General features: G+C 55.3%; 58 protein-coding genes and 4 tRNA genes (1 of these 62 running past the window's edge). 54 read left to right on the forward strand and 8 right to left on the reverse strand.

The window, feature by feature from the left end:
• Positions 1–419 precede the first annotated feature (419 nt).
• From birA to bfr, 49 genes are all read left to right on the forward strand, one after another.
• The gene (gene birA / locus RX972_RS09870) at positions 420–1,382 is read left to right on the forward strand and encodes a bifunctional biotin--[acetyl-CoA-carboxylase] ligase/biotin operon repressor BirA (protein ID WP_255880357.1); all 963 of its coding nucleotides are present in this window, start codon (positions 420–422) and stop codon (positions 1,380–1,382) included.
• Positions 1,372–2,121: a pantothenate kinase gene (locus tag RX972_RS09875; RefSeq protein ID WP_122706956.1), complete on the forward strand. Its 750-nt coding sequence runs from the start codon at positions 1,372–1,374 to the stop codon at positions 2,119–2,121. Before birA ends, RX972_RS09875 begins: the two co-directional genes overlap by 11 nt.
• A 7-nt stretch (positions 2,122–2,128) precedes the next feature.
• A complete protein-coding gene (locus tag RX972_RS09880; RefSeq protein WP_099268176.1) occupies positions 2,129–2,566 on the forward strand; it encodes a hypothetical protein in 438 nt (145 codons plus the stop codon).
• Positions 2,567–2,709: 143 nt separating this feature from the next.
• Positions 2,710–2,794: transfer RNA gene (locus RX972_RS09885), tRNA-Tyr, on the forward strand.
• 25 nt (positions 2,795–2,819) lie between these two features.
• Positions 2,820–2,893: transfer RNA gene (locus tag RX972_RS09890), tRNA-Gly, on the forward strand.
• Positions 2,894–2,918: 25 nt separating this feature from the next.
• Positions 2,919–2,994, forward strand: a tRNA-Thr gene (locus RX972_RS09895).
• 178 nt (positions 2,995–3,172) lie between these two features.
• Positions 3,173–3,248: transfer RNA gene (locus RX972_RS09900), tRNA-Trp, on the forward strand.
• A gap of 46 nt (positions 3,249–3,294) precedes the next feature.
• Positions 3,295–3,663, forward strand: coding sequence for a preprotein translocase subunit SecE (gene secE / locus RX972_RS09905; protein WP_027898161.1), 369 nt, complete (start codon positions 3,295–3,297; stop codon positions 3,661–3,663).
• A gap of 9 nt (positions 3,664–3,672) precedes the next feature.
• Positions 3,673–4,206 (forward strand): transcription termination/antitermination protein NusG, encoded by a 534-nt coding sequence (gene nusG, locus RX972_RS09910; protein ID WP_020290714.1) that lies wholly within the window; start codon positions 3,673–3,675, stop codon positions 4,204–4,206.
• Between the two features lie 118 nt (positions 4,207–4,324).
• Positions 4,325–4,756 (forward strand): 50S ribosomal protein L11, encoded by a 432-nt coding sequence (rplK, locus tag RX972_RS09915; protein ID WP_020290713.1) that lies wholly within the window; start codon positions 4,325–4,327, stop codon positions 4,754–4,756.
• Positions 4,756–5,451, forward strand: coding sequence for a 50S ribosomal protein L1 (gene rplA / locus RX972_RS09920; RefSeq protein ID WP_032626524.1), 696 nt, complete (start codon positions 4,756–4,758; stop codon positions 5,449–5,451). Before rplK ends, rplA begins: the two co-directional genes overlap by 1 nt.
• A gap of 195 nt (positions 5,452–5,646) precedes the next feature.
• A complete protein-coding gene (gene rplJ / locus RX972_RS09925; RefSeq protein ID WP_027898295.1) occupies positions 5,647–6,147 on the forward strand; it encodes a 50S ribosomal protein L10 in 501 nt (166 codons plus the stop codon).
• A gap of 78 nt (positions 6,148–6,225) precedes the next feature.
• The gene (gene rplL, locus RX972_RS09930; RefSeq protein WP_027898296.1) at positions 6,226–6,591 is read left to right on the forward strand and encodes a 50S ribosomal protein L7/L12; all 366 of its coding nucleotides are present in this window, start codon (positions 6,226–6,228) and stop codon (positions 6,589–6,591) included.
• A 219-nt stretch (positions 6,592–6,810) separates the two neighbouring features.
• Entirely contained in the window at positions 6,811–10,884 is a 4,074-nt protein-coding gene (rpoB, locus tag RX972_RS09935) for a DNA-directed RNA polymerase subunit beta (RefSeq protein ID WP_027898297.1), read from the forward strand.
• Between the two features lie 63 nt (positions 10,885–10,947).
• A complete protein-coding gene (rpoC, locus tag RX972_RS09940; RefSeq protein ID WP_027898298.1) occupies positions 10,948–15,147 on the forward strand; it encodes a DNA-directed RNA polymerase subunit beta' in 4,200 nt (1,399 codons plus the stop codon).
• A gap of 204 nt (positions 15,148–15,351) precedes the next feature.
• Complete coding sequence (rpsL, locus tag RX972_RS09945; protein ID WP_316874680.1) at positions 15,352–15,723, forward strand: 30S ribosomal protein S12; 372 nt, start codon at positions 15,352–15,354, stop codon at positions 15,721–15,723.
• Between the two features lie 122 nt (positions 15,724–15,845).
• Positions 15,846–16,316 carry a 30S ribosomal protein S7 gene (rpsG, locus tag RX972_RS09950; RefSeq protein WP_002555493.1) on the forward strand — a complete coding sequence of 157 codons (471 nt, stop codon included), beginning with the start codon at positions 15,846–15,848 and terminating at the stop codon, positions 16,314–16,316.
• 30 nt (positions 16,317–16,346) lie between these two features.
• Positions 16,347–18,449 (forward strand): elongation factor G, encoded by a 2,103-nt coding sequence (gene fusA, locus RX972_RS09955; protein ID WP_027898299.1) that lies wholly within the window; start codon positions 16,347–16,349, stop codon positions 18,447–18,449.
• 32 nt (positions 18,450–18,481) lie between these two features.
• The gene (tuf, locus tag RX972_RS09960) at positions 18,482–19,675 is read left to right on the forward strand and encodes an elongation factor Tu (protein WP_027898300.1); all 1,194 of its coding nucleotides are present in this window, start codon (positions 18,482–18,484) and stop codon (positions 19,673–19,675) included.
• A 140-nt stretch (positions 19,676–19,815) separates the two neighbouring features.
• On the forward strand, positions 19,816–20,127 hold the full coding sequence (gene rpsJ, locus RX972_RS09965) for a 30S ribosomal protein S10 (protein ID WP_003186070.1): 312 nt from the start codon (positions 19,816–19,818) through the stop codon (positions 20,125–20,127).
• A gap of 81 nt (positions 20,128–20,208) precedes the next feature.
• Positions 20,209–20,844 carry a 50S ribosomal protein L3 gene (rplC, locus tag RX972_RS09970; protein ID WP_027898301.1) on the forward strand — a complete coding sequence of 212 codons (636 nt, stop codon included), beginning with the start codon at positions 20,209–20,211 and terminating at the stop codon, positions 20,842–20,844.
• Positions 20,845–20,856: 12 nt separating this feature from the next.
• The gene (rplD, locus tag RX972_RS09975; protein ID WP_020290705.1) at positions 20,857–21,459 is read left to right on the forward strand and encodes a 50S ribosomal protein L4; all 603 of its coding nucleotides are present in this window, start codon (positions 20,857–20,859) and stop codon (positions 21,457–21,459) included.
• Positions 21,456–21,755: a 50S ribosomal protein L23 gene (rplW, locus tag RX972_RS09980; protein WP_002555488.1), complete on the forward strand. Its 300-nt coding sequence runs from the start codon at positions 21,456–21,458 to the stop codon at positions 21,753–21,755. Before rplD ends, rplW begins: the two co-directional genes overlap by 4 nt.
• A 14-nt stretch (positions 21,756–21,769) precedes the next feature.
• Entirely contained in the window at positions 21,770–22,594 is an 825-nt protein-coding gene (rplB, locus tag RX972_RS09985) for a 50S ribosomal protein L2 (protein ID WP_003317104.1), read from the forward strand.
• A 16-nt stretch (positions 22,595–22,610) separates the two neighbouring features.
• Positions 22,611–22,886, forward strand: coding sequence for a 30S ribosomal protein S19 (rpsS, locus tag RX972_RS09990; protein ID WP_002555486.1), 276 nt, complete (start codon positions 22,611–22,613; stop codon positions 22,884–22,886).
• Between the two features lie 13 nt (positions 22,887–22,899).
• Positions 22,900–23,232: a 50S ribosomal protein L22 gene (gene rplV, locus RX972_RS09995; RefSeq protein WP_027898302.1), complete on the forward strand. Its 333-nt coding sequence runs from the start codon at positions 22,900–22,902 to the stop codon at positions 23,230–23,232.
• A 13-nt stretch (positions 23,233–23,245) separates the two neighbouring features.
• Complete coding sequence (rpsC, locus tag RX972_RS10000; protein WP_003176422.1) at positions 23,246–23,932, forward strand: 30S ribosomal protein S3; 687 nt, start codon at positions 23,246–23,248, stop codon at positions 23,930–23,932.
• A 12-nt stretch (positions 23,933–23,944) separates the two neighbouring features.
• On the forward strand, positions 23,945–24,358 hold the full coding sequence (gene rplP / locus RX972_RS10005; RefSeq protein WP_027898303.1) for a 50S ribosomal protein L16: 414 nt from the start codon (positions 23,945–23,947) through the stop codon (positions 24,356–24,358).
• The gene (rpmC, locus tag RX972_RS10010) at positions 24,358–24,549 is read left to right on the forward strand and encodes a 50S ribosomal protein L29 (protein WP_002555481.1); all 192 of its coding nucleotides are present in this window, start codon (positions 24,358–24,360) and stop codon (positions 24,547–24,549) included. The genes rplP and rpmC overlap by 1 nt, the downstream gene beginning before the upstream one ends.
• Positions 24,550–24,551: 2 nt before the next feature.
• Positions 24,552–24,818 (forward strand): 30S ribosomal protein S17, encoded by a 267-nt coding sequence (rpsQ, locus tag RX972_RS10015; protein ID WP_002555480.1) that lies wholly within the window; start codon positions 24,552–24,554, stop codon positions 24,816–24,818.
• 23 nt (positions 24,819–24,841) lie between these two features.
• A complete protein-coding gene (gene rplN / locus RX972_RS10020) occupies positions 24,842–25,210 on the forward strand; it encodes a 50S ribosomal protein L14 (RefSeq protein ID WP_002555479.1) in 369 nt (122 codons plus the stop codon).
• Positions 25,211–25,221: 11 nt separating this feature from the next.
• Positions 25,222–25,536, forward strand: a complete 315-nt coding sequence (rplX, locus tag RX972_RS10025) for a 50S ribosomal protein L24 (protein ID WP_002555478.1) — start codon at positions 25,222–25,224, stop codon at positions 25,534–25,536.
• A gap of 20 nt (positions 25,537–25,556) precedes the next feature.
• Entirely contained in the window at positions 25,557–26,096 is a 540-nt protein-coding gene (rplE, locus tag RX972_RS10030) for a 50S ribosomal protein L5 (RefSeq protein WP_004883677.1), read from the forward strand.
• 13 nt (positions 26,097–26,109) lie between these two features.
• The gene (gene rpsN / locus RX972_RS10035; RefSeq protein WP_027898304.1) at positions 26,110–26,415 is read left to right on the forward strand and encodes a 30S ribosomal protein S14; all 306 of its coding nucleotides are present in this window, start codon (positions 26,110–26,112) and stop codon (positions 26,413–26,415) included.
• 213 nt (positions 26,416–26,628) lie between these two features.
• Entirely contained in the window at positions 26,629–27,021 is a 393-nt protein-coding gene (gene rpsH / locus RX972_RS10040) for a 30S ribosomal protein S8 (protein WP_027898305.1), read from the forward strand.
• Positions 27,022–27,033: 12 nt separating this feature from the next.
• Entirely contained in the window at positions 27,034–27,567 is a 534-nt protein-coding gene (rplF, locus tag RX972_RS10045; RefSeq protein WP_027898306.1) for a 50S ribosomal protein L6, read from the forward strand.
• Positions 27,568–27,577: 10 nt separating this feature from the next.
• Positions 27,578–27,928 carry a 50S ribosomal protein L18 gene (gene rplR, locus RX972_RS10050; protein ID WP_027898307.1) on the forward strand — a complete coding sequence of 117 codons (351 nt, stop codon included), beginning with the start codon at positions 27,578–27,580 and terminating at the stop codon, positions 27,926–27,928.
• Positions 27,929–27,931: 3 nt separating this feature from the next.
• Positions 27,932–28,432: a 30S ribosomal protein S5 gene (gene rpsE / locus RX972_RS10055; RefSeq protein ID WP_003186035.1), complete on the forward strand. Its 501-nt coding sequence runs from the start codon at positions 27,932–27,934 to the stop codon at positions 28,430–28,432.
• A gap of 2 nt (positions 28,433–28,434) precedes the next feature.
• Positions 28,435–28,611 (forward strand): 50S ribosomal protein L30, encoded by a 177-nt coding sequence (gene rpmD / locus RX972_RS10060; RefSeq protein ID WP_003186033.1) that lies wholly within the window; start codon positions 28,435–28,437, stop codon positions 28,609–28,611.
• Positions 28,612–28,614: 3 nt separating this feature from the next.
• Positions 28,615–29,049, forward strand: a complete 435-nt coding sequence (gene rplO / locus RX972_RS10065) for a 50S ribosomal protein L15 (protein WP_027898308.1) — start codon at positions 28,615–28,617, stop codon at positions 29,047–29,049.
• On the forward strand, positions 29,050–30,378 hold the full coding sequence (gene secY, locus RX972_RS10070) for a preprotein translocase subunit SecY (protein WP_027898309.1): 1,329 nt from the start codon (positions 29,050–29,052) through the stop codon (positions 30,376–30,378).
• A gap of 28 nt (positions 30,379–30,406) precedes the next feature.
• The gene (gene rpmJ, locus RX972_RS10075) at positions 30,407–30,523 is read left to right on the forward strand and encodes a 50S ribosomal protein L36 (RefSeq protein WP_002555468.1); all 117 of its coding nucleotides are present in this window, start codon (positions 30,407–30,409) and stop codon (positions 30,521–30,523) included.
• Between the two features lie 130 nt (positions 30,524–30,653).
• On the forward strand, positions 30,654–31,010 hold the full coding sequence (gene rpsM, locus RX972_RS10080) for a 30S ribosomal protein S13 (RefSeq protein ID WP_027898310.1): 357 nt from the start codon (positions 30,654–30,656) through the stop codon (positions 31,008–31,010).
• 30 nt (positions 31,011–31,040) lie between these two features.
• On the forward strand, positions 31,041–31,430 hold the full coding sequence (gene rpsK / locus RX972_RS10085) for a 30S ribosomal protein S11 (RefSeq protein WP_002555466.1): 390 nt from the start codon (positions 31,041–31,043) through the stop codon (positions 31,428–31,430).
• Between the two features lie 18 nt (positions 31,431–31,448).
• Positions 31,449–32,069 (forward strand): 30S ribosomal protein S4, encoded by a 621-nt coding sequence (gene rpsD, locus RX972_RS10090; protein ID WP_025262045.1) that lies wholly within the window; start codon positions 31,449–31,451, stop codon positions 32,067–32,069.
• Between the two features lie 22 nt (positions 32,070–32,091).
• A complete protein-coding gene (locus RX972_RS10095; RefSeq protein ID WP_003176403.1) occupies positions 32,092–33,093 on the forward strand; it encodes a DNA-directed RNA polymerase subunit alpha in 1,002 nt (333 codons plus the stop codon).
• A gap of 42 nt (positions 33,094–33,135) precedes the next feature.
• Positions 33,136–33,522 carry a 50S ribosomal protein L17 gene (rplQ, locus tag RX972_RS10100; protein ID WP_008145500.1) on the forward strand — a complete coding sequence of 129 codons (387 nt, stop codon included), beginning with the start codon at positions 33,136–33,138 and terminating at the stop codon, positions 33,520–33,522.
• 181 nt (positions 33,523–33,703) lie between these two features.
• The gene (locus tag RX972_RS10105; protein WP_316874726.1) at positions 33,704–35,152 is read left to right on the forward strand and encodes a catalase; all 1,449 of its coding nucleotides are present in this window, start codon (positions 33,704–33,706) and stop codon (positions 35,150–35,152) included.
• A gap of 154 nt (positions 35,153–35,306) precedes the next feature.
• A complete protein-coding gene (bfr, locus tag RX972_RS10110) occupies positions 35,307–35,771 on the forward strand; it encodes a bacterioferritin (RefSeq protein WP_027898312.1) in 465 nt (154 codons plus the stop codon).
• A gap of 82 nt (positions 35,772–35,853) precedes the next feature.
• Here bfr and uvrA read toward each other — a convergent pair whose 3' ends face one another.
• On the reverse strand, positions 35,854–38,688 hold the full coding sequence (gene uvrA / locus RX972_RS10115) for an excinuclease ABC subunit UvrA (RefSeq protein WP_099268178.1): 2,835 nt from the start codon (positions 38,686–38,688) through the stop codon (positions 35,854–35,856).
• Positions 38,689–38,879: 191 nt separating this feature from the next.
• Here uvrA and RX972_RS10120 point away from each other — a divergent pair, with 191 nt between their 5' ends.
• Together RX972_RS10120 and RX972_RS10125 are read left to right on the forward strand one after the other, a co-directional pair.
• The gene (locus tag RX972_RS10120) at positions 38,880–40,274 is read left to right on the forward strand and encodes an MFS transporter (protein WP_027898314.1); all 1,395 of its coding nucleotides are present in this window, start codon (positions 38,880–38,882) and stop codon (positions 40,272–40,274) included.
• Positions 40,275–40,283: 9 nt separating this feature from the next.
• Complete coding sequence (locus RX972_RS10125; RefSeq protein ID WP_027898315.1) at positions 40,284–40,820, forward strand: single-stranded DNA-binding protein; 537 nt, start codon at positions 40,284–40,286, stop codon at positions 40,818–40,820.
• 212 nt (positions 40,821–41,032) lie between these two features.
• On the opposite strand, the gene RX972_RS10130 is transcribed toward RX972_RS10125, so the two are convergent.
• The 3 genes from RX972_RS10130 to RX972_RS10140 are packed head-to-tail and all read right to left on the reverse strand — an operon-like array spanning position 41,033 to position 44,531.
• Positions 41,033–41,512 (reverse strand): nuclear transport factor 2 family protein, encoded by a 480-nt coding sequence (locus RX972_RS10130; protein WP_263269021.1) that lies wholly within the window; start codon positions 41,510–41,512, stop codon positions 41,033–41,035.
• Between the two features lie 29 nt (positions 41,513–41,541).
• Positions 41,542–42,135: a TetR/AcrR family transcriptional regulator gene (locus RX972_RS10135; RefSeq protein ID WP_099268180.1), complete on the reverse strand. Its 594-nt coding sequence runs from the start codon at positions 42,133–42,135 to the stop codon at positions 41,542–41,544.
• 44 nt (positions 42,136–42,179) lie between these two features.
• On the reverse strand, positions 42,180–44,531 hold the full coding sequence (locus RX972_RS10140; RefSeq protein WP_316874734.1) for an FdhF/YdeP family oxidoreductase: 2,352 nt from the start codon (positions 44,529–44,531) through the stop codon (positions 42,180–42,182).
• Between the two features lie 229 nt (positions 44,532–44,760).
• Between RX972_RS10140 and RX972_RS10145 the strand changes: the two genes are divergently transcribed.
• Positions 44,761–46,899, forward strand: coding sequence for a mechanosensitive ion channel family protein (locus tag RX972_RS10145; protein WP_316874849.1), 2,139 nt, complete (start codon positions 44,761–44,763; stop codon positions 46,897–46,899).
• Positions 46,900–47,225: 326 nt separating this feature from the next.
• On the opposite strand, the gene RX972_RS10150 is transcribed toward RX972_RS10145, so the two are convergent.
• Positions 47,226–51,548 (reverse strand): DNA glycosylase AlkZ-like family protein, encoded by a 4,323-nt coding sequence (locus RX972_RS10150; RefSeq protein WP_316874736.1) that lies wholly within the window; start codon positions 51,546–51,548, stop codon positions 47,226–47,228.
• 249 nt (positions 51,549–51,797) lie between these two features.
• Between RX972_RS10150 and RX972_RS10155 the strand changes: the two genes are divergently transcribed.
• A complete protein-coding gene (locus tag RX972_RS10155) occupies positions 51,798–52,682 on the forward strand; it encodes a sugar nucleotide-binding protein (protein WP_049827086.1) in 885 nt (294 codons plus the stop codon).
• A complete protein-coding gene (locus RX972_RS10160) occupies positions 52,675–53,604 on the forward strand; it encodes an NAD-dependent epimerase/dehydratase family protein (RefSeq protein ID WP_316874738.1) in 930 nt (309 codons plus the stop codon). The genes RX972_RS10155 and RX972_RS10160 overlap by 8 nt, the downstream gene beginning before the upstream one ends.
• A 159-nt stretch (positions 53,605–53,763) precedes the next feature.
• Here the strand turns inward: RX972_RS10160 and RX972_RS10165 are convergent, their stop codons facing one another.
• From RX972_RS10165 to RX972_RS10175, 3 genes are all read right to left on the reverse strand, one after another.
• Positions 53,764–54,450 (reverse strand): OmpW/AlkL family protein, encoded by a 687-nt coding sequence (locus RX972_RS10165; RefSeq protein ID WP_122396479.1) that lies wholly within the window; start codon positions 54,448–54,450, stop codon positions 53,764–53,766.
• A gap of 104 nt (positions 54,451–54,554) precedes the next feature.
• Complete coding sequence (locus RX972_RS10170; RefSeq protein WP_099268185.1) at positions 54,555–55,076, reverse strand: DUF3299 domain-containing protein; 522 nt, start codon at positions 55,074–55,076, stop codon at positions 54,555–54,557.
• 11 nt (positions 55,077–55,087) lie between these two features.
• Positions 55,088–55,757: the 3' portion of an ABC transporter permease gene (locus RX972_RS10175; RefSeq protein WP_316874745.1), read on the reverse strand. 596 nt of this gene lie beyond the right edge of the window; 670 of the gene's 1,266 nt are visible here — the last part of the coding sequence; its start codon lies off the right edge, out of view — the gene reads right to left on this strand; its stop codon occupies positions 55,088–55,090.

Consider the following 55,757-nt stretch of genomic DNA (forward strand, 5'->3'; position numbering starts at 1 on the left):
TCGCCGATGGTAGTGGGGGGTTTCCCCATGTGAGAGTAGGTCATCGTCAAGATTAAATTCCAGAACCCCTGATCGCTTACGCGTTCAGGGGTTTTGTTTGTGCGCGAAGAAAAAGGATTAGCTGTAGGAGCGCGCTTGCCCGCGACGGACGACCACGCGCTCTATCTGGCACACCGCCTCGCAGCCTTCGGCAGCGCCTACAGGTTCACCGCGATCGGTAGGACCGAATTCATTCGGGAAGACACATGCGCAGACGCTGCATATCCATCGGCTGATATGTTGTCCTTCCGGATAATCCGGTCTCCCGTTTCGCGCATTCTCCCGCAGCACGTTCAGATCCAAAATTAACCACAAGCAGTTTCTATGCATCTTCGGTTTGCGTGGCTATGATGCGAGCCTTATTGAATGGCGACCTTTAAATGCTGACGTTGTTAAAGCTCCTCAAGGATGGGAAATTTCATTCAGGGCAGGCTCTGGGTGAGGCTCTCGGAGTTAGTCGTACTTCTGTGTGGAAGCAACTCCAGCAGTTGGAGTCTGAGCTGGATATTGATGTTCACAAGGTTAAGGGGCGTGGCTACAGGCTCGAAAGCCCTATATCCCTTCTGGATGCTGGCGAAATATCTGCTGTCGCTGGCAGGGCGAGTGCATGGCCTGTTGTCGTCTACGACTCAATAGGCTCGACCAATGCGGCGGCCGTAAAGCTGATTGCCGAGAATTCCCCGCCGCCCTTTGTGGTTTTGGCAGAGCGCCAGACTGCTGGCCGAGGTCGTCGAGGGCGCAAGTGGGTCAGCCCCTTTGGTGAGAATATCTACTACAGCCTGGCGCTGCGCATTGATGGTGGAATGCGTCAGTTAGAAGGATTGAGCTTGTTGATTGGTCTCGCGGTTTTGAAAACGTTACGCGAGATGGGTGTCCAGGGCGCTGGTTTGAAATGGCCAAACGATGTCCTGGTAGGGCGTCGCAAGATTGCCGGAATACTGCTGGAGTTAGTGGGGGATCCTGCAGATGTCTGTCACGTGATTATTGGCATTGGCATTAACGTGAATATGCGTGTCACGGAAGAGGTTGATCAGTTGTGGACCTCTTTGAGGTTGGAGGTCGGGTCCATGGCGAACCGTAATGAGCTCGCGGGTAAATTAACCTGCAATATCGAAGAGTATCTGTCGGTGCATCAGGCCTCGGGCTTTGAGGTATTCAGGTCTGAGTGGGAGGCAAATCATCTATGGCAAGGCTGTGCTGTGAGTTTGCTTGCGGGTAGCCAGGCAGTCGACGGCGTCGTCCTCGGCATCGATTCGCAGGGTGCCTTGCGATTGAAGGTTGGGAGTGACGAGAAAGTGTTCAGTGGTGGAGAGCTCAGCTTGAGGTTGCGTGATGATACTTGAGCTGGATTGTGGGAATAGCTTCATAAAATGGCGTGTTATTCGCCAGGATCTACCCGTCGTGCTAGCTGGTGGTGTTGTGGACTCTGATGATGGGCTCGTTGAGGCTATCGCTTCTACCTCCGGGTTGAGTCTTCAGCATAGTCGTATGGTAAGTGTCCGTAGTGCGGAGGAGACGCAGAAGCTGACTCTCAGGATTGAGGAGTCATTTGGCCTTCAAACTCAGTGCGCGAGCTCGGCCAAGGTGCTAGCGGGTGTCAAGAATGGTTATGAGGCCTATGAGCGCCTGGGCCTTGATAGGTGGTTGGCGCTGGTTGGGGCTTATGCAACTGTAGGTACGTCCTGTCTTGTCATTGATCTAGGTACCGCGGTCACCTCGGATTTCGTTAATGCTCAGGGTGAGCACCTTGGGGGGTTTATCTGCCCAGGCATGCCGTTGATGCGCGGGCAGTTGCGAACTCATACTCGTCGTATTCGATATGACGATGCGGCGGCTGAAGAGGCGCACTCGAGCTTTGCTCCCGGGCGTTCGACTGCAGAGGCGGTAGAGCGAGGCTGCGCCCTTATGTTGAGAGGCTTTGCTGTGTCTCAACTGGAGCTTGCACATCAATACTGGGGGGATGACTTTGTTGTCTTTGTAACCGGGGGAGATGCAGAGTTGGTCACGGGGGTTACGCCCGGCGCGAGGCTTGTGCCTGACCTGGTGTTTGTCGGGCTTGCATTAGCCTGTCCTTTGCTCTGAGGTTTCTATGCGGTGGTTATTTCTTTTGCTGCTGATGTTGAATGGCTTTTACTACGTGTGGCATCAGCAGGAAGCTCCGTTAAGGGCCAAAGAGATTTTGCCGTTATCCCTGCATCGGGCTGAGCAGCAGAATATACATCTGCTAAGTGAGTCCGGAGTTGAGAGTGATCAAGTGTCAGATCGAGAGGCGCAAGACAAGTGCCTCTACCTTGGTGGCTTCTTGCGACAGGATGAGGCTCGTACGATTGAACAGAGGCTAATAAGCCTGGATGTTCAGACGCAATCTCACGTACAGCACCTTGGAGGTGTTAATACGTACTGGGTCAAAATAGATCCTGCCAGTCGCCGACTTGTGGGGGATAGTCTCCTGGAGGCGCTGTCAAAAGATTTCCCTGAGCTAAAAAGCAAAATTATGTTGTGCGAAGGCATTGCAACCGGAGAGTAGTTTGCATAGAATGGCGCCCGCTTCGCAGTGCTTGATAATTTGTCAGGGAGTGCAAAGGGTTAGTCAACGCATGTAACCTCAGGTTTTTACTGAGAAAAAGGTTGACAGAAGGGTGGCATGAGTTGAGAATGCTGCCTCGTTCAGGAGGGGTTCCCGAGCGGCCAAAGGGATTAGACTGTAAATCTGACGTCTACGACTTCGAAGGTTCGAATCCTTCTCCCTCCACCATATTTCAGGCTGTGCAGCAAGTTAGGCGGGTATAGTTTAGTGGTAGAACCTCAGCCTTCCAAGCTGATGATGCGGGTTCGATTCCCGCTACCCGCTCCAGATTTGTTGTATGTCCAAAGAGTTTGCTCTTGTAGCTCAGTTGGTAGAGCACACCCTTGGTAAGGGTGAGGTCAGCGGTTCAAATCCGCTCAAGAGCTCCATTATAAAGGCAGATATGCAAATATCTGCCTTTGTTTTACTGATCGGTTTGCTGTCATTTCAAGGCGATCAGTTGGTTTGGTGTTCACTGCTTATCCCTGTTGGGTGTGAAGGCAAAGCCAAAAGGCTGTTGAAAAATTCTTGTTGGGCTGGCATATTGGTCGGCCTGATTTTGCTTTTAGGTCAGTAGCTCAATTGGCAGAGCGACGGTCTCCAAAACCGTAGGTTGGGGGTTCGATTCCCTCCTGACCTGCCAGATTCACTAGATTGTATCTGGCTTTCTTTTCACAGGATTACCGTAGATGACTCTCAAGGCTGAAGCCCAAGAATCTCGCTTCGATCTGCTCAAGTGGCTGGTTGTGGTCGCTCTGATAGTGGTTGGAGTTGTCGGTAATCAATACTACTCAGCTCAACCTATTTTGTATCGCGTCCTGGTCCTGCTTGTGCTGGCTGGGGTTGCTGCATTTGTTGGTTTGCAGACTGCTAGAGGCAAGGCTTTCTTTGTTTTGGCAAAGGAGGCTCGTGCTGAAATTCGCAAAGTCGTTTGGCCGACTCGCCAAGAAACCACTCAGACCACGTTGATTGTTGTGGCTGTTGTTCTGGTTATGGCGTTGCTGTTGTGGGGGCTTGATTCCCTGCTCGGTTGGCTTGTTTCCTTGATTGTTGGCTAAGGGTGTCCCGTGGCTAAGCGTTGGTACGTAGTGCATGCTTATTCGGGTTACGAAAAGCATGTAATGCGCTCGTTGATCGAGCGTGTGAAGCTGGCTGGCATGGAAGATGGCTTCGGCGAAATTCTGGTTCCCACTGAAGAAGTGGTGGAGATGCGTAACGGCCAGAAGCGCAAAAGCGAGCGTAAATTCTTCCCAGGTTATGTGCTGGTCCAAATGGACATGAATGAAGGTACTTGGCACTTGGTCAAGGATACCCCTCGTGTCATGGGCTTCATTGGCGGTACGGCTGACAAGCCTGCTCCAATCACAGATAAAGAAGCTGACGCGATTCTTCGTCGCGTGGCTGATGGTAGTGACAAGCCTAAACCCAAGACTCTGTTTGAGCCGGGTGAAGTCGTTCGCGTCACAGACGGTCCGTTCGCAGATTTTAATGGCACTGTCGAAGAAGTTAATTACGAGAAGAGCCGCATTCAAGTTGCAGTGCTCATTTTCGGTCGCTCTACTCCGGTGGAGCTGGAGTTCAGTCAGGTCGAAAAGGTCTAGCTGAGCGAGAATCCCATACCCCGTAGCCGTAGGCTGTGGGGTTTTTTCGTCACTGGGATAAACGTGCAAGTAACCGGGGAGCCTTTATTGGCGTTTGAACCCGTAATTGGAGTGCCTCATGGCCAAGAAAATTACCGCTTACATCAAGCTGCAAGTGAAAGCTGCTCAAGCTAACCCAAGCCCGCCAGTTGGTCCGGCCCTGGGTCAGCACGGCGTGAACATCATGGAATTCTGCAAGGCCTTCAACGCCCGTACTCAGGGTCTTGAGCCAGGTCTGCCGACTCCAGTGATCATCACTGTCTATAGCGACCGTAGCTTCACTTTCGAAACAAAGAGCACCCCTGCTTCGGTTCTGCTGAAGAAAGCTGCTGGTCTGACTAGCGGTTCGGCACGTCCGAACACCGTTAAAGTTGGCACCGTGACTCGTGCACAGCTGGAAGATATCGCTAAAGCAAAAAATGCGGATCTGACTGCTGCTGACATGGAAGCGGCCGTGCGTACCATCGCCGGTTCCGCTCGTAGCATGGGCCTTAACGTGGAGGGTGTGTAATGGCTAAGCTGACTAAGCGCCAAAAAGCTATCGCGGCTAAAATCGAGCCGGGCAAATCTTACAGCTTCACCGACGCAGCTACCCTGCTGGCCGAGCTGTCGACCGTCAAGTTCAGCGAGTCCGTTGACGTTGCTGTAAACCTCGGCGTAGACCCGCGTAAATCTGACCAGGTTGTTCGTAGCGCTACTGTGCTGCCGCACGGCACTGGCAAGACTGTTCGCGTTGCTGTGTTCACCCAGGGTCCTGCTGCAGAAGCCGCTCTGGCTGCTGGCGCTGATCGCGTTGGTATGGACGATCTGGCTGCCGAAATGAAAGGCGGCGACCTGAACTATGACGTCGTTATCGCTTCCCCGGACGCGATGCGTGTTGTTGGTCAGTTGGGTCAGATCCTCGGTCCTCGCGGCCTGATGCCTAACCCTAAAGTCGGCACTGTTACTCCTGACGTTGCTAACGCCGTCAAGAATGCCAAGGCTGGTCAGGTTCGTTATCGCACCGACAAAAACGGCATCATCCACACTTCAGTTGGCAAGGTCGGTTTCGACGCAGTCAAACTGAAAGAAAACGTTGAAGCTCTGATCGCTGATCTTAAGCGTATCAAACCAGCTTCTTCGAAAGGCATCTACGTTAAGCGCGTAACCTTGAGCACCACTATGGGCCCAGGCCTGGTGATCGACCAGGGTTCCCTGGACGCGTAAGACAAATTGGTGCGCTCGCCGCACCAATGAAAAAATTGGGGTCCCTGCCTGGCGGGGGCTATCCAAGACCGTAGGCGGCGCAAGTCTTAAAATACAAGCCTACGCAGATGGTGCTCCCGGTTCCTTACCGAATCAGACACCAAAACGACATTTGGCTCAGGTCAGATGAAACGGTAACAAGCAGGAGTTAAACCCGTGGCAATTAAACTCGAAGACAAGAAGGCCATCGTCGCTGAAGTCAACGAGGCTGCCAAAGTCGCTCTGTCTGCTGTCGTGGCTGATGCCCGTGGCGTGACAGTAGGCGCAATGACCGGACTCCGTAAAGAGGCTCGTGAAGCTGGCGTTTACGTACGTGTTGTACGTAACACCCTGCTCAAGCGCGCTGTTGAAGGTACTGATTTCAGTGTCCTCAACGATGCGTTCACCGGCCCGACCCTGATTGCGTTCTCCAACGAACATCCTGGCGCTGCTGCCCGTTTGTTCAAAGAGTTCGCCAAGGGTCAGGATAAGTTCGAGATCAAGGCAGCTGCGTTCGAGGGCAAGTTCCTCGCAGCTAATCAGATCGACGTACTGGCAACCTTGCCGACCCGTGACGAAGCAATCTCCCAGCTGATGAGCGTGATTCAAGGCGCTACCAGCAAGTTGGCTCGTACTCTGGCGGCTATTCGCGACCAAAAAGAAGCTACCGCAGCCTAAGGCTCCGTACCTCCTTTCGCGTATTTTTGTTTATTTCGATGGTCGCGTAGGCCGTCCCCCAATTCAGGAATTAGATTCATGTCTATCTCTCAAGACGATATCCTCAACGCAGTTGGCGAAATGTCCGTTCTGCAGGTTGTTGAGCTGATCAAAGCATTCGAAGAAAAGTTCGGTGTTACTGCCGCTGCTGCTTCTGCTGGTCCAGCTGCTGCTGCCGCTGTTGTTGAAGAGCAAACTGAATTCAACGTCATGCTGCTGGAAGCTGGCGAGAAGAAAGTTAACGTCATCAAGGCTGTACGTGAGCTGACCGGTCTGGGCTTGAAAGAAGCCAAGGCTGTAGTTGACGGCGCACCAGCTCTGGTTCTGGAAGCAGTTGCGAAAGACGCTGCTGACAAAGCCAAAGCTACGCTGGAAGAAGCAGGCGCTAAAGTCGAGCTGAAGTAAGTATCGACTTTGAGTGTCCAGCCCAAGCGTTAAGCGAAAGGCTGATGGCTGGTGGCTCTTGCCACCGGCCTTTTTCCGTTATAGATGACTGGCTCGGCCGGCATTCATAGCGTGTAAAACCACCGGTAATGGTGGCGCAAACCAAGGGGTTTGCACGATTTTCTGGCTGCTCCCGTCGGGAGGAGCCAAACAAGCAGGTGACCAAGCTGGGGAACGCTGATGGCTTACTCATATACTGAGAAAAAACGTATCCGCAAGGACTTTAGCAAGTTGCCGGACGTAATGGATGTGCCGTATCTCCTGGCCATCCAGCTGGATTCGTATCGCGAATTCCTGCAAGCGGGAGCTACCAAAGATCAGTTCCGCGACGTCGGTCTGCATGCAGCCTTCAAATCCGTTTTCCCGATCATCAGCTACTCCGGCAATGCTGCGCTGGAGTATGTAGGTTATCGCTTGGGCGAACCGGCATTTGATGTCAAAGAGTGCGTGCTGCGCGGTGTGACTTACGCTGTACCTCTGCGAGTAAAAGTCCGTTTGATCATTTTCGACAAAGAATCGTCGAACAAAGCGATCAAGGACATCAAAGAGCAAGAAGTCTACATGGGTGAAATCCCCCTGATGACTGAGAACGGTACCTTTGTTATCAATGGTACCGAGCGCGTTATCGTTTCCCAGCTGCACCGTTCCCCGGGCGTGTTCTTCGACCACGACCGCGGCAAGACGCACAGCTCCGGCAAGCTGCTTTATTCCGCTCGCATCATTCCTTACCGCGGTTCGTGGCTGGACTTCGAGTTCGATCCAAAGGACTGTGTATTCGTCCGTATCGACCGTCGTCGCAAGCTGCCTGCGTCGGTATTGCTTCGCGCGCTTGGCTACACGACAGAACAGGTTCTTGACGCGTTCTACACCACCAACGTATTCCACGTTCATGGTGAGAACCTTAGTCTGGAACTGGTTCCTCAGCGCCTGCGCGGTGAAATTGCTGTCCTGGATATCCTGGATGACAAAGGCAAGGTTATTGTCGAGCAAGGTCGCCGTATCACGGCTCGTCATATCAACCAGCTGGAAAAAGCCGGTATCAAGCAACTGGAAGTGCCTCTGGACTACGTCCTGGGTCGCACCACTGCCAAAGTCATCGTGCATCCGGCTACTGGCGAAATCATTGCTGAGTGCAACACCGAGCTGAACACTGAGATCCTGGCAAAAATCGCCAAGGCTCAGGTTGTTCGCATCGAAACGTTGTACACCAACGATATCGACTGTGGTCCGTTTGTATCCGACACGCTGAAGATCGATTCCACCAGCAATCAACTCGAAGCGCTGGTTGAGATCTACCGCATGATGCGTCCAGGCGAGCCGCCTACCAAGGATGCAGCAGAGACTCTGTTCAACAACCTGTTCTTCAGTCCAGAGCGCTATGACCTCTCTGCTGTTGGCCGGATGAAGTTCAACCGTCGTATCGGTCGTACCGAGATCGAAGGTTCGGGTGTTCTGTGCAAAGAAGATATCGTCGCCGTTCTCAAGACGCTGGTTGATATCCGTAACGGCAAAGGCATCGTCGACGACATCGACCACTTGGGTAACCGTCGTGTTCGTTGTGTTGGCGAGATGGCTGAAAACCAGTTCCGCGTTGGCCTGGTGCGTGTTGAGCGTGCAGTCAAAGAGCGTCTGTCTATGGCAGAAAGCGAAGGCCTGATGCCTCAGGACCTGATCAACGCCAAGCCAGTTGCCGCTGCTGTTAAAGAGTTCTTCGGTTCCAGCCAGCTTTCGCAGTTCATGGACCAGAACAACCCGCTCTCCGAGATCACTCACAAGCGTCGTGTCTCTGCACTCGGCCCTGGTGGTTTGACTCGTGAGCGTGCTGGCTTTGAAGTTCGTGACGTACACCCGACTCACTACGGTCGTGTATGCCCGATTGAAACGCCGGAAGGTCCGAACATCGGTCTGATCAACTCCTTGGCTGCTTATGCGCGCACCAACCAGTACGGCTTCCTTGAAAGTCCGTACCGTGTTGTTAAAGACGCTCTGGTAACTGACGAAATCGTTTTCCTCTCAGCTATTGAAGAAGCCGATCACGTCATTGCTCAGGCTTCTGCGGCAATGAACGACAAGAAGGTCCTGATCGACGAGCTGGTTGCCGTACGTCACTTGAACGAGTTCACCGTCAAGGCTCCAGAAGACGTGACATTGATGGACGTATCGCCGAAGCAGGTAGTTTCGGTTGCGGCCTCGCTGATCCCGTTCCTCGAGCACGACGACGCCAACCGTGCGTTGATGGGTTCCAACATGCAGCGTCAGGCTGTTCCTACTCTGCGTGCTGACAAGCCGCTGGTAGGTACTGGCATGGAGCGCAACGTGGCTCGCGACTCCGGCGTTTGCGTCGTGGCTCGTCGTGGCGGCGTGATCGACTCTGTTGATGCAAGCCGTATCGTGGTTCGTGTTGCTGATGATGAAGTTGAAACCGGTGAAGCTGGTGTCGACATCTACAACCTGACCAAGTACACCCGCTCCAACCAGAACACCTGCATCAACCAGCGTCCGCTGGTGAGCAAGGGTGATCGTGTTGAGCGTAGCGACATCATGGCTGATGGTCCGTCCACCGATATGGGTGAGCTGGCTCTGGGTCAGAACATGCGCATCGCGTTCATGGCATGGAACGGCTTCAACTTCGAAGACTCCATCTGCCTGTCCGAGCGTGTTGTTCAGGAAGATCGTTTCACCACGATCCACATTCAGGAACTGACCTGTGTGGCGCGTGACACCAAGCTTGGCCCTGAAGAAATCACTGCAGACATCCCGAACGTGGGTGAAGCTGCACTGAACAAACTGGACGAAGCCGGTATCGTTTACGTAGGTGCTGAGGTTGGTGCTGGCGACATTCTGGTAGGTAAGGTCACGCCTAAAGGCGAGACCCAGCTCACTCCAGAAGAAAAACTGCTGCGCGCTATCTTCGGTGAGAAGGCAAGCGACGTTAAAGACACCTCTCTGCGTGTACCTACCGGTACCAAGGGTACTGTCATTGACGTTCAGGTCTTCACCCGTGATGGTGTTGAGCGTGACGCTCGCGCACTCTCTATCGAGAAAACTCAGCTGGACGAGATCCGCAAGGACTTGAACGAAGAGTTCCGTATCGTTGAAGGCGCTACTTTCGAACGTCTGCGTTCCGCTCTGGTTGGCCGTAAGGTCGAAGGCGGCGCTGGCTTGAAGAAAGGTCAGGACATCACCGACGAAGTTCTCGACGGTCTTGAGCACGGCCAGTGGTTCAAGCTGCGCATGGCTGAAGATGCTCTGAACGAGCAGCTCGAGAAGGCTCAGGCTTACATCGTTGATCGTCGCCGTCTTCTGGATGACAAGTTCGAAGACAAGAAACGCAAACTGCAGCAGGGCGATGACCTGGCTCCAGGCGTTCTGAAAATCGTCAAGGTTTACCTGGCAATCCGTCGTCGCATCCAGCCGGGCGACAAGATGGCCGGTCGTCACGGTAACAAAGGCGTGGTCTCTGTGATCATGCCGGTTGAAGACATGCCGCACGATGCCAACGGCACCCCGGTCGACATCGTTCTCAACCCGTTGGGCGTTCCTTCGCGTATGAACGTTGGTCAGATTCTCGAAACTCACCTGGGCTTGGCGGCCAAGGGCTTGGGCGAGAAGATCAACCGCATGCTCGAAGAGCAGCGTAAAGTTGCTGAGCTGCGTAAGTTCCTGACCGAGATCTACAACGAGATCGGTGGCCGTCAAGAGAAGCTGGAAGACTTTAGCGATAAAGAAATCCTGGATCTGGCGAAGAACCTGCGTAATGGTGTGCCAATGGCTACGCCTGTGTTCGACGGTGCCAAGGAAGTTGAAATCAAGGCAATGCTCAAACTGGCAGATATGCCAGAGAGCGGCCAGATGCAGCTGTTCGATGGTCGCACCGGCAACAAGTTCGAGCGTCCGGTTACCGTTGGCTACATGTACATGCTGAAGCTGAACCACTTGGTGGACGACAAGATGCATGCGCGTTCCACTGGTTCTTACAGCCTCGTTACCCAGCAGCCGCTGGGTGGTAAGGCTCAGTTCGGTGGTCAGCGTTTCGGGGAGATGGAGGTGTGGGCGCTGGAAGCATACGGCGCGGCCTACACTCTGCAGGAAATGCTCACAGTGAAGTCGGACGATGTGAACGGCCGTACCAAGATGTACAAAAACATCGTGGATGGCGATCACCGTATGGAGCCGGGCATGCCCGAGTCTTTCAACGTGTTGATCAAAGAAATCCGTTCGCTCGGCATCGATATCGATCTGGAAACCGAATAACACGTGACGCGAATCGAGGGTGGGTCGGTATGACTGCCCTCTGCTCCGCCAGGAGGAAAGGCCTTGAAAGACCTACTGAATTTGCTGAAAAACCAGGGTCAAGTCGAAGAGTTCGATGCAATCCGTATTGGATTGGCATCGCCTGAGATGATCCGTTCGTGGTCGTTCGGTGAAGTTAAAAAGCCGGAAACCATCAACTACCGTACGTTCAAACCTGAGCGCGACGGCTTGTTCTGCGCCAAGATCTTTGGTCCGGTCAAGGATTACGAGTGCCTGTGCGGTAAGTACAAGCGCCTGAAACACCGTGGTGTGATCTGCGAGAAGTGCGGCGTTGAAGTTGCACTGGCCAAAGTCCGTCGTGAGCGTATGGCTCACATCGAGCTGGCATCGCCTGTTGCCCACATCTGGTTCCTGAAGTCGCTGCCTTCCCGTATCGGCTTGCTGATGGACATGACCCTGCGTGATATCGAACGTGTTCTCTATTTCGAGAGTTATGTCGTAATCGATCCAGGCATGACCACCCTTGAAAAAGGTCAGCTGCTGAATGATGAGCAGTACTTCGAAGCTCTGGAAGAGTTCGGTGATGACTTCGACGCCCGCATGGGTGCTGAAGCTGTTCGCGAGCTCCTGCACGCTATCGATCTTGAACACGAGATTGGTCGTCTGCGCGAAGAAATTCCGCAAACCAACTCCGAAACCAAGATCAAGAAGCTGTCCAAGCGTTTGAAGCTGATGGAAGCCTTCCAGGGTTCGGGCAACCTGCCTGAGTGGATGGTTTTGACCGTTCTACCGGTTCTGCCGCCAGATCTGCGTCCATTGGTTCCGCTGGACGGCGGTCGCTTTGCGACTTCTGACCTCAACGATCTGTATCGTCGAGTGATCAACCGTAACAACCGTTTGAAGCGCCTGCTTGATCTGTCTGCTCCGGACATCATCGTGCGCAACGAAAAGCGTATGTTGCAGGAAGCTGTCGATGCTCTGCTCGACAACGGCCGTCGCGGTCGCGCCATTACTGGCTCGAACAAGCGTCCGCTGAAGTCCCTGGCTGACATGATCAAGGGTAAGCAGGGTCGTTTCCGTCAGAACTTGCTCGGTAAGCGTGTTGACTACTCGGGTCGTTCGGTAATTACCGTTGGTCCGACCCTGCGTCTGCACCAGTGCGGTCTGCCGAAGAAAATGGCTCTCGAGCTGTTCAAGCCTTTCATTTTCGGCAAGCTGGAAATGCGTGGCCTCGCCACGACTATCAAAGCTGCCAAGAAGATGGTTGAGCGCGAGCTGCCGGAAGTCTGGGACGTTCTCGCAGAAGTTATCCGCGAACACCCGGTGCTTCTGAACCGTGCGCCAACGCTTCACCGTCTGGGCATCCAGGCTTTTGAACCGGTACTGATCGAAGGTAAGGCTATTCAGCTGCACCCTCTGGTCTGTGCTGCGTACAACGCCGACTTCGACGGCGACCAGATGGCCGTACACGTACCGCTGACGCTGGAAGCCCAGCTTGAAGCGCGTGCGTTGATGATGTCGACCAACAACATTCTGTCGCCAGCTAACGGTGAGCCAATCATCGTTCCTTCGCAGGACGTTGTATTGGGTCTGTACTACATGACTCGTGAAGCGATCAACGCCAAAGGCGAAGGTCGTGTGTTCGCGGATCTGCAGGAAGTTGACCGCGTATTCCGTGCCGGCGAAGCCGCGCTGCATGCCAAGGTTAAAGTCCGGATCCACGAAACGATCAATGATCGTGATGGTGGCAGCGTCAAGAACACCCGTATTGTCGACACCACTGTCGGCCGTGCGCTGCTGTTCCAGGTGGTTCCGGCCGGCCTGTCGTATGACGTGGTCAACCAGCCAATGAAGAAAAAGGCGATCTCCAAGCTGATCAACCAGTGCTACCGCGTGGTTGGTCTGAAAGAGACCGTTATCTTCGCTGACCAGTTGATGTACACCGGTTTTGCCTACTCGACTATTTCGGGTGTTTCCATTGGTGTTAACGACTTCGTTATCCCTGATGAGAAAGCTCGCATCATCGACGCAGCTACCGAAGAAGTTAAAGAGATCGAAAGTCAGTACGCCTCGGGCCTGGTAACTCAGGGCGAGAAGTACAACAAGGTAATCGACCTTTGGTCCAAGGCGAACGACGAAGTCTCGAAAGCGATGATGTCGAACCTGTCCAAAGAGCGCGTTATTGACCGTCACGGCGTCGAAGTTGATCAGGAATCCTTCAACTCGATGTACATGATGGCTGACTCCGGTGCACGGGGTTCGGCTGCACAGATTCGTCAGTTGGCGGGTATGCGTGGTCTGATGGCCAAGCCGGACGGCTCGATCATCGAGACGCCGATCACCGCGAACTTCCGTGAAGGTTTGAGCGTACTTCAGTACTTCATCTCGACTCACGGTGCTCGTAAGGGTCTTGCGGATACCGCCTTGAAGACAGCTAACTCCGGTTACCTGACTCGTCGTCTGGTTGACGTTGCTCAGGATCTGGTTGTTACCGAAGTCGACTGCGGTACCGAACACGGTCTGCTGATGACTCCACACATTGAAGGCGGCGACGTTGTTGAGCCATTGGGTGAGCGCGTACTGGGTCGAGTAATCGCCCGTGACGTATTCAAGCCTGGCACCGACGAAGTCATCGTGCCTGCCGGTACGCTGGTAGACGAGAAGTGGGTTGAGTTCATCGAGCTGAACAGCATTGACGAAGTAATCGTTCGTTCGCCGATCAGCTGTGAAACCCGTTACGGCATCTGCGCCAAGTGCTACGGCCGTGATCTGGCTCGTGGTCACCAGGTAAACATCGGTGAAGCGGTCGGCGTTATTGCTGCCCAGTCCATCGGTGAGCCGGGTACCCAGCTGACCATGCGTACGTTCCACATCGGTGGTGCGGCAAGCCGGACTTCTGCTGCTGACAGCGTTCAGGTGAAAAATGGCGGTACTGTCCGTCTGCACAACCTGAAGCACGTTGAGCGAGTAGACGGCCACCTGGTAGCTGTGTCCCGTTCGGGCGAGCTGGCGATCGCTGATGACTACGGTCGTGAGCGTGAGCGTTACAAACTGCCTTACGGTGCAGTGATTTCTGTGAAGGAAGGCGATAAGGTCGACGCAGGTTCGATCGTGGCCAAGTGGGATCCGCACACTCACCCAATTGTCACCGAAATGAAAGGTACCGTGACCTACGTGGGCATGGAAGAGGGCATCACGATCAAGCGTCAGACAGACGAATTGACCGGTATGACCAACATTGAAGTTCTGGATGCCAAAGACCGTCCGGCAGCCGGCAAAGATATTCGCCCGGCTGTGAAAATGGTTGGTGTTGATGGCAAGGATCTGTTGCTGCCAGGTACTGACGTTCCTGCTCAGTACTTCCTGCCAGCTAACGCACTCGTTGGTGTGGCGGATGGTGTGCAGGTTGCGATCGGTGATGTTATCGCTCGTATCCCGCAGGAAACTTCGAAAACTCGAGACATCACCGGTGGTCTGCCGCGTGTTGCCGACTTGTTCGAAGCTCGTCGTCCGAAAGAGGCGTCGATCCTTGCAGAAGTCAGCGGTACCATTGCGTTCGGTAAGGAAACCAAAGGCAAGCGTCGTCTGGTTATTACCCCGAACGATGGTAGCGATCCGTACGAAGAGCTGATTCCGAAGTGGCGCCACCTGAACGTCTTCGAAGGCGAACAGGTTAACCGCGGCGAAGTTATCTCCGACGGTCCTAGCGATCCACACGACATCCTGCGTCTGCTGGGTGTGAGTGCGCTGGCCAAGTACATCGTTAACGAGATCCAGGACGTTTACCGTCTGCAGGGCGTGAAGATCAACGATAAGCACATCGAGACCATTCTGCGTCAGATGTTGCGTAAAGTTGAAATCTCCGAGTCTGGCGATTCCACCTTTATCAAAGGTGATCAGATGGAGCTGACTCACGTACTGGTCGAGAACGAACGTCTGAACGCGGAAGAGAAATTCGTTTCCAAGTTCACCCGTGTACTGCTTGGTATCACCAAGGCTTCGTTGTCCACTGAGTCGTTCATCTCCGCGGCGTCTTTCCAAGAGACAACACGTGTACTGACCGAAGCAGCAGTAACAGGCAAGCGCGATTATCTGCGCGGTCTGAAGGAAAACGTGGTTGTGGGTCGTTTGATCCCGGCTGGTACAGGTCTGGCTTATCACAGCGAGCGCAAGCGTCGCCGTGAAGTCGACAAACCGTTGCGTGTGAGCGCTAGCGAAGTCGAAGCAGCATTGACTGAAGCGTTGAACTCAAGCGGTAACTAAAAAAGAGTAAGGCCTCGGCCTCCAGTCTCATCAAGTGGCAGGTAAATTCTGTCGCTTGACGAGAAAGGACGTCGGGGCTTTGTCTTGACTGGGGACAGGATCCTCTTTAGACTCTTGTACCCCTAAATTTGGCGGGACTCGCGTCCTGCCATTTTGCTTTTCTTGCAAGACAATAGCGTCGCAAGACAACAGTGGAGCTAGTAGATGGCAACTATCAACCAGCTGGTACGTCAGCCGCGTAAGCGTATCGTCGAGAAATCCGACGTACCTGCGCTGCAGAACTGCCCGCAACGTCGTGGCGTATGCACTCGTGTGTATACCACCACGCCGAAAAAACCTAACTCGGCACTGCGTAAAGTATGCCGCGTGCCCCAGACCAACGGTTTCGAGGTTTCCTCGAACATCCCTCGTGAAGGTCACAACCTGCAAGAGCACAGCGTGGTACTGATTCGTGGCGGTCGTGTAAAAGACTTGCCAGGTGTTCGTTATCACACCGTTCGCGGTTCTTTGGATACTTCCGGCGTTAAAGGTCGTAACCAGGGTCGTTCGAAGTACGGTACCAAGAAGCCTAAGTAGTATTTGGCTTCCTGTGACAAATTGCAGATTTCTATTTTTCTGAGTCGATAAGAGTAAGGTCGGGCGCACTCCAGAGTGAGTGGTGGTCCCGAGCTACCTGAAGACCGTTTGAGGGCTTATCCATGCCAAGAAGACGCGTAGCAGCCAAGCGCGAAGTGCTTGACGATCCAAAATACGGAAGCCAAATTCTGGCCAAGTTCATGAACCACGTGATGGAAAGCGGCAAAAAAGCCGTTGCCGAGCGTATCGTTTATGGCGCGCTGGAAAAGGTTAAAGAACGCAAGAACAGCGATCCCCTGGAAATCTTCGAGAAAGCTCTCGACGCCATCGCTCCGCTGGTCGAAGTGAAGTCGCGCCGTGTAGGCGGCGCTACTTACCAGGTTCCGGTCGAAGTTCGTCCGTCCCGTCGTAATGCATTGGCAATGCGCTGGCTGGTAGACTTCGCGCGCAAGCGCGGTGAGAAGTCTATGGCTCTGCGTTTGGCTGGCGAACTGCTGGACGCCGCTGAAGGTAAAGGTGCTGCAGTTAAGAAGCGTGAAGACGTGCACCGTATGGCTGAAGCTAACAAAGCTTTCTCGCACTACCGCTTCTAATTTCAGCGTCACTAATTTTGCGAGGGCTTTATGGCTCGTACTACTCCGATTAACCGCTACCGTAACATCGGTATCGTTGCTCACGTGGATGCTGGTAAAACCACCACCACCGAGCGCGTCCTTTTTTACACTGGCGTAAACCACAAAATGGGCGAGGTGCATGATGGCGCCGCGACCATGGACTGGATGGTGCAAGAGCAGGAGCGGGGTATTACCATTACTTCCGCTGCTACGACGGCATTCTGGGCTGGCTCCGTCAAGCAGTTCGAAAAACATCGCTTCAACATCATCGATACCCCGGGTCACGTTGACTTCACTATTGAAGTAGAGCGCTCTCTGCGCGTACTCGATGGCGCGGTCGTTGTGTTCTGCGGTACTTCGGGTGTTGAGCCTCAGTCGGAAACCGTATGGCGTCAAGCCAACAAATACGGCGTTCCACGTCTTGTTTATGTGAACAAGATGGACCGTGCTGGTGCGAACTTCCTGCGCGTGATCGGTCAGATCAAACAGCGTCTGGGTCACACTCCGGTGCCAATCCAGTTGGCTATCGGCTCTGAAGACAATTTCCAGGGTCAGATCGATCTGATGACCATGGAAGCTGTTTACTGGGATGACGCTGACAAGGGCATGGCCCCTCGTCGCGAAGCTATCCCGGCTGAGCTGCAAGAGCTGGCTGACGAGTGGCGCAGCAACATGGTTGAGGCTGCCGCTGAAGCCAACGAAGAGCTGATGAACAAATACCTCGAAGGTGAAGAGCTCACCATCGCGGAAATCGAAGGCGCTTTGCGTCAGCGTACTATCGCTGGCGAAATCGTTCTGGCAGTTTGCGGTTCTTCCTTCAAGAACAAGGGTGTTCCCCTGGTTCTCGACGCAGTGATCAAGTACCTGCCTGCGCCTGTAGACATTCCTGCCATCAAGGGTTCCGACCCGGATGACGAGACTGTTGAAATGGAGCGTCACGCAGACGACAACGAGCCGTTCTCGGCTCTGGCGTTCAAGATCGCTACCGACCCATTCGTGGGTACTTTGACCTTTGCTCGTGTTTATTCGGGCGTGTTGAGCTCCGGCGACGGCGTGATCAACTCGGTTAAAGGCAAGAAAGAGCGTGTTGGTCGTATGGTGCAAATGCACGCGAACACACGTGAAGAGATCAAAGAAGTTCGCGCTGGTGACATCGCGGCTCTGATCGGCATGAAGGACGTCACCACTGGTGATACCCTCTGCTCGGCTGACAAGCCAATCATTCTGGTTCGTATGGACTTCCCGGAGCCGGTTATTTCGGTTGCCGTTGAGCCTAAGACCAAGGATGACCAGGAAAAAATGGGTATCGCTCTGGGCAAACTTGCTCAGGAAGACCCGTCTTTCCGCGTAAAAACTGATGAAGAGACTGGTCAAACGATCATCTCTGGCATGGGCGAGTTGCACTTGGACATCCTGGTTGACCGGATGCGCCGTGAGTTCAACGTTGAAGCCAACATCGGTAAACCACAGGTTTCCTATCGTGAGAAAATCACGAAGGCTTGTGAGATCGAAGGCAAGTTCGTTCGTCAGTCCGGCGGTCGTGGTCAGTTCGGCCATTGCTGGATCCGTTTTGCTCCTGCTGACGAAGGTCAGGAAGGTCTGCAATTCGTAAACGAAGTAGTGGGTGGTGTTGTTCCTAAGGAATACATCCCTGCTATCCAGAAGGGTATCGAAGAGCAGATGAAGAACGGTGTTGTTGCCGGCTATCCGCTGATCGGCCTGAAGGCTACCGTTTTCGATGGTTCTTACCACGACGTCGACTCCAACGAGATGGCGTTTAAGGTGGCAGCCTCCATGGCGACCAAGCAACTGGCTACCAAAGGTGGCGGTGTTGTACTTGAGCCGATCATGAAGGTTGAAGTTGTTACACCTGAGGACTACATGGGCGACGTGATGGGTGACCTGAACCGTCGTCGCGGTCTGATCCAGGGTATGGAAGATACGGTTTCTGGCAAAGTGATTCGCGCCGAAGTACCGTTGGGTGAGATGTTCGGTTATGCGACCGACGTTCGCTCCATGTCTCAGGGTCGCGCGAGCTACTCCATGGAATTCTCCAAATACTCCGAAGCTCCGTCGAATGTCGTCGAAGCTATCGTTAAAAAACAAGGCTGATTTCAGCCCCTTTAGGCTAGGAGTTCACTGTCGTGGCTAAAGAAAAATTTGAACGTAACAAACCGCACGTCAACGTTGGCACCATCGGTCACGTTGACCACGGTAAAACCACTCTGACTGCTGCTCTGACTCGCGTTTGCTCCGAAGTTTTCGGTTCGGCTAAAGTCGATTTCGATAAAATCGACAGCGCGCCAGAAGAAAAAGCACGTGGTATCACCATCAACACCGCTCACGTTGAATACGATTCGGCCGTTCGCCACTACGCGCACGTTGACTGCCCAGGTCACGCCGACTACGTAAAAAACATGATCACTGGTGCTGCTCAGATGGACGGCGCTATCCTGGTTTGTTCGGCTGCTGACGGCCCGATGCCTCAGACTCGCGAGCACATCCTGCTGTCCCGTCAGGTTGGCGTTCCGTACATCGTTGTCTTCCTGAACAAGGCTGACATGGTTGACGACGCAGAGCTGCTGGAACTGGTTGAGATGGAAGTGCGCGATCTGCTGAGCACTTACGACTTCCCAGGCGACGACACCCCGATCATCATCGGTTCTGCTCTGATGGCTCTGAACGGCCAAGACGACAACGAGATGGGCACCACTGCCGTCAAGAAACTGGTTGAGACTCTGGACAGCTACATCCCAGAACCAGTTCGTGCTATCGACAAGCCGTTCCTGATGCCAATCGAAGACGTATTCTCGATCTCGGGTCGCGGTACTGTTGTTACTGGTCGTGTTGAGCGTGGTATCGTCAAAATCCAGGAAGAAGTAGAGATCGTGGGTCTGCGTGACACCACTAAAACTACTTGCACTGGCGTTGAGATGTTCCGCAAGCTGCTGGACGAAGGTCGTGCTGGTGAGAACTGTGGCGTTCTGCTGCGTGGCACCAAGCGTGACGACGTTGAGCGTGGTCAGGTTCTGGTTAAGCCAGGCACTGTTAAGCCGCACACTCAGTTCGAAGCTGAAATCTACGTTCTGAGCAAAGAAGAAGGCGGTCGTCACACTCCTTTCTTCAAAGGCTACCGTCCACAGTTCTACTTCCGTACTACCGACGTAACTGGTAGCTGCGAACTGCCGGAAGGCGTTGAGATGGTTATGCCAGGTGATAACGTGAAAGTTAGCGTTACCCTGATCAAGCCAATCGCAATGGAAGATGGTCTGCGTTTCGCAATTCGTGAAGGCGGTCGTACCGTCGGCGCTGGCGTCGTAGCCAAAATCATCGCGTAAGCAATGATTTGAAAAAAAGCCTCCGCTTGCGGGGGCTTTTTTTATTGGGTTGACACCCCGTTACCTCGTCTATAGAATTGCGCCTCCTTTTAACGGGCGTATTGCGCTCGGTGGGAACAGCAATCTGGAGTCTGAATCCAATGCAAAACCAGCAAATCCGTATCAGGTTGAAGGCTTTTGACCATCGCCTGATCGACCAATCCACCCAGGAAATCGTGGAAACCGCGAAACGTACTGGTGCTCAGGTGCGTGGTCCAATCCCACTGCCGACACGTAAAGAGCGGTTCACCGTTCTGGTTTCCCCGCACGTCAACAAAGACGCGCGCGACCAGTACGAGATCCGTACTCATAAACGCGTTCTGGACATCGTCCAGCCAACGGATAAAACCGTTGACGCGCTTATGAAGCTTGATCTTGCAGCCGGTGTGGAAGTGCAGATCAGCCTCGGCTAAGACTTGGGTCTTAGTCGTGTAACGCTCTGAAATGGGCGGCCATAGCGGGTGAAAGCCCCGTACACTCATGAGGTTTACAACATGACTATTGGTGTAGTCGGTCGTAAATGCGGTATGACCCGTATTTTCACCGAAGAAGGTGTCTCCATTCCGGTTACGGTCATTGAGATCGAGCCGAATCGCGTCACCCAGTTCAAAACTGAAGAGACCGATGGCTATCGTGCAGTGCAAGTCACTGTAGGCGAGCGTCGTGCTTCGCGTGTTACAGCTGCTCAAGCTGGCCACTTCGCTAAAGCGAACGTTGCCGCTGGTCGTGCCGTCATGGAATTCCGTCTTGAAGAAGGCGAGTACCAAGCAGGCGACCTGATCAACGCTGAAATCTTCGCTGCTGGTCAACTGGTTGATGTAACCGGTCAGTCCAAGGGTAAAGGCTTCCAGGGTACGATCAAGCGTTGGAATTTCCGCGGGCAAGATAACACCCACGGTAACTCCGTATCCCACCGCGTCCCAGGCTCTATCGGCCAGTGCCAGACTCCTGGTCGTGTATTCAAGGGCAAAAAAATGTCCGGTCATATGGGCGCTGAGCGCGTGACCGTGCAGTCCCTGGAAGTAGTGCGCGTGGACGCTGAACGCAATCTGTTGTTGGTCAAGGGCGCTGTTCCTGGCGCTACTGGCGGCAACCTGGTTGTACGTCCAGCAGCCAAGGCTCGCGGTTAAGGGGAAGCTGACATGCAATTAAATGTAAATGACGCTCAAGCAATCGAAGTTTCCGAACTGACATTTGGCGGCGAGTTCAACGAGACACTGGTTCACCAGGCAGTCGTAGCCTACATGGCTGGCGGTCGTCAGGGCACCAAGCAGCAAAAGACCCGTTCCGATGTTCGTGGTGGCGGTAAGCGTCCATGGCGTCAGAAGGGTACTGGCCGTGCTCGTGCCGGTACTATCCGTAGCCCAATCTGGCGTGGCGGCGGTACCACTTTCGCAGCACGTCCTCAGGACCACTCTCAGAAGCTCAACAAGAAGATGTATCGCGCAGCTTTGCGCTCCATCCTTGCTGAACTGGTTCGTACTGATCGTCTGGTCGTGGTTCAGGACTTCGCTGTTGAAGCACCGAAAACCAAAGATCTGCTGAACAAGCTGACTGGCATGGGCCTGACTGACGTCCTGATCGTGTCTGATGCTGTTGACCAGAATCTGTACCTGGCTGCTCGCAACCTGCCGCACGTAGATGTACGTGACGTACAAGGTTCCGATCCAGTTAGTCTGATCGCATACGACAAAGTGTTGATCACTGTGTCGGCCGTGAAGAAATTCGAGGAGCTGCTGGGATGAACCAGGAACGCGTATTTAAAGTTCTGCTTGGCCCGCATGTTTCCGAAAAGGCTACGGTTCTCGCAGACAAGAAAGGTCAGTTCGTTTTCAAGGTTGCTACTGACGCAACCAAGCTGGAAATCAAGAAGGCCGTCGAAAGCCTGTTCAGCGTGAAAGTAGAGCGTGTTACTACCCTGAATGTTCTGGGTAAGAGCAAGCGCACTGCTCGCGGTCTGGGCAAGCGTAATGACTGGAAGAAGGCAGTTATCTCCCTTCAGCCAGGCCAAGATCTCGATTTCAGCAGCAGTGCTGAGTAAGGAAGGGGTGCATCATGGCAATCGTTAAATGCAAACCGACTTCCCCTGGCCGCCGTTTTGTGGTCAAGGTGGTCAACCAGGAGCTGCATAAAGGCGCTCCTCACGCACCGCTGCTCGAGAAAAAATCGAAGTCTGGTGGTCGTAACAACAATGGCCGTATTACTACCCGTCATATCGGTGGTGGTCATAAGCAGCATTATCGTCTGGTCGATTTCCGTCGCAATGACAAAGATGGCATCGCTGCCACTGTCGAGCGTATCGAATACGATCCAAACCGTACTGCTCACATCGCATTGCTGCTTTACGCAGACGGCGAGCGTCGCTACATCATCGCCCCTAAAGGCGTGAGTGCTGGCGATCAGCTGATTGCAGGCGCTTTGGCTCCAATCAAGCCGGGCAACGCTCTTCAACTGCGTAACATTCCAGTTGGTAGCACCGTTCACGGTATCGAATTGAAGCCAGGTAAAGGTGCACAGATCGCTCGTTCCGCTGGTGCTTCGGCTCAGCTGATCGCTCGTGAAGGCGTCTACGTGACCCTGCGTCTGCGTTCCGGTGAAATGCGTAAAGTGCTTTCCGAGTGCCGTGCAACGCTGGGCGAAGTCTCGAACTCCGAGCACAGCCTGCGTTCCTTGGGTAAAGCTGGTGCTAAGCGCTGGCGTGGCGTTCGCCCAACCGTTCGTGGTGTTGCCATGAACCCGGTTGATCACCCACATGGTGGTGGTGAAGGTCGTACCTCTGGTGGTCGTCATCCGGTATCGCCGTGGGGCTTCCCGACTAAGGGCGCGAAGACTCGTGGTAATAAGCGTACCGACAAAATGATCGTCCGTCGTCGCAAGTAAATAGAGGGATACGACAGTGCCACGTTCTCTGAAAAAAGGTCCTTTTATTGATCTTCACCTACTGAAGAAGATCGAAGTGGCGGCGGAAAAGAACGATCGCAAACCGGTGAAAACCTGGTCGCGTCGTTCGATGATCCTGCCACAAATGGTCGGTCTGACCATTGCTGTGCATAACGGTCGCCAACATGTTCCAGTTCTCGTGAACGAAGACATGGTCGGCCATAAACTAGGCGAGTTTGCCGGTACCCGCACTTATCGTGGGCACGTGGCAGACAAGAAAGCCAAGCGTTAAGGGGTAAGGAACGATGGAAGTAGCCGCTAAGTTGTCGGGCGCTCGAATCTCCGCCCAGAAAACCCGCTTGGTCGCCGACCAGATCCGCGGGAAGAAGGTGGGCGAAGCGCTCAACCTGTTGGCTTTCAGCAACAAGAAAGCTGCCGAGATCCTGAAGAAAGTGCTGGAGTCGGCTGTAGCCAACGCCGAGCATAACGAAGGCGCAGACGTTGATGACCTCCGGGTCTCCACCGTTTTCGTCAACGAAGGGCGTTCGCTGAAGCGCATCATGCCACGTGCCAAAGGCCGTGCTGATCGCATCGTCAAGCGGTCTTGCCATATCACTGTCAAGGTTGCTGACAAGTAACGGAGTCGAAGAGATGGGTCAGAAAGTACATCCCATTGGCATTCGCCTGGGAATCGTCAAGGAGCACACCTCCGTCTGGTACGCAGACGGTCGGACTTATGCGGACTATTTGTTCGCTGATCTGAAAGTGCGTGAGTATCTCCAAGACAAATTAAAAAGCGCGTCCGTAAGCCGTATCGATATCCATCGTCCGGCTCAGACAGCACGTATCACCATCCACACTGCTCGTCCTGGTATCGTTATCGGGAAGAAAGGTGAAGATGTTGAGAAACTGCGTCAGGACCTGACCAAGCAAATGGGTGTGCCTGTGCACATCAATATCGAAGAAATCCGCAAGCCGGAGCTCGACGGTATGTTGGTTGCGCAGAGCGTAGCTCAGCAGCTGGAGCGTCGCGTTATGTTCCGTCGCGCTATGAAGCGCGCTGTACAGAACGCCATGCGCATTGGTGCCAAAGGCATCAAAATCCAAGTGAGCGGTCGTCTCGGCGGTGCTGAAATCGCACGTACTGAATGGTATCGCGAAGGTCGTGTGCCTTTGCACACCCTGCGTGCCGACATCGACTATGCCAACTACGAAGCTCACACCACTTACGGTGTGATCGGTGTAAAGGTTTGGATCTTCAAAGGCGAAGTAATTGGTGGTCGCCAAGAAGAACTGAAACCACAAGCACCTGCGCCTCGTAAAAAAGCTGCTAAGTAAGGGGTACGCCAAATGTTGCAACCAAAGCGTACGAAGTTCCGCAAGCAGATGACTGGCCACAACCGTGGCTTGGCATTGCGCGGTAGCAAAGTCAGCTTCGGCGAATATGCGCTGAAGTCTGTTGCTCGTGGTCGTCTCACTGCCCGTCAGATTGAGTCAGCGCGTCGTGCTCTGACCCGTCACGTTAAACGTGGCGGTAAAATCTGGATCCGTGTATTCCCGGACAAGCCTGTAACCAAAAAGCCCCTCGAAGTTCGTATGGGTAAAGGTAAGGGTAACGTGGAGTACTGGGTTGCCCAGATTCAGCCAGGCAAAGTCCTGTATGAAATCGAGGGTGTTTCTGAAGAGCTGGCGCGTGAGGCTTTCGCCCTGGCTGCTGCAAAGCTGCCGCTCGCCACCTCCTTTGTTAAACGGACGGTGATGTGATGAAAGCGAATGAACTTCGTGAAAAATCAGCACAGCAGCTGAACGAGCAACTGCTCGGCCTGCTGCGCGACCAGTTCAATCTGCGTATGCAGAAAGCAACTGGCCAGTTGGGGCAGTCTCACCTGCTCTCGCAAGTTAAGCGTGACATCGCTCGCGTGAAGACTGTGCTCAACCAGCAGGCAGGTAAGTAATCATGGCTGAAGCCGAAAAAACCGTCCGTACGCTGACTGGCCGTGTTGTCAGCGACAAGATGGACAAGACCATCACCGTTCTGATCGAGCGTCGCGTTAAGCACCCGATCTACGGTAAATACGTTAAGCGTTCGACTAAGCTGCACGCGCACGACGAAACCAATCAATGCCACATCGGCGACAAAGTCACGATTCGTGAAACTCGTCCTGTAGCCAAGACCAAGTCTTGGGCACTGGTTGATATTCTCGAACGCGCTGTGGAAGTCTAAGGACTAGGGGTCGGAGAAATTATATGATTCAGACTCAATCCATGCTCGATGTGGCCGATAACAGCGGCGCACGCCGCGTTATGTGCATCAAGGTGCTGGGTGGCTCCCATCGTCGTTACGCTGGTATCGGTGACATCATCAAAGTTACCGTCAAGGAAGCAATTCCTCGCGGTAAGGTGAAGAAAGGCCAAGTGATGACTGCTGTTGTAGTCCGCACTCGCCATGGCGTTCGTCGTGCTGACGGCTCCATCATCCGCTTTGATGGCAACGCTGCTGTTCTTTTGAACAACAAGCAAGAGCCGATCGGCACCCGTATCTTTGGGCCAGTGACCCGTGAACTTCGTACTGAGAAGTTCATGAAGATCGTCTCGCTCGCCCCAGAAGTGCTGTAAGGAGATCCGACATGCAAAAGATTCGTCGTGACGACGAGATCATCGTGATCGCCGGCAAAGACAAAGGTAAGCGCGGTAAGGTGCTCAAGGTTCTCGCTGACGACCGTCTGGTCGTTGGTGGGATCAACCTGGTAAAGCGTCATACCAAGCCAAACCCGATGTCGGGCGTACAGGGCGGTATCGTCGAGAAAGAAGCGCCACTGCACGCTTCTAACGTCGCTATTTTCAATGGCGCAACCAACAAGGCTGACCGCGTTGGTTTCAAAGTTGAAGATGGCAAGAAAATTCGTGTCTTCAAGTCGACCCAAAAAGCGGTTGATGCTTGAACACTGCTAGGTAGAAGACCATGGCACGACTAAAAGAGATTTACCGGAAGGAAATCGCTCCGAAGCTTAAGGAAGAACTTAAGCTCGCGAACGTGATGGAAGTTCCGCGCGTTACCAAAATCACCCTGAACATGGGGCTGGGCGAAGCGATCGGCGACAAAAAAGTCATCGAGCACGCTGTTGCTGACCTGGAAAAGATCACCGGTCAAAAAGTCGTTGTGACTTACGCTCGGAAATCCATCGCTGGCTTTAAAGTCCGTGAAGGTTGGCCGATCGGCGTCAAAGTGACTCTGCGCCGCGATCGTATGTATGAATTCCTGGATCGTCTGCTTTCGATCTCCCTGCCTCGGGTTCGCGACTTCCGCGGCCTGAATGCCAAGTCCTTCGATGGTCGTGGTAACTACAGCATGGGCGTAAAAGAGCAGATCATTTTCCCGGAAATCGATTACGACAAGATCGATGCTCTCCGCGGTCTGGACATTACCCTGACCACCACTGCCAAGAACGATGACGAAGGCCGCGCTCTGCTGCGCGCTTTCAAATTCCCGTTCCGCAACTGATTGGAGTAGGAAAATGGCCAAGAAGAGCATGAAGAACCGTGAGCTGAAGCGTCAGCTCACCGTTGCCAAGTACGCCACCAAGCGTGCAGCGCTCAAAGCAATCATCGTTGATCTGAACGCAAGTCCAGAAGCGCGTTGGGAAGCTACCGTAGCTCTGCAGAAGCAGCCACGTGACGCAAGCGCTTCGCGCATGCGTAACCGCTGCCGCATCACTGGTCGTCCGCACGGCGTTTACCGCAAGTTCGGCCTTGGCCGTAACAAGCTGCGTGAAGCTGCAATGCGTGGTGATGTGCCAGGTCTGGTTAAAGCCAGCTGGTAATACGCCTTTCACGCGAAGTTCCGGCTTATCGTGCAAGCGATTGGTCGGAATCAAGCCTGAATTTGAATCAAGCCCCTATTGGGGCTTGATTCATTTCCGGGGTACGCCTAGAATTGCCGGCTCGCCTGAGCCCGTGTTTTTCATTTGCCCGGAATTCTCGGCGATAAGCTGTAGCCGCAAGGCTAATTATTTTGTATTAGGAGCGTCTAGCCCATGAGTATGCAGGACCCGTTAGCGGACATGCTAACTCGTATCCGTAATGCCCAGATGGCTGAAAAGCCCGTCGTAAGCATGCCATCTTCCACTGTGAAGGTTGCTGTAGCCAAAGTCCTGAAAGACGAAGGTTACATTGCGGGTTATCAGATCAGCAGCGAAACAAAACCGCTGTTGTCTATCGAGCTGAAGTACTTCGAAGGCCGTCCAGTCATCGAAGAAGTGAAGCGCGTAAGCCGTCCAGGCCTGCGTCAGTACAAGTCCGTCGATGATCTGCCAAAAGTTCGTGGCGGTCTCGGTGTGTCTATCGTCTCCACCAGCAAAGGTGTGATGACGGATCGTGCTGCGCGCGCTGCCGGTGTCGGCGGCGAAGTGCTTTGCACAGTGTTCTAAGGGGGGATAAGCATGTCACGCGTAGCTAAGAACCCCGTTAAGTTGCCAGCAGGCGTCGAAGTTAAACTCGTCGGCCAGCAGCTTTCGGTGAAGGGCGCCAAAGGCACTCTAGATCTGAACATCCATTCGTCCGTTGAGATTGTTGAAGAAGCTGGTGAGCTGCGTTTCGCTGCTCGCAATGGCGATCAACAGACTCGCGCAATGGCCGGCACCACTCGTGCACTGGTTAACAACATGGTCCAGGGCGTAAGCCAAGGCTTCGAGCGTAAGCTCCAGCTGGTCGGTGTTGGTTACAAAGCGCAAGCAAAAGGCACAGTGCTGAACCTGGCTCTTGGCTTCTCGCACCCAGTGGATTACGACCTGCCGGAAGGCATCACCGCTGAGACTCCCAACCAGACCGATATCTTCATCCGAGGTATCGACAAGCAGTTGGTTGGTCAAGTGGCCGCTGAGATCCGCGACTTCCGCCGTCCTGAGCCGTACAAAGGCAAAGGTGTGCGTTACGCAGACGAAGTCGTCCGCCGTAAAGAAGCCAAGAAGAAGTAGGGCATAGCAAATGACCGTCAAAAAAGTTACCCGACTGCGTCGCGCTCGCAAAGCACGCCTGAAAATGCACGAGCTAGAAGTCGTGCGTCTCTGCGTGCACCGCTCTTCGCAGCACATTTATGCCCAGGTCATTTCGGCCGACGGCAGCAAAGTCCTGGCGAGCGCCTCGACTTTGGACAAAGAACTGCGTGATGGTGCCACTGGCAACATCGACGCGGCCACTAAGGTTGGCCAGCTGGTTGCTGAGCGTGCGAAAGCCGCCGGTGTATCACAAGTGGCTTTCGACCGTTCTGGCTTCAAGTACCACGGCCGCGTCAAGGCGCTGGCTGATGCTGCTCGTGAAGGCGGGCTGGAGTTCTAAGTTATGTCAAATAACGACCAAAAACGCGACGAAGGCTACATTGAGAAGCTGGTTCAAGTTAACCGCGTTGCAAAGACTGTAAAAGGCGGCCGTATCTTCACTTTCACCGCGTTGACCGTGGTTGGTGATGGTAAAGGGCGTGTTGGTTTTGGCCGTGGCAAGTCACGTGAAGTGCCTGCTGCGATCCAGAAGGCGATGGAAGCTGCTCGCCGCAACATGATCCAGGTTGATCTGAATGGCACTACTCTGCAGTACGCAATGAAGTCTGCTCATGGCGCTTCGAAGGTGTACATGCAGCCTGCCTCTGAAGGTACCGGTATCATCGCTGGCGGCGCTATGCGCGCAGTGTTGGAAGTTGCTGGTGTTCAGAACGTATTGGCCAAGTGCTACGGCTCGACTAACCCTGTAAACGTGGTTCACGCCACTTTCAAGGGTTTGAAAGCTATGCAATCTCCTGAGTCTATTGCTGCCAAGCGCGGCAAAAGTGTCAAGGAGATCTTCTGATCATGGCTACCGTTAAAGTAACGCTGATCAAAAGCATGACCGGTCGCATTCCTAACCACAAACTGTGTGTTAAAGGTCTGGGTCTGCGTCGCATCGGTCACACTGTAGAAGTACTGGATACTCCTGAGAATCGCGGGATGATCAACAAGGCTTACTACATGCTGCGAGTCGAGGGTTAATCGATGAAACTCAATGATCTGAGTCCAGCGCCGGGTTCCCGTCGCGAAAAGCATCGTCCGGGCCGTGGTATCGGTAGTGGTTTGGGTAAGACTGGTGGCCGTGGCCACAAAGGTCAAACCTCCCGCTCCGGTGGCACTATTGCTCCGGGCTTTGAAGGCGGCCAACAGCCGCTGCATCGTCGCCTGCCAAAATTCGGCTTCGTTTCCCTGAAGGCCATGGATCGCGCAGAAGTGCGTTTGTCCGAGCTGGCTAAAGTGGAAGGCGACGTTGTAACTGTGCAGTCCCTGAAGGATGCCAACGTGATCAACCAAAACGTACAGCGTGTGAAAATCATGCTGTCCGGCGAAGTTAATCGCGCTGTCACCATCAAAGGTATCGCAGCCACCAAAGGTGCGCGTGCGGCTATCGAAGCAGCTGGCGGCAAGTTCGAGGAATAAATGGCTAAGCAAGGTGCTCTCTCTGCGCTCGGCAAAGGCGGTATGTCTGAACTCTGGGCTCGTCTGCGTTTTCTGTTCCTGGCGATTATCGTCTACCGAATAGGCGCACACATCCCGGTTCCAGGTATTAACCCGGAGCGACTCGCAGACCTGTTTCGACAGAATGAGGGGACCATTCTTAGCTTGTTCAACATGTTTTCCGGCGGTGCGCTGGAGCGGATGAGTATTTTTGCACTGGGGATCATGCCGTACATTTCGGCATCGATCATCATGCAATTGATGACAGCCGTCAGCCCACAGCTGGAGCAGTTGAAGAAGGAAGGGGAAGCTGGCCGTCGCAAGATCAGCCAGTACACCCGCTACGGCACCGTTGTCCTGGCCTTGGTTCAAGCTATCGGCATGTCCGTTGGCCTGGCCGGTCAGGGCGTCGCGTTCTCTGCAGACATAGGCTTCCACTTCGTTGCTGTCACCACCTTTGTGGCTGGTGCGATGTTCATGATGTGGCTAGGCGAGCAGATTACCGAGCGCGGTGTTGGTAACGGTATCTCGATGTTGATCTTCGCAGGTATCGTCGCCGGTCTTCCGAGAGCAATCGGGCAGTCTTTCGAGTCTGCTCGCATGGGTGACATCAATATCTTCGCCCTGGTTGCTATCGGTTTGCTGGCAGTAGCGATTATCGGTTTCGTGGTGTTCATTGAGCGTGGTCAGCGTCGTATTGCTGTTCACTACGCCAAGCGTCAGCAGGGCCGTAAGGTTTTTGCTGCGCAGACTAGCCACTTGCCGCTGAAAGTGAATATGGCTGGCGTTATTCCGGCTATTTTCGCAAGCAGCATTTTGCTGTTTCCGGCGTCGTTGGGTGCCTGGTTTGGTCAGTCTGAAGGTATGGGCTGGTTGCAGGACATCTCGCAGTCGATCGCTCCTGGTCAGCCGTTGAATATTCTGCTGTTTAGTGCAGGGATTATTTTCTTCTGCTTCTTCTATACGGCGTTGATGTTCAATCCGAAAGACGTAGCGGAAAACCTGAAGAAGTCCGGTGCCTTTATTCCGGGTATCCGTCCAGGTGAGCAGTCTGCGCGCTATATTGATGGCGTTCTGACCCGCTTGACCATGTTCGGTGCTCTATATATGACGGCCGTCTGCTTGTTGCCCCAGTTCCTGGTGGTTGCAGCAAACGTACCGTTCTACCTTGGCGGGACCTCGTTGCTGATCGTGGTAGTGGTTGTGATGGACTTCATGTCCCAAGTACAATCCCACCTCGTTTCGCACCAGTACGAATCCCTGATGAAGAAAGCCAACCTGAAGGGCTACGGCAGCGGCATGTTGCGCTGATGTACCCATAAGGTTCGAGGAGCTGGTAATGAAAGTTCGTGCATCGGTGAAAAAGCTGTGCCGCAACTGCAAGATTATTCGCCGCGAAGGTGTTGTTCGAGTAATTTGCAGCGCGGAACCACGTCACAAACAGCGCCAAGGCTGAGTGTGATCTGTGCTTAAGCCCAGCAGCTAGTGCGCTGCTGGGTTGATTATTTGTTATTACAGCGATATTATCTCGCGCCCTATTTCTTGGCTTCCGGGGCGTAGGTAGCTGTCAATTGGAGTCCCACTGAATGGCCCGTATTGCAGGCGTTAACATTCCAGATAACAAGCATACTGTTATCTCGCTGACCTACATCTATGGTGTTGGTCGCACCACTGCACACAAGATCTGTGCAACCACTGGGGTTAACCCAGCGGCAAAGATCAAAGATCTGAGCGACGAGCAGATTGAACTACTGCGTGGCGAAGTGGCGAAGTTCACCACTGAAGGTGACCTGCGTCGCGAAATCAACATGAAAATCAAGCGCTTGATGGACTTGGGCTGCTACCGCGGTCTGCGCCATCGTCGTGGTCTTCCAGTACGCGGTCAGCGTACCAAGACTAACGCGCGTACTCGCAAAGGTCCGCGTAAGCCGATCCGCAAGTAATCGCATTAGCGCAACGACAGGAATTTAGTCATGGCAAAACCTGCTGCTCGTCCTCGTAAAAAAGTTAAAAAGACGGTGGTTGATGGCATCGCCCACATCCACGCTTCTTTTAACAACACAATCGTCACCATCACCGATCGTCAAGGTAACGCGCTGTCCTGGGCTACCTCCGGCGGTTCGGGTTTCCGCGGTTCTCGCAAGTCCACGCCGTTCGCTGCTCAAGTAGCTGCTGAACGTGCTGGTCAAGCTGCGCTGGAATATGGTCTGAAGAACCTCGACGTTAACGTCAAAGGTCCAGGTCCAGGTCGTGAGTCTGCTGTCCGTGCATTGAACGGCTGTGGCTATAAGATCGCCAGCATCACCGACGTGACGCCAATCCCGCACAACGGGTGCCGTCCGCCGAAGAAGCGCCGCGTGTAATCCAGGAGACTGTAGAAAATGGCTCGTTACATTGGTCCAAAATGCAAACTTGCTCGTCGTGAAGGCACCGATCTCTTTCTGAAGAGCGGCGTTCGCGCGATCGAATCCAAGTGCAACATCGAAGCAGCTCCAGGTATCCACGGCCAGCGCCGTGGCCGTCAGTCCGACTACGGCACCCAGCTGCGTGAGAAACAAAAAGTTCGTCGTATCTATGGCGTACTCGAGCGTCAATTCAGCGGTTACTACAAAGAAGCTGCCGGCAAGAAAGGCGCTACTGGTGAGAACCTGCTGCAACTGCTCGAATGCCGTCTGGATAACGTTGTATACCGTATGGGCTTCGGCTCGACTCGTGCTGAATCCCGTCAATTGGTTTCGCACAAGTCGATCAGCGTGAACGGCAAAACCGTAAACGTTCCGTCGTATCAGGTTCGTGCCGGTGACGTGGTTGCTATCCGCGAGAAAGCCAAGAACCAACTGCGCATCGTCCAGGCTCTCGATCTGTGTGCCCAACGTGGCCGCGTAGAATGGGTAGAAGTAGACACTGAGAAGAAATCGGGCGTTTTCAAGAACGTTCCAGCTCGCAGTGATCTGTCCGCCGACATCAACGAAAGCCTGATTGTCGAGCTCTACTCCAAGTAAGGGCTAGAAAATAGGTGCATCCATGCAGATTTCGGTAAATGAGTTCCTGACACCCCGCCACATTGATGTGCAGGTTGTCAGTCCAACCCGCGCCAAGATTACTCTCGAGCCTCTCGAGCGTGGTTTTGGCCATACCCTGGGCAACGCGCTGCGCCGCATCCTGTTGTCCTCCATGCCCGGCTGTGCAGTAGTCGAGGCCGAGATTGACGGTGTACTCCATGAGTACAGCGCCATCGAAGGTGTACAGGAAGATGTAATTGAAATCCTGTTGAACCTTAAAGGTCTAGCTATCAAGCTGCACGGTCGAGACGAAGTTACGCTGACCTTGTCGAAGAAGGGTTCGGGGGTGGTTACCGCTGCCGATATTCAGCTGGATCATGATGTCGAGATCGTTAACCCCGATCACGTAATCGCTAACCTGGCGTCTAACGGCGCCCTGAACATGAAGCTCACCGTAGCTCGTGGTCGTGGTTATGAACCGGCAGACTCGCGTCAGAGCGATGAAGATGAAAGCCGCAGCATTGGTCGCTTGCAGCTTGACTCTTCGTTCAGCCCGGTTCGCCGTATCGCATACGTGGTGGAAAACGCCCGTGTCGAGCAGCGTACTAACCTGGACAAGCTGGTTATTGATCTGGAAACCAACGGTACTCTGGATCCTGAAGAGGCTATCCGCCGCGCTGCAACCATTCTGCAACAGCAGTTGGCTGCGTTCGTCGACCTCAAAGGTGACAGTGAGCCAGTGGTAATCGAACAGGAAGACGAGATCGATCCGATCCTGCTCCGTCCGGTTGACGATTTGGAATTGACTGTACGTTCGGCCAACTGCCTCAAGGCGGAGAACATTTACTACATCGGCGACCTGATTCAGCGCACCGAAGTAGAACTGTTGAAGACTCCAAACCTTGGCAAGAAATCCTTGACTGAGATCAAGGACGTCCTGGCCTCCCGTGGTCTGTCCCTCGGCATGCGCCTCGACAACTGGCCGCCGGCAAGTCTTAAGAAGGACGACAAGGCGACTGCCTGATCGTCGTAATCACCGAACGTTGTGTTTGGTAAGGAATGAACCATGCGTCATCGTAAAAGTGGTCGTCACCTGAGCCGGACTAGCTCCCACCGTAAGGCCATGTTTCAAAACATGGCGGTGTCGCTGTTCGAGCACGAGCTGATCAAAACTACATTGCCGAAAGCTAAAGAACTGCGTCGCGTTGCTGAGCCGCTGATCACTTTGGCTAAAACAGACAGTCTGGCTAACCGCCGTCTGGCTTTCGACCGTACTCGTTCGAAAGCAATCGTTGGTAAGCTGTTCAACGATCTGGGCAAGCGTTATGCAACCCGCGAGGGTGGCTATCTGCGCATCCTGAAGTGCGGTTTCCGCACTGGCGACAACGCGCCAATGGCGTATGTCGAGCTGGTTGATCGTCCTGCTGGCGGCGAAGCTGTATCCGCTGAGTAAGACGTCAGTCTGAAACGAAGAACCGGGCCTAGTGCCCGGTTTTTTGTTTTCAGGATTCGGTGGTTTCGTATTGTCTATGGCTATCGAAGACTAAGATTTAATAAATTTCGCTGTGTAACAGAAGTGGACAATAATCCCTGCCATGCCGATTAGCCGGTCGTTTATGCCAGAGGAATTATTAATGAGCCAACCCAAGACTCTCACCACCGCCAGCGGCGCACCTGTAGCTGATAACCAGAATTCCCGTTCCGCTGGTCCTCGTGGCCCGTTACTGCTTGATGATTTTCATCTGATTGAGAAGCTTGCCCACTTCAATCGTGAAAACATCCCTGAACGTCGTGTGCACGCGAAAGGTTCTGGCGCTCACGGCACCTTTACTCTCACCCGCGATATCACCCAATACACCAGTGCTAATCTGTTCAATACCGTGGGTAAACAGACCCCGATTTTTCTGCGCTTCTCTACTGTCGGTGGTGAACGTGGTTCTGCTGACACTGAGCGCGATCCTCGCGGCTTCGCACTGAAGTTCTACACAGAAGAAGGCAACTGGGACATCGTTGGCAACAACACACCGGTTTTCTTTATCCGTGACCCGCTGAAATTCCCGGACTTTATCCACACCCAAAAACGCCAGCCGCAGACCAACCTGAAGAATGCGCAAATGATGTGGGACTTCTGGTCTCATTCCCCTGAGGCGCTGCACCAGGTCACCATCCTGTTTTCGGATCGCGGTATCCCGGATGGTTATCGCCACATGCACGGCTTCGGTAGCCACACTTACAGCCTGATCAGCGCTGCTGGTGAGCGTCACTGGGTTAAATGGCACTACAAGACCCAGCAAGGCATCAAGAACCTTACGCCTGCCGATGCTGCGCGCATTGCGGGAACAGATCCTGATTACGCTCAACGGGACTTGTTCACCGCCATTGAAAAAGGCGACTTCCCGAAGTGGACCGTCTGCATTCAATTGATGACCGAAGCTCAAGCGGCAGCCCATCACGAGAATCCTTTCGACGTGACCAAAACCTGGTCCCAGAAAGAGTACCCCCTGATCGAAGTCGGTGAGATTGAGCTCAATCGCAATCCGCTTAACTATTTTGCTGAAGTTGAGCAAGCGGCATTTGGTCCAAGCAACATGGTTCCGGGTGTAGGCCTGTCTCCGGATCGCATGCTGCAAGGGCGCGTTTTCGCATACGCCGATGCGCACCGCTACCGGGTGGGCACCAATCACCAGCACTTGCCAATCAACGCACCCCGGAATCCGGTTCATAGCTACCAGCGTGATGGTGCGATGGCTTTCGGTACTAACGGTGGTTCAGGGCCAAACTACGAGCCTAACAGCTACTCAGATGCGCCGAAGCAGGCTCCGCATTATGCTGAGCCATCGCTGGCCCTTAGCGGCGCAGCTGATCGTTATGATCATCGTGAAGATGGCGATTACTACAGCCAGGCGGGCAAGTTGTTCAACCTGATGAGTGCCAACCAGAAAGCACTGCTGATCAACAATATTGCGGGCACGATGGCCGATGTTTCCAGCGATGTGGTGCAGCGTCAGTTGCAGCATTTCTGCAAAGCCGATGCTGCTTACGGCGAGGGTATTGCGAAAGCGTTGGGCGTATCGCTGATGTAAGTCTAAGTGATAAACGGAACCGCCCTCATTTGGGCGGTTTTTCGTATCTGATCACCGATTTTTCGCTGCTTTTTGTCGATTTTTATCACTTTGGACAGTGACCTTCGCAAGCGGTTGGTTCAGACTATGCACTTTCAGGCAGGAGACGTGGGCGATGCTAGGCCACCCGGAAGTAATCGATTATCTCAATACGCTGCTGGTGGGCGAATTGGCAGCGCGTGACCAATATTTCGTTCATTCGCGTATGTACGAAGACTGGGGCTTCACCAAGCTCTACGAGCGTATCAATCACGAGATGGAAGAAGAGGCACAGCACGCCGATGCTCTGATGCGTCGTATCTTGATGCTCGAAGGCACTCCGCGCATGCGTCCGGACGATCTGGATGTTGGTACTACGGTCCCAGAGATGTTCGCTGCTGATCTGCGTCTTGAGTACAAGGTCCGTGCTGCGCTGTGCAAGGGCATTGAGCTCTGCGAGCTGCACAAGGATTACGTAACGCGTGAAATCCTCCGTGTTCAGTTGAACGATACCGAAGAAGATCACACATACTGGCTCGAAAAGCAGTTGGGTCTGATCAAGACCATCGGCCTGGAAAACTACCTGCAGTCGCAATTCTGATTTCGTAGCCAGACAAGCCGCATAAAAAAGCCCCTGCACTTTTACGTGACAGGGGCTTTTTGATTCTAGCGGCCTGACAATGTCAGGCTTTGTCCCTGAGCAGCAGAGGCTTGAGATAGTGACCTGTGTAGGATTGCTCCATTTCAGACACCTGCTCCGGCGTACCTACGGCAATGATCTGTCCGCCTTTGGAGCCGCCTTCCGGACCAAGGTCCACAAGCCAGTCGGCAGTCTTGATCACATCAAGGTTGTGCTCGATGACCACCACGGTATTACCGTGGTCGCGTAAACGATGCAGAACGTCCAGCAGTTGTTGGATATCTGCGAAGTGCAGGCCTGTGGTCGGCTCATCAAGGATATACAGCGTTTTGCCGGTATCGCGCTTGGACAGCTCGCGTGACAGCTTCACCCGTTGAGCTTCGCCGCCAGACAACGTAGTCGCAGATTGACCCAGCTTGATGTAAGACAGGCCCACATCCATCAGGGTCTGTAGCTTGCGCGCCAGCGCTGGAACCGCATCGAAGAACTCGCGTGCTTCTTCGATGGTCATTTCAAGCACTTCGTGAATGCTCTTGCCCTTGTATTTGATCTCAAGGGTTTCGCGGTTGTAGCGCTTGCTCTTGCACACATCGCACGGTACGTAGATATCCGGCAGGAAGTGCATCTCGACCTTGATCAGGCCATCACCCTGACACGCCTCGCAGCGGCCGCCCTTGACGTTGAAAGAGAAACGCCCTGGTCCGTATCCGCGGGAGCGCGACTCAGGCACCCCGGAGAACAGCTCGCGAATCGGCGTGAACAGACCGGTGTAAGTTGCCGGGTTGGAGCGAGGGGTACGACCAATCGGGCTTTGATCGATGTCCACGACCTTGTCCAGATGTTCCAGGCCTTTGATGCTGTCGTGGGTCGCAGCTTCCAGCGTCGTGGCGCCGTTCAGTGCGGTTGCGCTGAGCGGGAACAGCGTGTTGTTGATCAGCGTCGATTTGCCCGAACCTGAAACACCGGTCACGCAGGTCAGCAAGCCAATGGGAATTTCCAGATCAACGTTGCGCAAGTTGTTGCCGCGAGCACCCTTGAGGGTCAGTGACAGCTTCTTATTGCGGGGTGTGCGTTTGGCCGGGACGGCGATCTTCACCCGACCTGACAGGTACTTGCCCGTGAGCGAGTCAGGGTGCGCCATGACCTCGTCCGGCGTTCCCTCGGCGACAATGTGCCCGCCATGCACGCCAGCGCCTGGGCCGATGTCGACCACATAGTCTGCAAGGCGAATCGCATCTTCATCGTGCTCGACCACGATAACGGTGTTACCAATATCGCGAAGGTGTTTGAGCGTTCCTAGCAACCGATCATTGTCCCGCTGGTGCAGGCCAATCGAGGGTTCGTCGAGGATGTACATGACACCGACGAGACCCGCACCAATCTGGCTGGCCAGCCGGATACGCTGTGCTTCACCGCCCGAAAGCGTGTCAGCGCTGCGATCCAGCGTCAGGTAATCAAGACCGACGTTGACGAGGAACTCGAGACGCTCGCGGATCTCTTTAAGAATCTTGTCAGCAATTTCACCGCGACGTCCTGTCAGCTTCAGCTCACCGAAATAATCGGTCGCATCACCGATTGGCATGTTCGTAACGGCAGGCAGTGTCTTCTCGCCAACCCAAACGTGACGAGCCTCGCGACGCAGGCGTGTACCGCGGCAATCCGGGCAGGGCTGCGTGCCGAGAAACTTGGCCAGCTCTTCGCGAACGGTCGCCGATTCGGTCTCCCGGTAGCGACGCTCCAGGTTGGGCACGATGCCTTCGAACGGGTGGGCGCGTTTGACGATGTCACCGCGATCGTTCAAATAGCGGAAGTCGACATTCTGCGAGCCGCTGCCATTGAGCAAGGTTTTCTGAATATCCCCTGGCAGTTCCTTGAACGGTACTTCCAGGCTGAAATCGTAGTGCTTGGCCAGCGAACCGAGCATCTGGAAGTAATACACGTTGCGCCTGTCCCAGCCGCGTATAGCGCCTTCAGCCAGGGTTAGCTCTGCGTTTACCAGACGCTTGATGTCGAAAAACTGCTTAACGCCCAAGCCATCGCACGTCGGACATGCGCCGGCCGGGTTGTTGAAGGAAAACAGTTTGGGTTCCAGCTCGCTGATCGCGTGGCCGCAGATGGGACAGGCGAAGCGGGCAGAGAAAATCATCTCTTCACCGGGCTCGTCATCCATTGGCGCAACCCAAGCGATACCGTCAGCCAATTTCAGCGCTGTCTCAAAAGACTCCGCCAGACGCTGCTGCAGGTCGGCACGCACCTTGAAACGGTCGACAACCACATCGATGGAATGCTTCTTCTGTTTATCAAGCTTTGGCAGCTCATCGAGTTCGCATAGACGGCCATCTACCCGGGCACGGACGAAGCCTTGTGCGCGCAGCTCTTCGAACACTGACAAGTGCTCGCCCTTGCGCTCACGGATCACCGGGGCCAGCAGCATCAATTTGCTGCCCTCAGGTTGCGCCATTACCAGGTCAACCATCTGGCTGACGGTTTGCGCTTCCAGCGGAATGTCGTGATCCGGGCAGCGAGGCTGACCAACGCGAGCATAAAGCAGGCGCAGGTAGTCGTAGATCTCGGTGATCGTGCCCACGGTCGAACGCGGGTTGTGTGAAGTCGATTTCTGCTCGATGGAAATGGCCGGCGACAGGCCTTCGATGGTATCGACGTCCGGCTTTTCCATCATGGAGAGGAATTGCCGGGCATACGCGGAAAGCGATTCGACATAGCGCCGTTGCCCTTCGGCGTACAGGGTGTCGAATGCCAGCGATGACTTGCCAGAACCGGAAAGCCCGGTAATGACGATCAGCTTGTCGCGTGGCAGGGTCAGGTCAATGTTCTTCAGGTTGTGGGTTCGAGCCCCACGAATCAGGATCTTGTCCAAAATGGCCTCGCACGGCGGGCGTCGAAAACGTAGGAGTATACGGAAAAAACACTGGATGGATGCACACTATATGAATAGCTGTCTTAGCCGTAAATGAAGACTGTGTCATCTAGGCGTGTCAAAGCGTCGCGATATACCCCGTCAATCGATGGGACTGGTAGAATCGCCGCCGGTTCACACGAGGTTTTTCCATGCACGATCCCCACAGCGAGAGAATGAGCGGCGGCGAGACCCGCGCAGCAGGCGGTCTTGCGCTGGTATTTGCGTTTCGCATGCTTGGCATGTTCATGGTCCTGCCTGTGCTTGCGACCTATGGCATGGACCTGGCGGGAGCCAGCCCGGCGTTGATCGGTCTCGCAATCGGCGCTTATGGCCTGACCCAGGCGTTCCTGCAGATTCCCTTCGGGATTATTTCCGACCGTATCGGACGGCGTCCGGTTATCTATTTCGGCTTGATCATTTTCGCCTTGGGCAGCGTCCTGGCAGCGAGTGCAGATTCGATCTGGGGCATCATTGCCGGACGTATTCTGCAGGGTGCCGGTGCCATCTCCGCAGCGGTCATGGCCTTGCTCTCGGATCTGACCCGGGAGCAGCATCGCACCAAGGCAATGGCCATGATCGGCATGACTATTGGTCTTTCGTTTGCGATCGCCATGGTGGTCGGCCCGATCCTGACCAGCGCCTTTGGCTTGTCCGGTCTGTTTCTCGCAACCGGTGCGATGGCCTTGGTGGGGATTTTCATCGTCGCGTTCGTGGTGCCAAAAAATACCGTCACCTTGCAGCACCGCGAATCGGGCGTTGCGCGTCAGGCGTTAGGACCGACCTTGCGTCATCCTGATCTTCTTCGACTGGATTTGGGTATCTTCGTGTTGCACGCGATGCTCATGTCAAGCTTTGTGGCCTTGCCGCTGGCACTGGTGACAAAAGCCGGTTTGCCCAAAGAAGAGCACTGGTGGGTCTATCTCACGGCACTGTTGATTTCATTTTTCGCAATGATCCCATTCATTATTTATGGTGAGAAAAAGCGTCAGATGAAGCGTGTGCTCATCGGTGCAGTCACCGTATTGATGCTCACTGAACTATTCTTCTGGGAGTTTGGGAACACGTTACGAGCACTGGTCATCGGGACAGTGGTATTCTTCGTCGCGTTCAACCTGCTGGAAGCGTCTTTGCCGTCATTGATCAGCAAAGTCTCACCGGCTGGCGGAAAAGGTACGGCGATGGGGGTTTATTCCACCAGCCAGTTCCTTGGTTCGGCCGCAGGTGGGATACTCGGCGGCTGGTTGTTCCAGCATGGCGGGCTCGACGTGGTGTTCCTTGGCGGGGCTGCGATGGCCGCCATCTGGCTAGCGGTTGCAGTAACCATGCGTGAACCGCCTTACGTGACGAGCCTGCGTCTGCCCTTGTCGCCTGAAGCCCTGCGTGATGCGGGCCTGGCGGACAGACTGAAGGCCGTGGAAGGCGTAACGGATGCAGTGGTGGTTGCCGAGGAGGCAGCCATCTATATCAAATTGGATACAAAACTATTGGATCGCGCGTCTCTGGAACGGATGGTCAACCCAGCCACCCAAGCGTGCGAAGCCTAGGAGAACGTTATGGCCCGTGGGGTTAACAAAGTTATATTGGTCGGCACATGCGGCCAGGATCCCGAAGTTCGCTACCTGCCTAACGGTAATGCCGTGACCAACCTGAGTCTGGCGACCAGCGAACAGTGGACTGACAAACAGACCGGTCAGAAAGTCGAAAAGACTGAATGGCACCGTGTGTCGATGTTCGGCAAAGTCGCCGAAATCGCTGGCGAATACCTGCGCAAGGGTTCCCAGGTCTACATCGAAGGCAAGCTGCAGACCCGCGAGTGGGAAAAAGACGGTATCAAGCGTTACACGACTGAAATCGTCGTCGACATGCAAGGCACCATGCAACTGCTGGGCGGCCGTCCACAAAACGACGGCGCTCCTCAAGGGCAAGGTGGCGGCAATTATCAGAATTCCGCTCCACGTCCTCAGCAGTCGCGTCCACAACAGTCCGCGCCGCAGCAACAGCCACAGCGCGAATCCCGTCCGGCTCCGCAGCAACAAGCGCCACAGCCGGCCGCCGATTTCGACAGCTTTGATGACGATATCCCGTTCTAACCAACTCGCTTCGTCTGGCTGACGAAAAAGCCCGCAGCGTTCATTCGTTGCGGGCTTTTTGTTGGGCGTGCATATGACAGATTGCACGTTGTAGGAGCTGCCGATGGCTGCGATTCAGACAGTCTCAGGATAACTTCGCAGCTTTCGGCAGCTCCTACAGGTCCAATGTTTGCGGAGAGTCAGCGCGGTGCCATGGGCAACGGAGCTTTCTGTTACAACCCCAACTCAGACAACCCCGGATGATCATCCGGACGCCGACCCAGCGGCCAGTGGAACTTGCGCTCCGACTCTTTGATCGGCATGTCGTTGATGCAGGCGAAGCGGTTGGCCATCAAGCCATTCGCGTCGAACTCCCAGTTTTCGTTGCCGTATGAGCGGAACCAGTTGCCCGAGTCATCGTGCCATTCGTAGGCGTAGCGCACGGCGATACGGTTATCGGTGAAGGCCCATAATTCTTTGATCAGCCGGTAGTCCAGCTCCTTCGCCCATTTGCGAGTCAGGAAGGCTTTGGCTTCGTCCCGGTTAGTCGCGAACTCTGTGCGGTTGCGCCATTTAGTATCCAGTGTGTAGGCCAATGCGACTTTTTCGGGATCGCGACCATTCCAGCCATCTTCGGCCAGGCGGACTTTCTGGGTTGCAGACTCCCGGGTGAAGGGCGGCAAAGGCGGGCGGGTTTCAGTGCTGGGTGACATGGCAAAACCTCTGGACGGACAGTGGGGGATCAGCTTGCAGTGGGCGCAGGCTTTTTCGTTAAGGCATTCAAGAGCAATTGCGCCATGTCGCGGGCGCTGTCGGCGGCATTGTGGTCGCCCATGACCAAGGCAAGGGTGATGGCGCCGTCGATCAGGATCAGCAGTTGTTTGGCCAGCACATCGGGCTGTTCGATGTTCAATTGCTGGCAGAGCTCCAGTGCGTAATCAAAAAGCTTCTGTTTGTGGGCTTTTGCCAACTGACGGATTGGATCTTCAGCGTCGCCGATCTCACCCGCCGTATTGATAAATGCGCAGCCACGAAAGCCTTCTGATTCAAACCAGCCTTTGAGCACGGTGAACATTTCGAGAATGCGCGCTTCAGGGCTCGTAGCCTTGTCGGTCTCAGTACGAAACCAATGCATCCAGCGAACATCGCGCGCGCTAAGCGCGTTCACGGCCACGTCTTCCTTGGTAGCGTAATATCGGTAGATGCTTTTGCGCGCCACGCCGGAAGTACGCACCAGCAAGTCCATGCCCATGGCATGAATCCCGTTGGTGTAGATCAGTTGCTCGGCGGTTTGCAGGATTTTGTCCTGAACAGCGGTGGTCGATGTCTTATTCATGGTCGAAGGGTAGAACGATCGTTCTACCCTGTCAAACGTATCCCTTAAACCACCTGATCAGTTTTCGGGATCGCCCGTTTGCGTTGCACAGAGTCTGGCTCTGCACGGATAAGGGTGATTGGGATGGATTTGGCGGCGGGGACCTTACTCCGTTCTGCGTAGTGCCAAAGCGGCACTAATGGATTACATTCCGGGTAATATGCCGCGCTGCAGCCTTCGGGAATGTCATAAGCGATGATTTGCATTGGCCCGGCTTCTCGCGGTGTTTCCGGTTCTACCGCTGTCTTTAGCAAAACCCAATCACCTGCGGTAAAGCCGAGCCGTACGATGTCGTTACGATTCATGAAAATCACCGAACGTGTACCGCTGACGCCCCGAAAGCGATCTTCATAGCCATAGATCGTGGTGTTGAATTGGTCATTGCTGCGTAGCGTCATCAGTTGCAGAACATCATGGCAATCAGATCCCGGGCTGACGTCACTGTCTTCATCAAGGGATTGTGGAGTGATGAAATGGGCACGCCCGCTCTCGGTTTTCCATTCACGCTGAATGGCCGGGATCGGTTTATGAAAGCCACCGGTTTGCCACATCCGGGTTTCCATATCATGAAAAATTTCCGGGTACACGGTCGCGATGGCGTGGCGAATCTTGCTGTAATCACTGCGCCAGGCATCCCAGTCGATGTGCTCTGTTCCCGTCAGTGTCGCTTCTGCCAGGCCCGCAATGATCGCGGTCTCGGCGCGCAATTGTTCGCTCGCCGGTTCGCTGGTGCCTTTCCAGCCATGAATGCAGCCAGTGCTGTCTTCGGTGCTATAGCTTTGTGCGTGACCGTTCTGGCGGTCGATTTCAATCTTGCCGAGGCACGGTAGCAGCCAAGTGTTTTTCGCCGTAACCAGGTGGGTGCGGTTGAGCTTGGTGGCAATTTGTACGCTCAGTTGCAGATTTTTCCAGGCAGGTTCCATGCGTGAGGTATCGGGAATCGCCCGGAGAAAATTACCGCCCAGACCGATGAAACCGCGCACGCTGCCGTCAACGATGCCTTCGCAGGTTTCCACGGTCGCACGCCCTTTGTTTTTCGGGACCTGAAACCCGAACAACGTCTCAATGTTATCCACAGGCACCTTGCCTGGGTCTTCAGTGATGCCGACGGTTCGCTGACCTTGCACATTGGAATGACCGCGCACCGGGCAGATACCAGCGCCGGGCTTGCCGATGTTACCGCGCAGCATCAGCAGGTTGACCAGCATCTGTACGGCTTCAACCCCTTTACGGTGTTGAGTGATGCCCATGCCGTAAACAACGATGGTCCGTTCGCTGGCGGCATAAACTGTCGCCGCCGCCTCCATGGCCTCACGAGTGAGCCCCGAGCGTTCCTTCAGGGTGTCCCATCCGCAGTTACGTACCGCATTGATAAAGTCGGCGAAGCCTTCGGTATGTTGGCCGATGAACGCTTGATCAATCACTGGAGGCTCGCCCTTGATCAGTGCGGTCTTGTCGATTTCCAGCAATGCTTTGGCTATGCCCATGACGGCTGCAATGTCACCGCCTATCGCTACCTGATGGTACTGGGTGCTGATCACTGTCGAGTCTGGACCGAGCATCTGGACAGGTGATTGCGGATTGACGAAGCGTTCCAGTCCTCGTTCCCGGATGGGGTTGAACGTGATGATCGGCACATTTCGACTGCGTGCCTCTTGCAGGTCATGAAGCATGCGCGGGCTGTTGCTACCTACATTCTGCCCAAAGAAAAAGATGCAATCGGTCTGCTTGAAGTCCTCAAGCGTCACAGTGCCTACGGGGACGCCAATGCTTTCCTGCAATCCCACCGAGGTGCTTTCGTGGCACATGTTGGAGCTGTCTGGCAGGTTGTTTGTCCCGTAAGCTCTGGCGAAGAGCTGGTACATGAAGGAGGTTTCAAGGGAGGCGCGCCCTGAGGCATAAAACGCGACGCTATCCGGGTCCAGGTTTTTTAGCTGCGTGCCTATCTCGAGATAAGCCTGCTCCCAAGTGGTTTCGCGGTAATGGTCAGTTTTGGGGTCGTAGCGCATCGGGTGGGTCAGGCGGCCATTCTGCTCGAGGTCGTAATCGGGCAATTGCAGCAGCTCTGTGACTGAGTGGTGGGCAAAGAACTCAGGGCCGGTTTTCAGCGAGGTCAATTCCCAGGCTGTGGCTTTCGCTCCGTTTTCGCAGAACTCCAGCGCGTGAGGTTTGCCGGGTTTGGCCCACGCACAGCTGACACAGGCAAAGCCTCCCGGCTTGTTTTGCCGGGTCAGCGCACCCGACGCTTTGAGCAGTGTCTGTTCACGCCAGAGAATACGCATGACCGACATGGCGGAGCCCCAACCGCCTGCTGCCATTTCGTAAGGTTTATAGCGTGTCCGGGGATGAATGAGCATCAGGGTTTCCTCTTGCCGAACAGCCGCGCTGAACGTCTTATGCAACTCTGACGTGGGGGCCTATTGAAGGTTCGCTGTGCTTTCTCCAGTGGTTGTCATGGGATTGACAGGCGAAAACCGAACTTGTCCGCCTTATACGAATCAGTTCCTATTGCCTGACAGGCAGAGCCCTGACCATCGAGGAGTGCCCCGCGTTTTGTTGAACTTCAAGTCCATCGTCCTGCTTTGCATGCTGCTCGTTGCTGGCAGCTTCAACGTGCAGGCTGCCGAGCAAGCGGCTGCCGCTCCTGCTGCGTCTGCAGATGCAGCACCTGATACTCCCGAGACACCTGCTGCACCGGAAATTCTCGTGCAGGGCGGTCTGCTTGGCGTGATCAGTTCCAGCATTGATGATGTGCAGGAAACCCTGTCGCTGGATGGCCGACTGCTCGACAGCTGGCGCCTGCGCGCAGACCGGGCGGCCGATGAGCTCGACAAGCTGGTCAACAAGCCGACCTCGCGTTCCAAGTGGGGCGTTGTCGGCGACTTCCTGATGCTCTCGGTGGTGTGGATCGGCGCTTTCGCAGCATTGACCACGCTCGGCAGTTTCGTCGCCATGCGTCTCAGCCGCCGCCCGTTTTTCCAGGTGCGTGAACGCAGTCAGGCGTTGCTTGGCTATGTATTGCCCTACACCTTGCCCGCGTTGATCAGCTTGCCGCTCACGCTATATGCCAGTCACTTCCTGACGGCTTCGGTAGGGCGTGCCTTGGCGCTGTGTCTGGCTTACTCCACCAGTAGCGGCATTGTCTCCACGTCAGTGTTGTTGTGCGTGATCGTCATGTTCAACTACGGGCACAAGCGTGCCGCAGTGCGAATGATTCGTCGCTTCAGCCCCAAGCCGCTGTTTGTCATCGGTTTCATGGCGGCCCTTAGCGACGCCTTGACCAGCCCGCAGATCGCTCGACAGATCGGCAACAACGTCACTACCAGCGTTGCGGTGTTTACCGGTCTCTTTGCGTCAGTCGTGTTCTGCATGTTGGTAATCAAAGTGCGTCGTCCGATCGCGCATCTCATACGCAATCGCTCGCTAAGCAGCCGCTTGGCTCGACCCGCGCTGCAAGAGTCCCTGAAGGTGTTCTCAAACCTTTGGTATCTGCCGATTCTGCTGATGATTCTGGTTTCCGCAGTGAATCTGATTGGTGCAGGGGAAGACAGTCAGAAGGCTTTGCGTTGTGCGTTGTTCACAACGGTATTACTGATTGCCACGGTGTTCTTGAGTACGGTTTTCCAGCACCTGTTCAAACCCACGACGGTTGAAGGGCGTGGTGGGCATATCTACAAGGCGCGGTTGCTGAATCTGGCCCACGGGCTGACGCGGATTGTTCTGGCGGTCGCGTTTATCGAGATCCTCGGTCAGATCTGGGGTTTTTCGCTGTTCGAGTTTGCCCAGAGCAACAGCCTGGGCCGAGCCATCGGTGAATCGCTGAGCAGCATTGGCCTGATCTTCATGGTCACCTGGATGCTATGGGTGGTGCTCGACACCGCGATTCAGGAAGCACTGAAAGCGCCGCTTAATCATCGCTCGTCTCGTCAGCCGAGTACGCGAATCAAGACAATTCTGCCGTTGCTGCGTAATGCGATAAAAATCATTCTGGTGGTGATCTGCGCCATCACCACGATGGCCAACCTTGGCATCAACGTCGCGCCACTGCTGGCGGGTGCGGGGGTGGTCGGTCTGGCGATTGGTTTTGGCTCTCAGCAATTGGTGCAGGATGTCATCACCGGTCTGTTCATCATCATTGAAGACACCTTCTCCATTGGCGATTGGGTGGTGCTCAGCACCGGGCACTCGGGCACGGTTGAAAGCCTGACCATTCGTACCGTGCGTCTGCGTGACGGCAAAGGCTTTGTACATTCTGTGCCGTTCGGCCAGATAAAGGCAGTGACTAACCAGTCCCGGCAATTTGCTTACGCGTTCTTCTCGGTGCAGTTCACCTACGATTCCGACATCGACAGCGCGCTGTCCCTGATTCGTGAAGCCGGCCAGTCGATTAGCGAAGACATACTGCTCAAGAGCAATCTGCAAGGGCCGCTGGAAGTTTTCGGTGTGGATCGCATGGACCTCAACGGCGTGGTGCTCACGGCGCAGTTCCGGACCTCTTCAGGCGGGCAGTACAGCGTGGGCCGTGCGTTCAACGAGCGTTTGAAAAAGCTTGTGGATAAATCCGATGACGTTCGCTTCGCGCAAACGTATCCACAGACGGTGATCAGCCCGAATGCGGGGCATGTGCAGCAGCTTTCTGTCGACAGAGATGCGCAACCGGCGTCGGGCAAAGGCAATGTGGTGAACGTTGATGGCTCGGAGAGCCCGCCGGTGAAACCCGGCTGACCCCTGACTTGTGTGAGCAGCCCAGGTGTTCATCACACCGCGCTGTCTCGCGCCAAACAGTGGACCAGTAGGAGCGCACGAGCACCTACAAACGGATGACCCTGTAGGAGCCAACTTGTTGGCGATACGTCGGACCTGCATCGTCAGAAATTCCGCTTCGCCAACAAGTTGGTTCCTACCATGTCTGCGTTTCAAATCCATTATTGACGTGATGTTTGATGAGAGCAGAGCTTGCTCGCGATTAGGGCTCCGCGGTGTAGCTGCCTGACGAGGCATACTTCATCGCGGGCAAGCCTGGCTCCCACGGCAATCGGTGCTTTTCAAAGTCAGCGCAACAACCTGTCCCGCACCTGCGCCATCGCTTCCGGTTCCAGCGCCAGCCAATACTGTGGTTTACCTGCAATAACTGCCGCAGCCGGAATACCATCGCGATACACCAGCCGATTGCCCACCAGCGCGGGCACTTTACTGCCTGGCAGCAGCGTGCCTTGCAGATTCAGCGGATCAACGGCGCTCAGGCTGATCAGGCTGCCATCCAGTGGCCGTTTGCGAATCTCGCGCAGCACCGGGATGGCTTCAGGCAGTGCGAATTGCTCGCCCGCCAGACCACTGACGAAGCGCCCGCCGCGAATTTCACCCCGTGCTTCAAGCCGATGAAAGGTGCGCAGCAATTCTCGCCAACTCGGCAGCCAGTCGGCTTCGCGCTCCAGCAGACGCCAGAACACTACGCCATACCGGCGCAACAGCGTCATCGCAACATGCTCCAGCACTTGCGGGTCTACAGGTTGCGGACGCTTGCTGGCGACAGTAGGCGGACGCGTCGAACGCTTCAGTAACGCCCAACGCCCTGCATCGTCCATGCCGCCAATAAATGCTCCGCGATTACGTCGGCTGGTGTGCGCCGAGCGCTTGCTGGCCGGAGTGATCAAGGCGCGGAGCCCGGCAAAGCTGTCGGCATTCACCAACCCGGCAGCCACCAACTCTTGCAGCGCGATTTCAAGTTCCGCACGTAGCAAATGCGCTTCGCTCACCAGTTCATCAAAAAACATCGCGCCGTGCTGGGTCAGTGCCGCATGTACTTTCTGCGCCTTGGGCGACAAATCGTCGGGCTCAGGCTGCTCGGTCAAGCCGCTCCATACGCTGACCTGGCTGCGGGGCAGCAAAACAATCGGAGTGCTGCGCAACGCCACCGCGCCGGTTTTAGTGTGTGCGGCCAGTCGCGTCCAGACCACCTTGCCCGAGCGGCAGATTTCATCGAGCCAGAGTGACGAGTAATCCTTGATCCGGGCTGACAGCAAGTCGCTGTCCCAGGCCCCTGCGGCAGCGCTGAAGCCCTCAAGTTGACTGATGATTTCCGGCAGCGCTGCTCGGCCCTGGCTGCGCGTGGCTGTGGACAAATGCTGCCAGTCGAATAGAAAGCGCATGAAGTCTTGTAACGAGACCGGCTCGATTTCCCGGCGCAGTCGCTTGACGGTATAGCGATGAATCCTCGCCAGCAAATGCCGTTCGCACCACTGGTCCTCAGTGGCTCCGGGGCTGAAGCGTCCGCGCAGCACGTAGCCTTCGCTCTCCAGCCGAGCCAGCGCCTGAGCCACGCTGCTGGCGCTCAACGCCAACGGCTCGGCGATGTCCTGCGTTGGCATCGGGCCAAAGCCGCTCAAGCGGGCGCGCACCACTTCGACGATCGCCTCATCGGCTTCCCATGCATCATCGAAGCCGGGCAGGGCACTTAACGGTGGGTGCATGTTCGACTGTGGATAAATGGCCCGCAGGCATGTGAGTCGTTCCAAAGGCACCCACAACCCCTCATCGGTACCGACCTCGAAACATGTGGCGCGGCCGGAACGGGCCAAGGATTCCAGCCATTTCAGCCAACTCCCATTCGCGCCGGCCTCCGTGTTGCTGACGCAACTCAGGCTCATCAGCGCTTCATGCATCTCGTCGATGTTCTGTGGTTTAGGCCAGGCTTCTTCGTTGACTGCGGCAATAGCGTCGGCATCCAGCGCGCCGAGATCGTCCGAAGATTGCGGATCACTCCAGCGCCGATTGAGCACGGCTTGAGTGCGACGCTCCTCCAAGGGGGCGTCGTCGAGAAAGGCGTATGGCCGCGCGTTGAGAATTTCGGCAGCCAGCGGTGACGGTGCAGGCAGGTCGCGGGCAATCAGCCGGACTTCGCCTTTTTCCATGCGCCGCAGCAGCGTCAGCCATCCTTCAGCGTCCATCGCTTCGTGCAGGCAATCGTCGAGGGTTTGCTCCACCAGTGGATGGTTCGGCACTTCACGCTCGCCGACGATGTTTTCCAGACAGGCAATCTGATCGGGGAAAACTGTTGCAATCAGGTCTTCGCTTTTCATGCGCTGCAATTGTGGCGCGACTTTACGTCCGCCGGTGTAGCGCGGCAGCGCCAACGCGGTCCCGGCATTCCAGCGCCAGCGCACGCCGAACAGCGGCGCATCGAGTACGGCCTGAATCAGCAGATGCTCCGCTGTGTTGGCGTTCAGATAACGCCAGACTTCATCCAGCTCAAAGCTATGGCTGGTGGACAGCGACAGCACAATCGCGTCTTCGCTGGCGGCTGCTTGAAGCTCGAAATTGAACGTGCGGCAGAAGCGTTTGCGTAACGCCAGGCCCCAGGCACGGTTGAGTCGGCTGCCGAACGGCGTATGGATGATCAGTTGAGTACCGCCGGACTCGTCGAAAAACCGTTCCATGATCAATGTGTCTTGCGACGGCAGCGCAGTCAGCACCGAGCGAGTTCGCGCCAGGTAATCCACCAGTTGCTCGGCACTCGCCAGATTCAGCCCGAGGGTGTCGATCAACCAGTCAGTGCACGGCTTTAGATCGCCGGGGTGGGCGCCTAGCAGTTCGTCAATCTGACCTTGCAGGCGTGCCACGGCAAACGACAATTCATCGCTTCTGCCCGGTGCTTCCCCCATCCAGAATGGAATGTTGGGCGGCTGGCCCTGGGCGTCTTCAACCCGCACGCGGCCGCTCTCGATGCGCAGGATGCGGTACGAAGTGTTACCCAGCTGGAAGATGTCCCCGGCGATGCTTTCGACCGCGAAGTCTTCGTTGACGGTGCCGATGTTCAACGCCTGCGGCTCAAGAATCACGCTGTAGTCGGCGTTGTCCGGGATCGTGCCGCCGCTTGTGACGGCGGTCAGCTTGCTGCCGCGCCGACCCCGTAAGGTGCGGGTCATGGCATCGCGATGCAGGTAAGCGCCGCGCACGCCCTGACTTCCGTTATAGCCTTCGGCCAACATGCTCAACAATGCCTGATAGTGATCAGCGTCCAGCCCGGCGTAGGGCGACGCTCGACGAAACATTTCCAGCAGCGCGTCTTCGTGCCATTCCTGCAAGCTGACTTCGGCGACGATCTGCTGTGCGAGCACGTCCAGCGGCGCTTTGGGGATCTGCAAAATATCCAGCTCGCCACGCCGCACGCAATCGAGAAGCGCGGCGCATTCGATCAGGTCGTCGCGGGAGGTCGCAAACAGCCGACCTTTGGGCGTGCCACCAACGTGGTGCCCGGAGCGTCCGACCCGTTGCAGAAAGGCGGAGATGGAGCGAGGCGAAGCAATCTGACACACCAGATCCACATCGCCGATATCAATGCCCAGCTCAAGGGATGCCGTCGCAATCAGCACCTGCAAATCGCCGCGCTTGAGGCGTTGCTCGGCATCGAGCCGTTGCTCCTTGGCAAGGCTGCCATGATGCGCAGCCACTGCTTCTCGGCTCAGGCGATCACTCAAGTGTCGCGCCATGCGTTCAGCCATGCGCCGGGTGTTGACGAAAATCAGCGTGGTCCGGTGCTCACGTGCCAATTCGGCAAGGCGGTCGTACACCAGCTCCCAGACATCATTGGACATGACCGGCCCCAAGGGCACGGGCGGTACTTCGATCCCCAGGTCCCGCGGCCGTGCATGGCCGATATCGACGATGGTGCACGGACGCTCTATCGGGTCCGCGCCCACCAGAAAGCGCGACACCTGCTCGATGGGTTTTTGCGTCGCCGATAATCCGATGCGCAGCAACGGTTCGCTGCACAGGGCTTGCAGTCGTTCCAGTGTCAGCGCCAGGTGGCTGCCGCGCTTGCTGGCCGCGATGGCGTGGATCTCGTCGACAATTACCGTGCGCGTGCTGGCCAGCATGCGTCTGCCAGAGTCGGAGCCGAGCAATACGTAAAGCGATTCGGGCGTGGTCACGAGAATGTGCGGCGCGGTCTTGCGCATGGCGGCGCGATCTTTCTGCGGCGTATCCCCGGTTCGCACGGCAGTGCTGATACGCAACGGCGGCAGATTCATGCGCTGCAATTGTTCCGTGATGCCTGCCAGCGGGTTTTGCAGATTGATCTGAATGTCGTTCGATAAGGCCTTCAGCGGCGAGACGTAAACCACGAAAGTCTGCTCGAGTAACTCGCCGCCGAGCTCAAGGCCTCGATGCACGAGATCATCAAGCACAGCCAGAAACGCTGTCAGGGTTTTCCCGGAGCCGGTGGGCGCGGCAATCAGCGTCGAGCGCCGGGCCTTGATCAACGGCCACGCCTGCGCCTGCGCGGGCGTCACCGCGGGGAAGGTATTGCGGAACCAGGCACTGACCGCCGGATGAAAACCGTCGAGTGCCGGGTCGGGAATAAGCGGGAGGTTCATGGGCAAATTAATGAGGGTGGCACGGGGAAGATGCAAGCGCCTTTGATCGGTGGCTGGGGGAGCGCCGAGAATTATAACCCCCGCATTTTGAGCTGGAATGCTGCGCCTGAGGGTTAATCCTGTGCCTGCATGCAGGGCAGAAAAATCCCACAACCCTCAACGGTTGGGGGTTAAGCGCCGACGTGATATGTTTGCAGGCGTTTTACACATAATATTTCGACTGAATTTGATACCGAGCCTGCTGACTCTATGCGAATGCGCCTTATGCTGTTGGGCGGCGGGAATGCCCTCGGGCAGGCGCTGATTCGTCTGGGTGCAGAGGAAGACATTGGCTTCCTGGCACCGCGTCCACCGCAAGACGGATGGGATGCAGCGAGTCTGACGCAACTGCTTGATGACACCCGCCCCGATGCCTTGATCAATCTTGCCTACTATTTCGACTGGTTTCAGGCGGAATCCGTAAGCGACGCGCGCCTGTCCAGTCAGGAACGCTCTGTTGAGCGCCTCGCCGAGCTGTGCCAGCACCACAACATTGTTCTACTGCAGCCTTCCAGCTACCGGGTGTTCGATGGTTCGCGGGCTACCGCCTACAGTGAGAAAGACGAACCGGTGCCGTTGGGCGCACGTGGTCAGGCACTGTTGCGTATCGAGCAAAGTGTTCGAGCTACCTGCCCGCAGCACCTGTTGCTGCGGTTCGGCTGGCTACTCGATGACAGTGCCGAGGGTGTGTTGGGGCGTTTTCTGAAGCGCGCCGAATCAACGCAAGAGTTGTTGATGGCCGACGACCGACGTGGCAACCCGACGCCCGTCGACGATGCCGCGCGGGTCATGATTGCTGTCCTCAAACAGCTCGATTGTGAAGCGCCGTTGTGGGGTACTTACCACTACGCCGGTCATGAGGCCACGACGCCGCTGGCGCTGGGGCAGGCGATTCTTACCGAAGCCCGTTTGTTGCATCCGCTGGCCATAGAGTCACCGACTGCGCAGGCCCACGCTGCACGTCCTGACGCAGCGGACGAGCCTCAACATGGCGTGCTGGCCTGCAAGAAAATCCTTCATACCTTCGGCGTCAAACCTCGTGCATGGCGTGCCGGGTTGCCGAGTCTTCTGGATCGTTATTACCGCCATGTCTGATCTTCCCGTCCTGATCACCGGCGGTGCCGGTTTCATTGGCTCGCATCTGGCCGATGCACTACTGGCCCAAGGGCATTCGGTGCGCATTCTCGATGACCTTTCCACCGGCAAGCGCAGCAACCTTGCGCTGGATAATCCCCGTATCGAATTGATCGAGGGTGATGTTGCCGATGCCGCTCTGGTGAAGCGCGCTGCGCTGGACTGCAAAGCGGTTGTGCATCTGGCAGCTGTCGCTTCGGTGCAAGCGTCGGTGGATGACCCGGTGCGTACGCACCAGAGCAATTTCATCGGCACGTTGAACGTGTGTGAAGCCATGCGCGAAGCCGGCATCAAGCGCGTAGTCTTTGCCTCCAGTGCTGCAATCTATGGGAACAATGGCGAGGGCGAAGCCATCAGCGAAGACACGCCCAAAGCGCCGTTGACGCCTTATGCCTCGGACAAGCTGTCCAGCGAGCACTACCTCGACTTCTACGGCCGCCAGCATGGTCTGGAGCCAGCTATCTTTCGTTTCTTCAACATCTTTGGCCCGCGCCAGGATCCTTCCTCGCCATACTCGGGTGTGATCAGTATCTTTGCCGAGCGTGCAGAAAAAGGCCTGCCCATCGCTGTGTTTGGCGATGGCGAACAAACACGGGATTTCTTCTACGTGGGCGACGTGGTCAAGTTGCTGACTCAAGCACTGGATCTGCCGCAGGTCGAGTCGGGTGCGGTCAACGTGGGTCTGAACCAGACCACATCGTTGAACCAGTTGCTGGCAGCATTGGCAGACGTCGTGGGCAAACAGCCACAAGTGACATATCAAACCGCGCGTTCCGGCGACATCCGCCACTCACGAGCGAACAACCAGCGCCTGCTGGAGCGGTTTACCCTGGATGAGCCGACGCCGTTGAAAGTGGGCTTGGCGAAACTGCTCGGTCGCTGATCCAGACCCACAAAAAAAGCACCTTCGAGGTGCTTTTTTTGTGGGCGGTTACTGCAAACCGTTGACCTGTAGGAGCTGCCGAAGGCTGCGATCGCGGTGTGCCAGAAGAAATGCTTCGCAGCCTTCGGCAGCTCCTACAGGTCCAGTGTGCGCCGCGTCTTAAAACTTATAACCCACACCCACCATATAAACCCACGGATCAATGTCCACACTCACTTTGGTTTTGCCAACGCTTAGGGCTGAAGGGCCGTCGACAGTCGCTTCAGTGTCGATGTCCACATACCAGACTGAGGCGTTAACCAAAATGTTGTCGGTCAGCATGTAGTCCATGCCGACTTGTGCAGCCAGGCCGACGGAATCTTTCATCTTCAGGTTGCTGAAGCCCTGGCTTTTACGATTGCCGGTCAGGTCGGTGTCAAAGAACGTGGTGTAGTTGATGCCGACACCCGCGTAGGGCTGGAACTTCGACGACGCTTCCATCGGGTAGTACTGCAGCGACAGGGTCGGCGGTAACTGCTTAACATCTGCCAGTTTGCCATCCAGGCCCGGGCCCAGCCCTTTGACCGAAACGGTGTGGCTGAAAGGTGTTGCCGCCAGCAATTCGATACCCACGTGCGGGGTAATCATGTAGCCGAACGTTAGACCAAGCTGGTTCTCACCATCAACAGTCGCCTTGGTGCCGGAGACTTTGGTGCCGTCGAGTTTCACCTCACCGCTGTCTTCATTTGGTTCAACGTGCGCGACACCGGCACGCACGATGAAATCACCCGCCTCATAAGCCTGAGCGGCGAAAGGGGCGCTGAGCGCCAGCGCGAAGAGGGAAGCGCTGAGCAGGGTCTTGTTCATGAGGGCTCCAAAAGGCGATTCAAGTTGTCTGTCGCCAATGGTACGGAGCGTATGAACCAAGGCTTTGACACAGCTCAATGAAATCGCAATGAAACCTGCACAACTTAATTATCGGGCAACTCGTAAACCAGGATCTTGTCTGCCTCCATGCTGTAGCCCGCGTCGGCCAACTCGCTGGTCGAGGCTTTGACCTGCATTGGACCTTCGATCCAGTACGGCTGATAAAGCTCTTCAACCTTCACGCCCAGCTCGCTGGTGACATGTACGATCTGGTTCGAAGGCGGTGGCGGCACGTGGATGCACGCGCCAAAATACGGCACCAGCAGGAACTCCGTGACGCGGCCTTCTTCGCTGACTTCCAGCGGCACGATATAACCCGGCAAGCGCACATTCTGGCCATCCAGCGCCTTGACCACTGGGGCGTGGGGCGATTGTTGATGCGCGGCGGGCGCTGACTCCACTGACAGCGCATCGGACAGTTTCGACAGGTCATGAATGGGCGCAGTGATCGGCGCGATTTTTGGCGCATCCGGCGGGATCATTTGTTCCCAGGTCAGCACCTTCGGCTCGGCCGCCCACAACGGTGAGCTGACTGACAACAGCAAAACCAACAACAGGCGCCGCATGTTCAACGTCCTCATAAACGAATCGACAAGCCATCAGCCAACGACTGCCGATAGGCGCGCCACGCAGGCACAACACCCATCAACAACGCGGCAGCCAGAATGCCACCGAGTAGCGTCCATTCATATTCGCTGGGCAGCGAAAGCGGCAGGAACAGGCCGTAATTGATCTGTACATAGCCTTGTGCAGAAGCGATGCCGACGTATAACAGGACCATGCCACTGACCACTCCCGCGAGTGCCAGGGCGAAGGCTTCCATGATCAGCAACGTTGCGATGTGCCAGGGGCGGGCGCCCACTGAGCGCAGAATTGCCATCTCTCTGCGTCGCTCGTTAAGGCTTGTAAGAATGGCCGTGAGCATGCCGATCAAACCGGTAAGGACCACGAAGAGCGAAATCACGAACAAGGCTTTTTCGGCCGTACCCATCAGGCTCCACAGTTCCTGAAGGGCCACGCCCGGCAGGATCGCCAGCAACGGCTCGCCGCGGAATTCATTGATCTGGCGCTGCATCGAGAAGGTGGCGATCTTGCTGTTCAAGCCCAGCATGAACGCGGTAATTGCTTTGGGCGTCAGGTCCATATTGCGCGCCTGATCAGCAGAAATGCGTCCGTTGCCGTGAGCGGGCGCGCCGTTTTGCCAGTCAATATGGATCGCTTCCATGCCGCCGAGGCTGATGTGTAAC

The sequence above is a fragment of the Pseudomonas syringae group sp. J309-1 genome, from assembly GCF_032582135.1.
GTDB lineage: Bacteria > Pseudomonadota > Gammaproteobacteria > Pseudomonadales > Pseudomonadaceae > Aquipseudomonas > Aquipseudomonas quasicaspiana.

Excerpts from the sequence above, each read along its gene's own strand:
- RX972_RS10170 (WP_099268185.1), bottom strand. The coding sequence starts at position 55,076 with ATGCGGCGCCTGTTGTTGGTTTTGCTGTTGTCAGTCAGCTCACCGTTG.
- bfr (WP_027898312.1), top strand. The coding sequence starts at position 35,307 with ATGCTAGGCCACCCGGAAGTAATCGATTATCTCAATACGCTGCTGGTG.
- RX972_RS10105 (WP_316874726.1), top strand. The coding sequence starts at position 33,704 with ATGAGCCAACCCAAGACTCTCACCACCGCCAGCGGCGCACCTGTAGCT.
- rpsD (WP_025262045.1), top strand. The coding sequence starts at position 31,449 with ATGGCTCGTTACATTGGTCCAAAATGCAAACTTGCTCGTCGTGAAGGC.
- RX972_RS09880 (WP_099268176.1), top strand. The coding sequence starts at position 2,129 with ATGCGGTGGTTATTTCTTTTGCTGCTGATGTTGAATGGCTTTTACTAC.
- rpoB (WP_027898297.1), top strand. The coding sequence starts at position 6,811 with ATGGCTTACTCATATACTGAGAAAAAACGTATCCGCAAGGACTTTAGC.
- RX972_RS10150 (WP_316874736.1), bottom strand. The coding sequence starts at position 51,548 with ATGAACCTCCCGCTTATTCCCGACCCGGCACTCGACGGTTTTCATCCG.
- RX972_RS10130 (WP_263269021.1), bottom strand. The coding sequence starts at position 41,512 with ATGTCACCCAGCACTGAAACCCGCCCGCCTTTGCCGCCCTTCACCCGG.
- rplK (WP_020290713.1), top strand. The coding sequence starts at position 4,325 with ATGGCCAAGAAAATTACCGCTTACATCAAGCTGCAAGTGAAAGCTGCT.
- rplF (WP_027898306.1), top strand. The coding sequence starts at position 27,034 with ATGTCACGCGTAGCTAAGAACCCCGTTAAGTTGCCAGCAGGCGTCGAA.
- rpsJ (WP_003186070.1), top strand. The coding sequence starts at position 19,816 with ATGCAAAACCAGCAAATCCGTATCAGGTTGAAGGCTTTTGACCATCGC.
- rplO (WP_027898308.1), top strand. The coding sequence starts at position 28,615 with ATGAAACTCAATGATCTGAGTCCAGCGCCGGGTTCCCGTCGCGAAAAG.
- RX972_RS09875 (WP_122706956.1), top strand. The coding sequence starts at position 1,372 with ATGATACTTGAGCTGGATTGTGGGAATAGCTTCATAAAATGGCGTGTT.
- rpsE (WP_003186035.1), top strand. The coding sequence starts at position 27,932 with ATGTCAAATAACGACCAAAAACGCGACGAAGGCTACATTGAGAAGCTG.
- RX972_RS10155 (WP_049827086.1), top strand. The coding sequence starts at position 51,798 with ATGCGAATGCGCCTTATGCTGTTGGGCGGCGGGAATGCCCTCGGGCAG.
- RX972_RS10140 (WP_316874734.1), bottom strand. The coding sequence starts at position 44,531 with ATGCTCATTCATCCCCGGACACGCTATAAACCTTACGAAATGGCAGCA.
- rplW (WP_002555488.1), top strand. The coding sequence starts at position 21,456 with ATGAACCAGGAACGCGTATTTAAAGTTCTGCTTGGCCCGCATGTTTCC.
- RX972_RS10095 (WP_003176403.1), top strand. The coding sequence starts at position 32,092 with ATGCAGATTTCGGTAAATGAGTTCCTGACACCCCGCCACATTGATGTG.
- rplQ (WP_008145500.1), top strand. The coding sequence starts at position 33,136 with ATGCGTCATCGTAAAAGTGGTCGTCACCTGAGCCGGACTAGCTCCCAC.
- fusA (WP_027898299.1), top strand. The coding sequence starts at position 16,347 with ATGGCTCGTACTACTCCGATTAACCGCTACCGTAACATCGGTATCGTT.
- rplC (WP_027898301.1), top strand. The coding sequence starts at position 20,209 with ATGACTATTGGTGTAGTCGGTCGTAAATGCGGTATGACCCGTATTTTC.
- rpmD (WP_003186033.1), top strand. The coding sequence starts at position 28,435 with ATGGCTACCGTTAAAGTAACGCTGATCAAAAGCATGACCGGTCGCATT.
- rpmJ (WP_002555468.1), top strand. The coding sequence starts at position 30,407 with ATGAAAGTTCGTGCATCGGTGAAAAAGCTGTGCCGCAACTGCAAGATT.
- rplL (WP_027898296.1), top strand. The coding sequence starts at position 6,226 with ATGTCTATCTCTCAAGACGATATCCTCAACGCAGTTGGCGAAATGTCC.
- rplR (WP_027898307.1), top strand. The coding sequence starts at position 27,578 with ATGACCGTCAAAAAAGTTACCCGACTGCGTCGCGCTCGCAAAGCACGC.
- RX972_RS10135 (WP_099268180.1), bottom strand. The coding sequence starts at position 42,135 with ATGAATAAGACATCGACCACCGCTGTTCAGGACAAAATCCTGCAAACC.
- rplB (WP_003317104.1), top strand. The coding sequence starts at position 21,770 with ATGGCAATCGTTAAATGCAAACCGACTTCCCCTGGCCGCCGTTTTGTG.
- RX972_RS10120 (WP_027898314.1), top strand. The coding sequence starts at position 38,880 with ATGCACGATCCCCACAGCGAGAGAATGAGCGGCGGCGAGACCCGCGCA.
- secE (WP_027898161.1), top strand. The coding sequence starts at position 3,295 with ATGACTCTCAAGGCTGAAGCCCAAGAATCTCGCTTCGATCTGCTCAAG.
- rpsL (WP_316874680.1), top strand. The coding sequence starts at position 15,352 with ATGGCAACTATCAACCAGCTGGTACGTCAGCCGCGTAAGCGTATCGTC.
- rplD (WP_020290705.1), top strand. The coding sequence starts at position 20,857 with ATGCAATTAAATGTAAATGACGCTCAAGCAATCGAAGTTTCCGAACTG.
- rpsQ (WP_002555480.1), top strand. The coding sequence starts at position 24,552 with ATGGCTGAAGCCGAAAAAACCGTCCGTACGCTGACTGGCCGTGTTGTC.
- RX972_RS10160 (WP_316874738.1), top strand. The coding sequence starts at position 52,675 with ATGTCTGATCTTCCCGTCCTGATCACCGGCGGTGCCGGTTTCATTGGC.
- rplN (WP_002555479.1), top strand. The coding sequence starts at position 24,842 with ATGATTCAGACTCAATCCATGCTCGATGTGGCCGATAACAGCGGCGCA.
- rplP (WP_027898303.1), top strand. The coding sequence starts at position 23,945 with ATGTTGCAACCAAAGCGTACGAAGTTCCGCAAGCAGATGACTGGCCAC.
- rpsH (WP_027898305.1), top strand. The coding sequence starts at position 26,629 with ATGAGTATGCAGGACCCGTTAGCGGACATGCTAACTCGTATCCGTAAT.
- rpmC (WP_002555481.1), top strand. The coding sequence starts at position 24,358 with ATGAAAGCGAATGAACTTCGTGAAAAATCAGCACAGCAGCTGAACGAG.
- secY (WP_027898309.1), top strand. The coding sequence starts at position 29,050 with ATGGCTAAGCAAGGTGCTCTCTCTGCGCTCGGCAAAGGCGGTATGTCT.
- rpsM (WP_027898310.1), top strand. The coding sequence starts at position 30,654 with ATGGCCCGTATTGCAGGCGTTAACATTCCAGATAACAAGCATACTGTT.
- RX972_RS10145 (WP_316874849.1), top strand. The coding sequence starts at position 44,761 with ATGCTGCTCGTTGCTGGCAGCTTCAACGTGCAGGCTGCCGAGCAAGCG.
- rpsK (WP_002555466.1), top strand. The coding sequence starts at position 31,041 with ATGGCAAAACCTGCTGCTCGTCCTCGTAAAAAAGTTAAAAAGACGGTG.
- RX972_RS10125 (WP_027898315.1), top strand. The coding sequence starts at position 40,284 with ATGGCCCGTGGGGTTAACAAAGTTATATTGGTCGGCACATGCGGCCAG.
- birA (WP_255880357.1), top strand. The coding sequence starts at position 420 with ATGCTGACGTTGTTAAAGCTCCTCAAGGATGGGAAATTTCATTCAGGG.
- rpsG (WP_002555493.1), top strand. The coding sequence starts at position 15,846 with ATGCCAAGAAGACGCGTAGCAGCCAAGCGCGAAGTGCTTGACGATCCA.
- rplV (WP_027898302.1), top strand. The coding sequence starts at position 22,900 with ATGGAAGTAGCCGCTAAGTTGTCGGGCGCTCGAATCTCCGCCCAGAAA.
- rplX (WP_002555478.1), top strand. The coding sequence starts at position 25,222 with ATGCAAAAGATTCGTCGTGACGACGAGATCATCGTGATCGCCGGCAAA.
- rplE (WP_004883677.1), top strand. The coding sequence starts at position 25,557 with ATGGCACGACTAAAAGAGATTTACCGGAAGGAAATCGCTCCGAAGCTT.
- rpsC (WP_003176422.1), top strand. The coding sequence starts at position 23,246 with ATGGGTCAGAAAGTACATCCCATTGGCATTCGCCTGGGAATCGTCAAG.
- rplA (WP_032626524.1), top strand. The coding sequence starts at position 4,756 with ATGGCTAAGCTGACTAAGCGCCAAAAAGCTATCGCGGCTAAAATCGAG.
- RX972_RS10165 (WP_122396479.1), bottom strand. The coding sequence starts at position 54,450 with ATGAACAAGACCCTGCTCAGCGCTTCCCTCTTCGCGCTGGCGCTCAGC.
- rpsN (WP_027898304.1), top strand. The coding sequence starts at position 26,110 with ATGGCCAAGAAGAGCATGAAGAACCGTGAGCTGAAGCGTCAGCTCACC.